Genomic DNA, 57,671 nt, shown 5'->3' on the forward strand with positions numbered 1-57,671 from the left:
AGTTGTCCTTCGAACCGGAGACCTGAGCGTTGATCGAGATGGTGTCCTCGTCGGTGGCGCCGTTGGGCAGATCTTCGCCTGCCGTGTCATCCTCATCAGCGGCAGAGCTAGCCTTCGACTCTGAAGCGTTCTTCGAAGAAGGAGTCGACTTCGAGCTTTCGGCCGACTCGTCGGAAGCCTTCGCAGGGCCGTTGTCCTCGGCTCCGGCACCACCGTTCTTCGCCGGACCGGTCGACTTCGCATCCCCGCCAGAAGCGGATCCGGACTTCGAGGTTTCGGCGTCGTTCGACGCTGCGTCATCGGTCGACTTCGCGGAGTCATCGGCCTTGGGCGCATCCGACGAGTCATCGTCGGCCAGCAGGTCTTCGAGCTCCTGACCGTCGGCGATCTGCTCGGTGGCGTGAGACGCCGATTCGGCCTTCGCCGGATCCACTGAGTCGCCGCCCATGACCCCGGGCATAGCGAACAGCGAACGGAGCTGATCGAGCTGAGCAGTGATCGTCTTGCGCTGCTTCGTGAGCAGATCGACCTGCGACTGTGCGGAGGCGACATTGCGTTTGGCCTCTGCCGCGGATTCCTCGATGGTGGCCTCGGCGGTGGCGCGAGCTTCCGCAATGAGCGTCTGTGCGCGGGACTTTCCGTCGGCGATGATCTCGTCGGCCTTCTTCACTGCGTCGGTGCGAGTCTGCTCCGCACGCTCGGCAGCTTCCTTGGCCTCGGTGTCGGCCTTCGCTGCGCGTGCCTGAGCCTCTTCGACGAGCTTCTTGTTCTCGACCTGAGCCTCTTCGTAGCGCTTCTTGCGTTCGGTCTCGGCTTCCTTGCGCTTGTTCGCGAGCTCGACGTCGAAGTCGTTTCCGGCCTTCTTCGATGCCTCGTCGCGTGCCTTCGCGGACTTGAGCAGCTCATCGGCCTGCGCCTGAGCAGCCGCCACTGTCTCCTCTGCCTCGGTCTTGGCCTCGGCACGCAGATCCGCAGCTTCCTTCTCAGCGGTCGCCCGCAGTTCGGAGAGCTCGAGATCAAGGCTCTCGCGAGCCTCCTTGGCGGAAGCGGCATTCGCTTCCTTGGCCTGGTTGGTCTCGCGTTCGGTGGTTGCGCTGAGCTCGGCTGCGCGTTTCTCAGCGGCTTTGATCGTCTCTTCGGCGCGCAGCTCGGCCGAGGAAGTGATCGCATCGGCTTCCGAGCGCGCATTGGACAGTGTGTCGTTGCTCTCGGTGTGCATCCGAGCGCGAGCGGACGCCGCCTCGGCGCGGGCCTTGTTCCGGATCTTCTCGGCATCGGAATTGGCCTGAGCCAGGGTCTCGCGAGCCTGCGACTCGGCGATCTTGAGAAGATGGTCAATGCGGCTTCCGGGAGGCCCTGCCGCCTCTGCATTGTCGTTGGCAGCCTTCTTCAGCTGTGCTTTGGCTTCGGAGAGCTCACCTGCGATCTGCAGCTTCGCCCGATCTGCATTGATGACCTGACTGCGCGCATCGGCCAGGGCCTTGCGGACCGACTCGACCTCGGTGCGCAGCTGCTGCAGTCGCGAATCGACTTCACTCTTCTCGTAGCCGCGCATCGCTGTGCGGAATTCTTCGGTGGGCGTCACTGAAGCGAACTCCTGTCATCTTGGAAAGGGGGTGTTCTTAGGCTGTCCTCGTCCTACTCTAACGGAGACTCCATGAGTGTTGGGTGCGAATGCGAGAGTGTGGACGAGGGCTTGATCCATGGCTGCGCGGACCCCGTGATGCAGGCCACATGGGCCTCGACTAGGCTGGTGGATGTCGAAATGCATACGTGCTGCGGACTCGCGTCCGCAGCGCGGATATCCGAGGAGGAAATATGGCTGATGCAGTGATCGTCGCCGGAGCGCGCACACCATTCGGGCGACTTCAGGGGGAGCTGTCGAAACTCAGTGCCGTCGAGCTCGGCGCCGAAGCCATCGCCGGGGCACTCGATCGTGCCGGCATTCAGGGCTCCGACGTCGACTATGTGATCATGGGCCAGGTTCTGCAGGCCGGAAACAGTCAGGGTCCCGGTCGGCAGGCGGCAGTCAAGGCCGGCATTCCCATGTCCGTTCCGGCAGTGTCGGTCAACAAGCTGTGCCTGTCGGGAATCAACACGATCACCCAAGCAGCTCAGCTGATCCGAGCGGGCGAGTACGACGTCGTCGTGGCGGGAGGGCAGGAATCGATGAGCCAGGCCCCGCACATGCTGATGAAATCGCGTTCGGGGTACAAGTACGGTGATGTCGTCGCCAAGGACCATATGGACTACGACGGACTCTGGGACGCCTTCACCGATCAGGCTATGGGCGGACTGACCGAAGAGGCCAATGCCGGTGACCGCGAGTTCTCCCGCGCCGAGCAGGATGAGTTCTCCGCTCGTTCGCACCAGCGGGCCGCGGCGGCACAGAAGGCCGGTGCCTTCGAGAACGAGATCGTGCCTGTGACCATCAGCTCACGCAAGGGCGATGTCACCATCTCCGCAGACGAGGGTGTGCGTCCTGACACGACGGCCGAGTCCCTGTCCAAGCTGCGGCCGTCCTTCCGGAAGGACGGAACGATCACCGCCGGCAACGCTTCGCAGATCTCCGACGGAGCCTGCGCTGTCGTCGTCATGTCGCGTGAGAAGGCCGAAGAACTCGGCGCTCCGATCCTCGCCGAGATCCGTTCGCACGCCTGGACCGCCGGACCGGACTCGACTCTCCAGCACCAGCCCTCGCAGGCGATCAAGGTCGCTGCCGAGCGTGAAGGCGTCGCAGCCGACTCCTTCGACCTCTATGAGATCAACGAAGCCTTCGCCGCCGTCGGCTTGGCCAGCGCCAAGGACCTCGGCATCGACGAGGACAAGGTCAATGTCAACGGCGGCGCCGTCGCACTGGGCCACCCGATCGGTGCCTCGGGAGCCCGGGTCGTTCTGACCCTCGCCCTCGAACTCCAGCGCCGAGGCGGCGGCACGGGTATCGCCGCACTCTGCGGAGGCGGCGGGCAGGGCGACTCGCTCATCGTGACAGTGCCTGCGCAGGCCTGACCCGAGTCGTTCGACCTCAACTCAGACAGATGAACCGGTGGGGAGTCGATCGGCTCCCCACCGGACCAGACAGAAGGGACCACCAGCATGCTCGCAGCTTTCTCAGTCGCTCCCAGTGGGGGAGAAGGGACCGACGCCTCGGTCCACGATGCCGTGGCAGCGGCTGTCGAGATCGTCCGCAATTCCGGTCTGCCGCACCGGACGGACTCGATGTTCACGACCATCGAAGGGGAATGGGACGAGGTCTTCGCGGTCATCAAAGAGGCCACCGAGGCTGTCGGCGAGTTCGGCACTCGAGTGTCCCTGGTGGTCAAGGCCGATATCCGCCCCGGCTACACCGGCGAGATCGACGGCAAACTCGAGCGTCTGGAGAAGGCGATCGACGCTCGGGGCGAAGGCTGAGACGAATTCTTCTGAAATTCTCAGTGACGTGAGTCTCATCTGGCGTTAGTCTTTCTCCATCGGATGCATCGATCGAAGGAGATGGACAATGAAAGGTGCAAAGCTCTTCTCAGTTGCCACGGCACTCACGCTTGTCGCGTTGCTGGGCTTCATGCTCGCAGGATTCTTCCCGATCATCGTCGACTTCGCATTCGGGATCGAAGCCGTGGCAGTCATTCTTGCAATGACGGGAGTTGTGGCCGTGTCATTCGTGACGGTGAGGAAGTCGATGGAGAATGCAGCCCGTCACTACTGAGATGTTCCTGCCGAGCTTTCACGGCAGCGAGTAGGCCCCGGTTCGAGGCGACTGACGAGACAGTCCGCTCCACCGGGGCCGCTTTCTGTTCTCATCCGGGCATCGGTTACGATATTTGAGCCTCCGTAGCTCAGTCGGATAGAGCAACCGCCTTCTAAGCGGTAGGTCGCGGGTTCGAGCCCCGCCGGGGGCGCTTCTCATGCCCGCACCCGTTGAGATCGGGCGAGTCCGTCTGATCCCTGCTGTCGCTGAGCAATTCCGCGCCGATACGGCGTGGCAGTTGGTGCCGAGCTGGGAAAACATAGAGAGTGGAGGCGTGATGACTGAGAGCAAGAGCGCCGTGACGCCGCCGGTCGGCCAAGCGTTGAACGATATCGTCAAACGAGTTTCGGAGACGCGCTTCACCCTGCGCAGCGAAGACTTCGCCGACGCTCGCACAGCACACTCGACACTGACTGCGGAACTCAACGACTACGTGCTGCCGCGGATCAATCGTTCGCGAACTCCGTTCCTCATCGCCGTGGGCGGGTCGACGGGTGCCGGCAAATCGACACTGGTCAACTCCCTCGTAGGGCGCAATGTCAGTCCTGCCGGAGTGCGTCGACCGACGACGGGCAACCCGGTCGTCATCTTCAACCCCGCCGATGCCAAGTTCTTCGAATCAGAGCATTACCTGCCTGACCTGCCGCGCAGCTCCGATCCTCAGTCGGCCATGCCCGGAGTCGTGCTCATCGCAGATGAGAACATCGAAGCGGGCACGGCCATCCTCGACTGTCCGGATATCGACTCCATCTCGGAGACGAACCGTGCGCTCTCGCGCAGGGTGCTGCTCAGCGCCGACCTGTGGCTCTTCGTGACGACGGCGAACCGGTACGCCGATGCCGCCCCGTGGGCCCTGTTGAAGACGGCCGCTGCGCGAAGCACGTCGGTGGCCATCGTTCTCGATCGGGTTCCGCCCGAAGCCAACCGCGAAGTCAGGCATCACCTGTCGAGTCTGCTCGCCGATGCAGGACTGGCGAACTCACCGATCTTCTCCGTCGCCGAGCTCGAGCTGGAAGACGGTCTGCTGCCTCATGCGGCGATCTATCCTATTCGCTCCTGGATCTCTCAAGTCGGCACGGAGGGCACCTCACTCGAGCGCATCCGCAATCGCACGCTGACGGGTGCGATCGCTGCGCTGCCCGCACGGGTCAGGGAGCTCGCCGACTTCGCCGAAACTCAGGAACAGGCCCACATCACCCTGGTCGGCTCAGTGGAGAAGAACTTCCGATCGGCTCAATCCGGGCTCGCCGAAGTCTTCTCCGACGGACGGGTCCTGCACGGAGAGGTCAATGCTCGCTGGCAGGACTTCGTGGGCACAGGCCAGCTCTTCCGCGGACTGGAGCCGACGATGGCTCGAATGCGCGATCGCATCTCCGCTGCGGTGACCGGCAAACATGACGCGGCCACTCCATTGCATGTCGCCATCCTGCGTAGCGCGGCTGTGTCCCTGCGCGAACAGGCCATCGACGTGGTCGACGAAGTCAATGCCGAGTGGCGAAACACCGCTGCCGGTGCGGCCCTCATCGAAGATCAGCCTGAACTGCGCACGGTTGGCGCGGGGCTCGAGGACTCAGTGAAGTCGGCGGTGGCCACGTGGTCGGACGAAGTCAACGCGCTTGTGCGCGATATCGGTCAGGGCAAGAAGTCCAAGGCTCGAATCCTCTCCTTCGGCGTTGCAGGAGTCTGCGCCGTCGTCGAATACGCGGCCTTCTGGGATCCGCGGAGCTCCCGCGATGGCGGGCAGAGCACCCGACAAGGGGCAGGAGTCGCACTCAATCTCGCGGAGACGATCTTCGGAGCCGACGAGGCGGCCGGGCTCATCGCATCGATCCGACAGCGCTTCCTCGACGCGGCTGTGGGCATCGTGGCGGGCTGCCGCACTCCTTTCGACAACGCACTGAGACTATCCGCGGTACCGGCGCGGCAAGCGGGCGCCCTGCGCGCCTCCGGTGAACGACTTGAGGTGGCATTGTGAACAGTTCCGCACAGACCGAGATCCGGCGCCTCGCCGAGGGTATACGACACGCCCTGTCGCTGAGTGACGACAAGCTCGGCGGAGACGTTCGCACCGATGCGCAGAATCTGCTCGATCGGGCGGAAGACCGTCTGGGCCTGGGAGAGGACTTCACCGTCGTGGCGTTCGCCGGGTCGACAGGCTCCGGCAAATCCTCACTGTTCAACGCTGTGGCCGGTCTCGAGATCGCCCGTGTCGGTGTGCGCAGGCCGACGACTTCACGCCCGACCGCATGCGTCTGGGGCGAAGGCGGAAACGATGTCCTCGACTGGCTGCATGTGCCCGAACGCAGCCGCACCTGGCGCGAGTCCGCGCTCGACGGCGACGATCAGAGACGCCTGCACGGTCTGATCCTGCTCGATCTGCCCGATCACGACTCCACGGCAGTCGAACACCGTGTCGAGTCGGATCGTCTGGTGGGACTCGTCGACGTCGTGTTCTGGGTCGTCGACCCACAGAAATACGCCGACTTCTCATTGCACTCCGAGTACCTGACCAAACTCGCCGAGAACAGCGGGAACATGGTCGTCGTCCTCAACCAGATCGACAAGCTCAGTCAGGAGGAGCAGAAGGCCGCAACCGACCATCTGCGCCAGCTGCTCAACGAGGATGGGCTGAGCGAGACGAATGTGCGCATCTCCTCGGCCGTGACCCGGGAGGGCATCCCAGAGATCCGCAGTATCCTCGCCGACACCGTCGATTCGAACGACGCAGCGGCCGAGAGGCTGTTGGCCGATATGCAGGCGATGGCCAATCGGATCCGGAAGGAGCTCGGAGAACCGGTCTCCTCGCCGGACGAATTGGCCGGCGCATCCCGACTGGTCGAGACGATGTCGGAAGCCGCCGGTGTCGAAGCCGTGGCACAGACCGTGCACGATGATTACATCCGCCGTTCCTACCGCAAGACCGGGTATCCCATCCTCGCGTGGGCCCAGCGCAATGCCCCCGATCCGCTGGGTGCCAAGCACGGTCAGGACAGGGACGAGCTCGTCCGCGCTTCGGTGCCGGCGACGACCAAGGCGCAGAGCTCCCACGTCCGGCTCATGGCGCACGAACTCATCGCAGAATCCGTGTCGACCATGCCGCAGGCATGGCAGAACGAGGCCGCGGAAGCAGAGAAGAAGAGCACCGACGAGCTGTCGGCGAATCTCGACTCGGCCGTCACAGCTGTGGATATCACTCGCCAGAGCCCTGGTTGGTGGTCGCTGGCACACACCCTGCAGATCATCTTCTTCGTCGCCTCGATCATCGGTCTCCTCGGAATCGTCGTCTCCGCTCTCGTCGCCGCGATCGGTTCGGGTGCCCTGCCGACGTGGTGTTGGATTGTCAGCATCGGGATGTTCTTGATCGGCTGCATCGGTTCATTTGTGACTTCTCTGGTGGCGAAGTCTGCGCGGGCCAAAGGCGCCAAGGAGGCGGCCTCCGAGGTCGATGGCAAGCTGCGAGACGCAGTCGGCAGGGTCGCCCAGAGCTCGTATCTCAACTCGGTGAAGAGCGTCATCGGAGAGCACCGACGGGCATACGAGATGCTCGGCTGAGACGCAGACGCGCATCTCCGACTCGAACACACTCTGTGGGCGACTCGGACTGTGGAGCCCTGTGGACGGAGAATCTCTGTCCACAGGGCATTTCACGTTTCTGGACACTGGTGCGAAGGACCGGCTGAATGGAGATCCATGCGGACGCAGAGGACCGTATGGTTTCATCACACCGATTTGGAGACACCGATGTCCGCAATCCCGATCACCGTCACCGGCACCATCGCCACCGAGCCGACCGCACGAACGCTGCCGTCCGGGCGAGCCTGCGCCTCGTTCAGGCTGGCCGTCAACCACTGGAGAGTCGACAAGAACACCGGCGAGTTCGTCACAGACGGCACCTCGTGGTTCGGTGTCGACTGCTACGGCGACCTGGCGAGCAATTCCGCGATGTCGCTCAGCACCGGCGCCGCGGTGATCGTATCGGGCAGTCTGAGGAATCGAGAATGGGCAACCGAGGAGCGCAGCGGAATCTCGCCGACGGTGGTCGCGGATCATATCGGTCCCGACCTGAGGTACGGAACCGCGCATTACAAGCGCGCCAAAGCAGCCGACCGCTCACAGTCGACTGCCGGAGAGGCGAACTCTGAGTCATCCGGATCGAACGATTCTGTCTGGAGCGCCTTGGGGCCCGCCGCAACGCCGCCGGAGTCCGAATCCGACGGCGACACCGATCATGACGACATCGTCGATACCGCGAGCGGCGTCGGTGCCGACATCGACGCCGGTGCCGACGAAGATGATCCGATCGCACGGGAGACCGCGAAAGCCGCGGCGCCCTTCTGATCGGCTGAATTCCTTGCAACCCTGTCGAATCGATGCGCCTCGCAGCTCGTGACATCCGCTAGAGTGAGACTGTCAATCGTCCCCTCTCGCCGAGGTTGCAGATGCGTCTTGTTCCTGTGCTGAGTGCTGCGGCACTGACTCTGGCATTGTCGGGGTGTTCGCTTCTCGGCTTCGGTGCCGATGATTCGCAGCCGCAGCCGAAGCAGACCCAGGCGAAGCCCGTTGCCGAAGTCGACAAGGTGCTCAAGGCGCTCAAACCGCTGACGGGTGACAAGGAATCGGTGCCGTCGACGAAGAAGTTCTTCTCCACGATGCTCGACGCCGGATATGAGCCCAAACAGCTGGAGGCGACGATCGACGAATCGCCGCTCGGCAATGAAGTCCCTTCGAAGATGTTCGGAGTCAAGACCGACAAAGGCTGCGTCGTCGGCGAGATCCGGAAGGGCAAAGCCACCGCAGACCTCGTCCAGCCCACCGAATCGACGGGCTCCTGCCTGTTCGGCGAAGTGGAACGGCCGAAAGGTGTCAAAGCCCCGAAGGGCGAGAAGCGCGACGAAGACGGCGACTCGAACGGTGCCGGCCACCTGCCCGGCGAGGACATCAACGGCAAGGACGGTGAAACCGAGAGCCCCGCGCCGAGTGAAGACGACTCCGCGTCGGCAGGCACCGGGGGAGCGGAAGGGACTCCGGGCTCAGAAGGCACCGACAGTACCCAAGGCACCGACGGTTCTCAGGGCACCGATGGGTCCTCCGGTGAGGGCGAATCCGAGGAGACCTCGAGCGAGGGCGACACTTCGGGTGAAGCCCCGTCTCTCGGCGGAGGCTGAGCACTCCCCGGCGCAGGTCGGACCGCCTCGGCGGAAGTTCGGTCATCCTCGACGAATGCCGAGCGTCAAGTGGCGCTGGGGTGCGCCGAACCGATAGCCTGAGTGCACTATGGCCGAATTCATCTACACCATGCACAAGGCGCGCAAAGCGCACGGTGACAAAGTCATCCTCGACGATGTATCGATGTCGTTCTACCCCGGAGCGAAGATCGGTATGGTCGGCCCCAACGGCGCCGGCAAATCAACGATTCTGAAGATCATGGCGGGAATCGAGCAGCCCTCCAACGGTGAAGCTCGACTCAGCCCCGGGTACTCGGTGGGCATCCTCATGCAGGAGCCGCCCCTGAACGAAGAGAAGACCGTCCTCGGCAATGTCGAAGAAGGCGTCGGCGAGATCAAGGCGAAGGTCGATCGTTTCAATGCCATCTCCGAGGAGATGGCCGACCCCGATGCGGATTTCGACGCCCTCATGGAAGAGATGGGCAAGCTGCAGGAGGCCATCGACGCCGCCGACGCTTGGGATCTCGACTCCCAGCTCGAACAGGCGATGGACGCTCTGCGGTGCCCGCCGCCGGACGCAGACGTCTCCGTTCTCTCCGGTGGTGAACGTCGCCGCGTGGCACTGTGCAAGCTTCTGCTCGAGAAGCCCGATCTGCTGCTCCTCGACGAGCCGACGAACCACCTCGATGCGGAATCGGTGCTGTGGCTCGAGCAGCACCTGAAGACCTACCCGGGCGCTGTCATCGCGATCACCCACGATAGGTACTTCCTCGACCACGTGGCCGAATGGATCGCTGAAGTCGACCGTGGGCACCTCTACCCCTATGAGGGCAACTACTCGACCTACCTCGAGAAGAAGCAGGAGCGTCTTCAGGTCCAGGGCAAGAAGGACGCGAAACTCTCCAAGCGGCTGAAAGACGAACTCGAATGGGTGCGTTCGAACCCGAAGGCGAAGCAGACGAAGTCGAAGGCCCGTCTGGCCCGCTACGAGGAGATGGCGGCCGAGGCGGAGAAGACACAGAAGCTCGACTTCGAAGAGATTCAGATTCCAGCCGGCCCCCGCCTCGGTGATGTCGTCATCGAAGCGGACAAGATCGAAAAGGGCTTCGACGGGCGCAAACTCATCGACGGCCTGAGCTTCTCCCTTCCGCGCAACGGCATCGTCGGCGTCATCGGACCTAACGGCGTCGGAAAGTCGACGCTGTTCAAGACGATCGTCGGCATGGAAGAGCTCGACGGCGGAAATCTCAAGGTCGGAGAGACCGTGAAGATCTCCTATGTCGACCAGTCCCGCGGCGGAATCGATCCGGACAAGAACCTGTGGGAGGTCGTCTCTGACGGGCTCGACTTCATCCAGGTCGGCAAGGTGGAGATGCCCTCCCGTGCCTATGTCTCCGCGTTCGGATTCAAAGGCCCGGACCAGCAGAAGAAGGCCGGAGTCCTCTCCGGCGGTGAGCGCAACCGCCTCAACCTCGCACTCACCCTCAAACAGGGCGGAAACCTGCTCCTGCTCGATGAGCCGACGAACGACCTCGATGTCGAAACCCTCGGCTCATTGGAGAACGCCCTGCTCGAGTTCCCCGGCTGCGCCGTGGTCGTCTCGCACGATCGCTGGTTCCTCGACCGTGTGGCCACGCACATCCTCGCGTGGGAGGGCACCGAAGAGAACCCGGCGAACTGGTACTGGTTCGAAGGCAACTTCGAAGCCTATGAGAAGAACAAGGTCGAGCGACTCGGCGAAGATGCGGCCCGCCCGCACCGAGTCACCCACCGTCGTCTCACCCGAGACTGAGCGCAGTTCGGTCTGAGCCGAACCGGTTCCGACTCTTCATTCCCATACAGTGATGCCCCGGTCGAAGCGACCGGGGCATCACTGTGTCCGTGCGGAACAGGTGGACGATGAACGCGCCTGCACAGGATCGGTGAGAGACGTGCGCTGCGTCCGCTGGCGAACCGTCCAAAACGGGCCAGCCGGTAACCGCGACCGAGTGAGGAGAAGAGTCAGTCCTCTGAGCGACGGGTGAGTCCGCCGAGGTTCGCGATCCCTCTGAACAGCAGACGGACGAGGATCGTGCCGATGACTCCGCACACGACGGCCAACAGCCCGCAGATTGCCACATGCAGATCCGTGCGTCCCATGAACGCCACGAGGCTGAGCAGCCCGATGACGAGGAAAAGCGCCACGTTGACCAGGCGGCTGAGGATGGTGCCGATGATGTCCATCATCGTCGGGTCCTTACTCGTCACTGAACCTCCTTGACCCGGACCATGCCTTCCTGGGCCACAGTGGCCAGCAGGGTTCCGTCCTGAGCGAAGATGCGGCCGTAGCCGAGACCGCGCCCACCCTGTGCGGCAGGAGACTCCTGGACATAGAGCATCCAGCCGTCGACTCGCACCCGGTGGTGCCACCACATCGCATGGTCGAGGCTGGCCACTCGCAGCCCCGGGGTTCGCCACGTCAGCTCGTGATGACGAAGAACCGGTTCGAGCAGGTTGAAGTCACTCGCATAGGCCAGAGCCGCGGCATTGAGCACCGGGTCGTCTCCGAACGTCGAACTGGCCCGGAACCAGGAATGCTGTTCGGTGATCGAGGGATCCGAGACGCCCGAGGTGTGCAGAGACGGCTCGACAGGACGGACTTCGAAGGGACGCTTCCGCAACCAGTCGCTGACGACCGGAGAATCCTCATCGCCGATATAGTCAAGCAGTTCCGGGCAGTCCTCGGGAGCCGGCAGACCGGTCGGCATCTGCTCGGCATGGCTGAGACCCGGCTGGTCGTCCTGGAACGAAGCGCTCAATGACAGGATCGGCGCGCCCTTCTGATAAGCGTGGACGCGGCGGGCAGAGAACGAACGGCCATCACGCAGCCGCTCGACGCCGAATTCGATGGGCTCGCTGACATCGCCGGCGCGCAGGAAATATCCGTGGAGCGAATGGATCAGGCGGTCACTGGGAAGTGTGGCAGCGGCTGCGACGACACACTGAGCGAGCACCTGTCCGCCGAAGACCCGACCGTCGGGTTTGTACTGGCTGTGCCCGATGAAGAAGTCCGTTTCGCTGGACGCCGCAGTGAACTCGAGCCGGCGCAGATCGAGGATCTCGTGCAGCCGAGCTACGTTAGCCTCCGCTTCGGAGGATGCTTCGTCGGTCATGGGCTTCTCCCTCGGATGACTGGGCCAATCGTGCGTACGAGTCACGATCCTATCGCGTGCGGCACCGTCGTGATGAAGGTGGCATGATGGGAGGCATGCACTCTGGCGCCACCAACCCCCTTCTCGACGAATTCACCCGCGTACTGTTGGAACTGAGATGGGGTGATATGGACGCCTACGGCCATGTGAACAACGTCACCCAGCTCAAACTGCTGGAAGAGGCGCGCGTCCGTGCACTCGGATCTCCCACCCACAGTTCAGATGCACCGACCACGCCGGGACAGCATGGGGTGTCCGAGACGGTCAGTGGGGTCGAGATACCGACGATCTTCGCCGACGCCTCTGCCACCACCGAGCTGCTCGTGGCCTCCCACGCAATCGAATACCGTGCCCCGATTCCCTATCGGACCGGCCCCATCGCGGTCGATCTCGTCATCAGCGATGTGCGACCCGCCTCGGTGACGGTGGGCTACGTGATCTGCGAACCGGACGGTTCGCGCACCTACACGGTCGCCGAGACCGTCATCGTCTTCATCGACATCGACAGCGGCCGACCACGACGCCTCAGCGAGGCCGAGACCCTCGCCATGGAATCGGTGGTCGGCACACCCGTTCCGCTGCGGAGGACCAGACGATGACGGATCTGCATATCAACGACCCTCTCGCGATGCGGGATCTCTCCGCATTCACTTCTCTGGCCCACAGGGCAGATGCGGACGGAGCGATGCGACTGCAGGTCGCCTCCGACGTCCTCGCCGCCACCGTGGCACCGCTGTTCCCGCACGGACTCGGCGACTCGACACCGCTGGTGCTGGCCATGCGAATGCTGCGCCTGGACGACCATGAACAAGACGGATTCGACGAGGCGGTGCCGCTGTCGAATCTGCTCGACCGCTTCGCCCGAGACGAGAACGGAACTACTCTGCCGGTGCCGCCGAACTCGGTGCTCGTGTCATGGACCGGGATTGCGCCTCCGCGCGGAGGCTGGTCCGAATACGACACGATCAGCGTCGGATGGCTCCACGAGACTGCAGAGGCAGGGATCGCCGAGATCAGCACCGGTGCGCCCGAGGGTTCCGGGGGACACGCGGTCAAAGCTCTGCGTTCACGCGTGTGGTCACGTCCGATGACTGGCGAACAGGGAACCGGGATGCCAGGAGGATTGGCCTTCGCCGCCGCTGCGCTGCGCTTCGTGCCACCTGCGGGACGCGATGACGATCGTCAGCTGCGCATCATGGAATCCGGAGGCTGGCTGCGTCTTGTGGCCCCAGGCGGTCACCTGCTCACGCGTGCCCGCGGACTGTGATCAGCGGTCTACGGTCACCGGACTGTGATCACCGGATGTTCGGGTTCGTATTCACCATCGCGGTCGCTGCCCGCTGGAAGTAGTCCCAGAACATCTCGTCGTACAGCGGCGGCAGGCTCACATCGTCGAGCGCCGCGCGCATGCAGCGCAGCCAGCGGTCCCGGGCATCGAAATCGATCGGATAGTCGAAATGCCGCATCCGCAGTCGCGGGTGACCTCGCTGCTCCTGGTAGGTCGACGGACCCCCGAAGTACTGCTCGAGGAACATCTGCAGACGGTGCTTCGCACCCTCCAGCTCATGGCCGTCCGGATACATCGCAATGAGCTGAGCATCCGCATCGACATGCTGGTAGAACACGTCGACGAGGCGGGTGAACGTGTCATGCCCGCCGACGGCCTCGAAGATGGAACCGTCAGTTGTCTGCGACATCGCTCGATCCTTCACTGGGGGAGTCCTCCTGCACGGTGCTGCGGATCTCCTGGTCACTGGGCAGAGGCGAGGGATTCTCGGAATCCTCGGCGACTGCCGGAGCCATCGCCTTCTCCTGAGCGGGCAGAGTGCGCAGAACCGTCTCCTGCACCATACCGATCTGTCCGCCGCGCTTGGCCAGCTGTGTCATGAGTTCGGCACGGAAGGCACGCTCGACCATCCACTGCAGGTTCGGCTTGGTCTTGACCATGGTGCGGATGACCCGGTGGGAGCCCGACAGCGACTGGACGCCGGCGATCTCGGGATCCTCGAGCATCGCATTGGCCAGCTCGGGATCCTTCCGCAGAGTGCGCGTGATGTCCGCGGTCATCTCGCGGTACTCATCCATCGAGGTCCGATAGTCGAGCGGGATGTCGAGCACGGCACGAGCCCAACCCTGGGACAGGTTGCCCACACGCAGGATCTCGCCGTTGCGCACATGCCACAGGGTGCCGGTGAGGTCACGGATCTGAGTGCGGCGCAGGCCGACATCCTCGACTTCGCCGACGGCTTCGCCGAGGTCCACGGTGTCACCGATTCCATACTGGTCTTCGATGACGATGAAGAAACCCGACAGGTAGTCGCGGACGAGCTCCTGAGCACCGAAGGCGATGGCGACACCGGCGATACCGGCAGAAGCGAGAATCGGGGCAATATTGAAGCTCAGCGCATCGAGGATCATGAGGACCGCGATGACACTGACGAGGATCGTCGTCACCGACGACAGCATGCGCCCCACGGTCTTCGCCCGCTGGGCTCGACGCTGCTTGATCGTCTGCTCATCGATCCCGGTCCGCTGGGCCTCAAGCGCAGTGGCGGAGAACTTCGCTCGGCCCGCGCTTTCGGCCTTCTCGCTGCCGACCGTGCCCTTGGCCACAGCGGTGGTGAACCGGCGGATGAAGAGCCGGATGATGAGGTTGACGACGATGGCGCCGATGATGATCACGGTGATCTTCAGCGGAGCGCCGAGGAGGAACGTTGCCCAATCGAAGTCACTTGCGTTCTGAACAGCGGAATCTATTGCTTCGGTTGTCATGGTCTTTCGAGACTAACTGTGAAGGTTCAATGATCCCTTGGAAGCGCTGGACACACGCTGAACCTGCAGCGCCCGCTTCGCATCGGCGAGGTTCTCCCGCATCAGCCGCACCAGGCCCTTCGGCGCTGAGGGGTGATCGTCGAGCCACTGTGACGTGGCGTCGACTGTGGCAGAACTCACCGGTGGGTACAGCCGCAGAGTCATCGTCTGCGCCATCTCCAGGGTGCGCGTCTCCCACCAGCCTGCCACCCGTGCGAAGTATTCGTCGGCGAAGGACCGCAGCGGCGCCTCGGCGGCGATGAAATCCCCGGAGTTCGTCTGCAGCCCGGTACCGAAGCCGAGAGCGAGCGCCCCGAGTTCCGAGTTCGGCAGATCTGCATCGTCGACCATCCGTATGAAGGTCTGCGATTTCGACGCCGAGGTGGGGCGGCTGGCCCGTGCGGCCGCGGCGTGGCGGACGCCGGTGGCGCTGGGGTCTTTGCGGCTCATATCCTCGACGGTCGAATCGTCGACGGCGTCGTTCGAGCACAGACCGATGATGATCTCCCACGTGAGATCGGTGTCCAGGGCGATCCCATAGACGCGTTCGGTCTCCGGTCGCAGCCAGGACTTGAGCCGATCGAGCTGCACGGGTGTGGTTGCGTGACGGATGAACCCGCGCACGAACTGGAAGGACTGGTCCGACCCTTCCTCGGTCGTCTCGAGGACCTCGATGAAGCGGTCAGCCACCTCGGCGTGCATCGCCTCGCGCTCCTGCGGTGGCAGGTACGAGCCGACCGCGGTGTCGAGCTGACGCATCTGTGTGAGCAGTCCGGAGGAATGGGTGATGGCGCTCAGGTGGGTGAGCACGGTGTTGATGTAGTCGTGGACGGGCCGTTCGCCGTCCCGGACCTCATCCCACAGCGTTGCCAGCACGAGGAGCTGGGTGAGCGAATCGTCGAAGTCGCCCAGTCTGTTCGCCGCCGTGTCCATGCTGCGGGCGTCGAAGCGGACCTTCGCATAGCTGAGATCGGCGTCGTTGACGACGACGACATCGGGCAGAGCCAGGCCTCGGGCCTCGGCCAGCTCTGCGGATTCTCCGTCGATGTCGAGGGGGAGCGAATGGGTGCGTTGCAGACGTCCCTGTCCGTTGTCCGTATAAAAGCCGACGGCCAACCGGTGCGGTCGCAGCGATGGGGCGGGCTGTCCTGCAATCGACCAAGGCTTCTGAGTCACGCGCAGGCTCGAAATCGTCGGCTTTTCCGCCTCCGATGCCTCGGTGGCCGTTTCATCACCGACCTCGGTGGTGACGACGGCTTCGAGGAGGTTGACCCCGGATTCCTCAAGCCACAGCTTCGACCAGCTCTCCAGATCCCTGCCCGAGGTGGCCTCGAGCTCGGTGAGGAGATCGGAGAGTTCGGTGTTCGACCACGCATGCTTGTCGAAGTAGCTCTTGAGGCCGGAGAAGAACTCCTCGCGACCGACCCAGGCCACGAGCTGTTTGAGCACGGAAGCGCCCTTGGCGTAGGTGATCCCGTCGAAGTTGACCTCGACATCGGCAAGGTCGTCGATCGGGGCGACGATCGGATGCGTGCTCGGCAGCTGATCCTGCCGGTAGGCCCACGACTTCTCGATCGTGGCGAAGGTCGTCCACGCATCGGCGAATTCGGTGGCCTCGGCCGTCGCCAGCGTCGACATGAACTCGGCGAAGGACTCGTTGAGCCACAGATCGTTCCACCAGCGCATGGTGACGAGATCACCGAACCACATATGGGCGAGCTCGTGGAGGATCGTGACGGTCCGGCGTTCGACAAGAGCCTCGGTGGGACGTGACCGGAACACATAGTTCTCGAGGATCGTCACGGCACCGGCGTTCTCCATCGCTCCGGCATTGAACTCGGGCACGAAGAGCTGATCGTACTTCTCGAACGGGTAGGAGACACCGAATTCGCGTTCGAAGAACTCGAAACCGGCCTTCGTGATCCGGAACAGCTTCGTCGCATCGAGGTGTTCGAGCAGGGACGCGCGGCAGTACAGTCCCAGAGGAACAATCGAACCGTCGGAGGAAGTCAGCTGCGAATGCACGGACTCGTACGGGCCGGCGATGATCGCGGTGATATACGACGAGATCGGCGTGGTCGGGGCGAACTGCCACACCGCCATGCCCTTCTGCGGTTCCTCTCCGAGCTCGGCGAAGGTCTCCTTCGGATCGCTCGGAGTCGGAGTGGGGGAGTTCGAGACGACGGTCCACTTCTCCGGTGCGATCACGGTGAAGGAGTACGGAGACTTGATATCGGGCTGCTCGAACACGGGGAAGACACGGCGTGCGTCAGGGACTTCGAACTGAGAGTAGAGGTAGACCTCGTCATCGATCGGGTCGACGAATCGGTGCAGGCCCTCTCCGGTGTTCATATAGGTGAAATGAGCATCGACGATGAGTTCGTTCTCAGCGGCGAGGCCGGGAAGGGTGATGCGGGCCGGTGCGACCACCTCGGCGAGGTCGAGGTCGGTGCCGTTGAGGCGGACGCGCTCGACACTGGAGGTGATGGCGTCGATGAACGTCGTCGAATCCGCTGTCGCAGTGAAACGGATACGTGAACGGACGCGGAAACTCTCACCAACTCCTGTGAGGATCAGGGTGTGCTCGTAGCTCGAGACGTCCACGATGCCTGAACGTTCGCGTGCTTCGTCGCGGGTGAGATTGTATTGCGGCACAGTGAGGTGACCTTCGCTTCGGGAACCGGATGTACTCGATCATTCTTTCATGGACACGCTCCGCTGCGGCGGTGTCGGTGCGACTGATCGCGATTCGGCCACCGTCACCGAGGATGGCGGGTCTTGATAGATTGATCACTGACACGATGGGTGCCCGGCACGGGACCCGCAAGCGTTTGACGGAGGAGAGACAGTGAGCAAGGAAACACTCGATCTGTGGTTCGACACGGCCTGCCCGTGGGCATGGATGACCTCACGCTGGGGACTCGAAGTCGCGAAAGTCCGCGACGTCGAGGTGAAGTTCCACCCGATGAGCCTGAACTTCCTCAATCGTGACAAGGACATTCCCGAGGACTACCGGGCACTGATGAACCGGGCCCTGGCCCCGATGCGCATCGTCACCGCCGCGATCGCCGAGCACGGTGAGGAGATCGCCGAACCTCTCTACACCGCGATCGGCACCCGGATCCACCCAGGGGGAGAGAAGGACTTCGAAAAGGCTGTGTCTGAGGCCCTTGCCGAACTGCAGCTGCCCGCCGATCTCATGAAGTACGGCGCGACCGATGACTACGACGCACAGCTCCAGGCCTCCCACGACGAGGCACTGAGTCTGGTCGGCGACGATGTCGGCACACCGATCTGCCGTGTCGCCGGAACCGCGTTCTTCGGCCCTGTCGTCACCCCGGCTCCGAAGGGAGAGGACGCCGGGCGCCTCTTCGACGGAGTCCTCGCGGTCGCCTCGACGCCGGGATTCTTCGAACTCAAGCGCACCCGTGACCAGGGTCCGAACTTCGACTGAGTCATTCGGGCCGAACCAACGGCCGCGACTCAACAGCCCGTTCACTCAGCGGGCTCAACCGATCAACCGATCCCACCGAAAGGCAGACATATGAAGGTCCACCTCGGCACCGACCACGCCGGATACGAATTCAAGGAGGTGCTCAAGGCGCACCTCGAGACAGCCGGGCACGACGTCGTCGACCACGGCGCCCTTGAATATGACGCCCTCGATGACTACCCGGCCTTCTGCATTGCCGCGGCACAGGCCGTCGTCGACGATCAGGCCGCCGGTCAAGAAGCGCTCGGAGTCGTGATCGGCGGATCGGGCAACGGCGAGCAGATGGCCGCCAACCTCGTCAAGGGTGCACGCACCGCTCTGGCCTGGAACCCGGAGATCTCGAAGTTGGCCCGTCAGCACAACAACGCGCAGATCGTCGCCGTCGGCGCCCGCCAGCACCCGGAAGCCGAAGCGATCTCGATCGTCGATGCATTCTTGGCCGAGCCGTTCACCGGCGATGAGCGCCACGAACGCCGCATCAGCATCATGGCGAAGTATGAGGAGCAGGGCCAGCAGGCTCTGTAAGAGGGAGAACACTGTGAAGATCCACGGCGCTGTGCTGCGCGAGATGCAGCGGCCTCGGCCATTTGCTCAGTCGCAGCCGATGACGATTGAGACCCTCGAACTCGGTGAGCCGGGTCCCGGCGAGGTGCTCATTCGGATGACGGCGGCCGGGGTCTGCCACTCGGATCTCTCTGTCATCGACGGCAACCGTCCCCGCCCGCTGCCGATGCTGCTCGGGCACGAAGGGGCGGGAATCGTCGAGAAGCTCGGCGACGGCGTCGATGATCTCGAGATCGGCCAACAGATCGTCACAGTGTTCCTTCCTCGCTGCGGGCAGTGCGCGAACTGCCGCACCGACGGCAAATTGCCGTGCACGCCTGGCAGTGCGACGAACGGAGCCGGGACCCTGCCGTTCGACGGACACAAGGTGCGTCTCCACGACGACACCGGCGCCGAGGTGCTCCACCACCTCGGTGCGTCCGTGTTCGCCACTCACGCAGTGGTCAACCGGGCATCCGTGGTGCCCGTTGATGACGATGTTCCCGCTTCCGTCGCTGCGGTGCTCGGCTGCGCCGTGCTCACCGGCGGGGGAGCGGTGCTCAACGCGGGTCGGCCGGGACCGGATGACGAGGTGATGATCGTCGGTCTCGGCGGAGTCGGAATGGCCGCGCTCATCACGGCTCTGTCGATCGAGACCGCCGGAGTCATCGGCGTCGACGCGAACCCCGACAAACTGGTGCGGGCGAAGGAACTCGGCGCCGTCGAGGTCTACACCCCCGAACAGCTGGGGGAGCGGAAGGCTCCGATCGTCATCGAATGCGTCGGGCATGCTCGGGCCTTCGAGACCGCGTTCACGGCCACAGCTGTCGGCGGAACGACCGTGACGGTGGGGTTGCCCGCCCCGGATGCGCAGTCACACATCACCCCGGTGACCCTGACGGCCGAGGCCCGGACCGTGATCGGCTCATATCTCGGGTCCGCGGTGCCGAGCCGTGACATCCCCGTCTATGCCCAGCTGTGGCGGGAGGGCAAGCTGCCCGTCGAGGAGCTCATCTCCGACACGATCGGCCTGAACGAGCTCAACGAGGCCTTCGACGCGCTCTCCGACGGGACGGTTGTCCGGCAGGTGATCGACTTCGAGGCGTGAGCTGCGGCTCTGATGTCGGCCTGTGGTATTTCGACATGAAGAAGCCGCCCGGACCGATCGGTCCGGGCGGCTGAAATCTGTCGGGATGACAGGATTTGAACCTGCGACCCTCTGTTCCCAAAACAGATGCGCTACCAAGCTGCGCCACATCCCGCGACGGCTACTATCTAACCACAGGCGGCTCGCGACGTGCACCTTGCGAATCGCGCAAACCCGTCAATGCGACACACCTCACAGTGAGATCGCAGGAGTGACGCAGGTCACCGAATGTCGATTTGGCGCTCGATGAAGTTCTCGACTATAGTCGAACTCGCACCACGGGGATGTAGCTCAATGGTAGAGCCTCAGTCTTCCAAACTGATGGTGCGGGTTCGATTCCCGTCATCCCCTCCACTAGCCGGTCTGACCTGATGGTCAGGCCGGTTTCTTCGTTCCGGGTAAGATCCTCAGATGACCACAGTGGATCAGCCGCCGCAGAGCACGCCCTTGCGCGATGAGCGGGGCCCTGCGTCGGCGATCGCCCGGCCCAGCCGGCGAGCGATGCTCACCGGAGCGGTCGCCGGGATCGGTGCGATCGGTCTCGGTTCGGCGATCACCGCAGCCCTCGCCGAGGCGGCCCAGCCGGATCCCGTCCGCTCGGTCACGGCCGCCTACACCGGATCGGGTCGGCGTGAGGCCCTCGACGCCGTCGCCGCGCGACGCCTGCCCGCACAGTCACGAGTCATGCCGGATCTGTCGGATCCGGGTCCGGCCAGGAGGCAGCGGGAATTCCTCGACAGCTGCGAACCGTGGCTGGGCTCTCTGCCTGCCCATCGCCGCGACCTCGCTGTCTCCGCCCTGCTCGACCTGTGGGTGCTCAGCGATGAGCTGCCCGCGCCGGTCGCCGGATGGGCCGGTGCTTGGCGTTATGTCTGGCCGCGGGACACCGCGTTCTCCGCAGTGGCTCTGGCGCGGGTCGGGTTGTCGGAACTGGCATGGAGCCATCTGCGCTGCCTGCAGTCCGTGCAGGCGGTCGACGGGTCGTTCGCCGCCCGCGTTGACCCGGAGTCCGGACTGGCACCGGATGACCGCGAATCGCAGTTCGATTCCCTCGGCCTCGTCCTTTGGGCGATCTCCGAAGTGCATTCGGTCTCCACGGCGACGGCCGCTCAGTTCGACCTCGGCGAGTTCGATGACCTTCTGCGACGGACCACCCGGCGTCTCTTCGATCTCACCGCCCACGGTCGCAGCCTGCCTCCGGTCGGCCCGGACTATTGGGAAGTCGGAGAATCCCAGGTCTCACTCGGCCTGGCCGGACCGACTCTGGTCGGGATGAACTCGCTCACCGCTCTGACGAATGCGGATCCGCAACTGTGGAGCCGCCTCGGCGAGGATGCGGCAGCCGTTCTGCTCGCAGCGGATGATTTTCGTGCGACCTTCGCTCGGACCTTCGGAGCCAATGGGATGCAGCGGTATCCCACCTCGGGCGGATCGGATTCGGCCATCGCCTACCTGCCTGCCGCCGGGCTCGTGCCGGAGCGGTCAGAGGGGATCTACGCTCTCGAACCCGAGGTTCTCGTCGGAGTCTGGGGCCGCCTCGAACAGCCGGCCGGAGGGATCAAGCCCGGACACGGCTGGATCATCGACCGCTCCAGCTGGACGCCGTCGACGTCGCTCATGGGGCTCGGCTTCGCGCGCCTCGGGCTCAGCGACCGGGCCGAATCGATTCTCGACTGGCTGGCAGAACACCGCACGAGCGCAGGGTCTCTGCCGGAGAAGGTCAGCGGGGACGGCGATCCGGTCTCCGTGGCGCCGCTGTCGTGGACGGCGGCCAACGTCATCATCACCCTCGACGAACTCTACGGACGCCGAGGTGGAGCGAGCTCGTGAAATCACCCCGGTTTCGCGTATCGGGCGGGGTTTCGCGTAGCATAGGGGATTGCGTCTCGCGGACGTGCGCGAACTATTCGTGGACTTTCGCTCCCTCTAAGGTCACGAGATGACCGATCAGGCTGTGAGATGGCCGTTTGCGGTCACGAACCCGGATGATCAGGTCGGAGATGACCGAAAATGCATGACTGTCGAATTTGAAAGGTCACACTGTGAAGAGCTCCGTCGAGCAACTCGACCCCACCCGGGTCAAGATCAGCGTGGAAGTCCCATACGCCGAACTCAAGCCGAGCGTCGACGAGGCATACAAGACCATCGGGGCCCAGGTCACTGTCCCCGGGTTCCGTAAGGGCAAGGTCCCCGCGCGCATCATCGATCAGCGCATCGGCCGTCCTGCTGTGATCCAGGAAGCCATCAACAACGGTCTTGACGACTTCTACCGCAACGCGGTCGAAGAGCACGACCTCAACCCGATGGGCCAGCCCGAGGTCGAGATCTCCGAGGTTCCCGGTCTCGACGGAACCGAAGACGGCGAACTCGGCTTCACCGTCGAGGTCGATGTGCGCCCCGAGGTCACGCTGCCTGCCTACGACACGATCAACATCGAGGTCGACCCCATCGAGGTCACCGACGCCGATGTGGACGAAGAGCTCGAGCAGCTGCGTACCCGTTTCGGAACACTCGTCGCCGTCGATCGCCCCGCGGCCAAGGACGACTTCGTCACCCTCGACCTCGTCGCCACCATCGGTGACGAAGAGATCGACACCGCCTCCGACATCTCCTACCAGGTCGGTGCCGGAACGATGCTCGAAGGCATGGACGAAGCGCTCGACGGCCTCTCGGCCGGAGAGACCACGACCTTCGAGACCACCTTCGCAGGCGGCGAGCACGCCGGCGAACAGGGCACTGTGAAGATCACCCTGGGCGCTGTGAAGGAACGTGAACTGCCCGAGGCCGACGACGACTTCGCTCAGCTGGCCAGCGAGTTCGACACGATCGACGAACTGCGGGAGGACCTGCGCGTCCAGGCCGGCAAGGCCAAGGAGACCGAGCAGGGCGTCCAGGCACGGGACAAGGTCCTCGAACACCTCATCGAGACCCTCGACGTCCCGGTCCCGGCCAAGATCGTCACCGACGAGGTCGAGCGTCACCTCGAGTCCGAGAACCGTTCGGACGACGACGATCACCGCAAGGAGGTCACCGAGGAGACCGAGCGCAACCTGCGCACGCAGTTCATCCTCGATGCGGTCTCCGAAGCCGAGAACGTCGAGGTCAGCCAGCCAGAACTCATCGAGTACCTGATCTCCGCTTCGCAGCAGTACGGAATGAACCCCAACGAGTTCGCCCAGATGCTCGACAGCTCCGGCCAGGTCAACGCCCTCGTCGGCGAGGTCTCGCGCCGCAAGGCCCTGGCCGCCGTCCTCGCCGGTGCCACGGTCAAGGACACCGCCGGAAACGTCGTCGACATGGAAGCCTTCACCTCCGCCGGTGACGACGCTGAGGAGGCCGGCGCCGAGGATGCCGACGCTAACGCGCAGAGCGCGGAAGCCGCGGACGAAGCACCTGCAGAGGCTGCCGAAGAGAACTGAGGACGAGCCGCCTCGGCGGTGGAATCCTGATGAGACGGTGGGTACGGATTGCGATCCGCACCCACCGTCTTCGCATCTGCGCAGGTCCCGATCACGCTGAGGGCGAACACAGGCCTCGCCGCGGACTAAAACCCGGGGGAGAGCGGTTAGAGTCCATAACAAGCCATCCACAGAACACAGGAGTGAAACGTGAGCGCATACGACATGACAGCTCCCGTCGGCCTCGACGCCGGTGGGGGAATGGGTCTGGACGACCACATCTTCAATCGTCTTCTCAAAGAGCGCATCATCTGGCTCGGTTCGGAAGTGCGTGACGACAACGCCAACGCCATCTGCGCGCAGATGATGCTGCTGGCCGCCGAAGATCCCGAAGCGGACATCTCGCTCTACATCAACTCGCCCGGCGGCTCCGTCACCGCCGGAATGGCCATCTACGACACGATGCAGTACATCAAGCCCGATGTCTCGACGGTGGCCATGGGTATGGCCGCCTCGATGGGACAGTTCCTGCTGTCGTCGGGCACGCCGGGCAAGCGCTACGCGACCCCGCACGCCCGCATCCTCATGCACCAGCCGCTGGGCGGCATCGGCGGTACGGCCACCGACATCAAGATCCAGGCCGAGCTGATCCTGCACATGAAGAAGCAGATGGCCGAACTGACCGCTCAGCAGACCGGGAAGTCGCTCGAGCAGATCCTTCAGGACAACGACCGCGACCACTGGTTCACCGCTGAAGAGGCGCTCGAATACGGCTTCATCGACAAGATGGTCACCCGCGCGTCCGACGTCGAGAACAACTGAGCAGGAGTGAGGGAAGAATGAATTCAATGAACTTTATGCCGGGTTCGACGGCGTCGAACATGCCGCAGTCGCGTTATGTCATGCCGCAGTTCGAAGAGCGCACACCCTATGGCTTCAAGCGCCAGGATCCCTACACGAAGCTCTTCGACGACCGCGTCGTATTCCTCGGTGCACAGGTCGATGACACCTCCGCCGACGATGTCATGGCTCAGCTGCTCGTCCTGGAATCGCAGGATCCTGACCGCGACATCACTCTCTACATCAACTCGCCGGGTGGGTCGTTCACGGCGATGACGGCCATCTACGACACGATGCAGTACATCAAGCCGGAGATCCAGACCGTCTGCCTCGGACAGGCCGCCTCCGCGGCCGCCGTGCTGCTGGCCGCCGGCACTCCCGGCAAGCGTCTGGCTCTGCCTAACGCACGAGTGCTCATCCACCAGCCCGCGATGCAGGGGCAGGGACAGGGTCAGGCATCTGACCTCGAGATCCAGGCCGCTGAGGTGCTGCGGATGCGCGAATGGCTCGAGGGAACTCTGGCCAAGCACTCGAACAAGGAGGCCGCTCAGGTTTCGAACGACATCGAACGCGACCTCTTCCTCACGGCCGAGCAGGCCAAGGACTACGGTCTCGTCGACCAGGTGCTCTCTTCGCGCAAGAACGCGAGCTGATCACCTGTCGGAGGACAGGAGAACACTGCGAACGGGTTCGTGCGATTGCGATCGGGCGGACCCGTTCTCGGATCCTTCCGCCGACACACCGAGTCGTGGCTGGGGGCTCGTGTCAGCCACGTATGGGAAGCTATTGAGGTACAGGAAACACGAGCGGTAGAGTTGGGGCCAAGCGTCCTGGCGAAAGGTTGTGACAGTGGCTCGCAGTGCGGACGGAGCAGACCTGCTCAAATGCAACTTCTGTGGGAAGTCTCAGAAGCAGGTTCGGAAACTCATCGCCGGACCTGGTGTTTACATCTGCGATGAATGCATCGGATTGTGCAATGAGATCATCGAAGAGGAGCTCAGCGAATCCAGTCCGGAGCAGGCTGAACTCGAGCTGCCCAAACCTCGTGAGATCTTCGACTTCCTCCAGGAGTACGTAGTCGGTCAGGAACCGGCTAAGAAGGCACTGTCGGTAGCCGTCTACAACCACTACAAGCGCATCCGGTCGCTGCAGTCCGGTGACGAGAAGACCCTCGGCTCCAGCGACTCCGAGGTTGAGATCGCGAAGTCGAACATTCTGCTCGTCGGTCCCACCGGCTCGGGAAAGACCTACCTCGCCCAGTCGCTGGCCAAGCGTCTCAATGTCCCATTCGCAGTCGCCGATGCCACCGCGCTGACCGAAGCCGGCTACGTCGGCGAAGACGTCGAGAACATCCTGCTCAAACTCATTCAGGCCGCGGACTTCGATATCCAGCGTGCCGAGCACGGAATCATCTATATCGACGAGATCGATAAGATCGCTCGCAAGTCGGAGAACCCGTCGATCACCCGTGATGTGTCCGGTGAAGGCGTGCAGCAGGCACTGCTGAAGATCCTCGAAGGCACTCAGGCGTCGGTGCCGCCGCAGGGCGGGCGCAAACACCCGCACCAGGACTTCCTGCAGATCGACACGACCAATGTGCTCTTCATCGTCGCCGGCGCTTTCGCCGGGATGGAGGAGATCGTCGCCGGCCGCAAGGGCAAGCACGGCATCGGCTTCGGCGCCCTGCTGCAGTCGAAGAACGACGAAGAGGACCTCTACGCGGACATCCTCCCGGAAGATCTGCTCAAGTTCGGCCTCATCCCGGAGTTCATCGGCCGCCTGCCGGTGCTGGCCACCGTGTCCAACCTCGACCGGGCCGCGCTGATGTCGATCCTCACAGAACCGAAGAACGCCTTGGTCAAGCAGTACCAGCGGATGTTCGAGTTCGACAATGTCTCCCTGACGTTCGAGACCGAGGCACTTGAGGCCATCGCCGATCTCGCTCTGCTGCGCGGCACGGGCGCTCGAGGCCTGCGCTCGATCATGGAAGAGGTCCTGCAGCCGGTCATGTTCGATGTGCCTTCACGCGAAGACATCGCTGAGGTGGTCGTGACCAAGGACGTCGTCGAATCCAATGTCGCCCCGACCCTCGTGCCGAAGTCACGGAACAGGACGAATAAGAAGTCTGCCTGAGTCTCTTTTCGCATGAGACTCCTGGCCGATACACGCCCACTGCGCTACGCGTCATTCCGACGGCTGTGGCTGGCCAATATCGTCACCGTCATCGGTGCGCAGATGACGGTTGTGGCAATTCCCGCACAGATCTTCCATATCACCGGGTCGTCCGGGTACGTCGGGCTCGCCGGTGCGTTCGGGCTGGTTCCGCTCATCGTCTTCGGACTGTGGGGCGGGTCGTTGGCAGATGTCATCGATCGGCGCAGGCTGCTCGTGATCTCGACGGTCGGTCTGATCGTTACGAGCGCGACACTCGCCCTCATCGCGGTGCTCAGCATCGACAATGTCTGGCTGCTGCTGTCGGTGTTTTCGATGCAGCAGGCATTCTTCGGTCTGAATCAGCCGGCGCGGGGAGCTCTGCTGCCGTCGATCATCCCGCTCGGCCTGCTGCCCGCGGCGAACTCGCTGAACATGACCGTGATGACATTGGGCGCCGTCATCGGCCCTGTCGTCGGCGGAGCGCTGATCCCGCTGTTCGGGTACCAGCTGCTCTACGTCATCGACGCCGTGTTCCTGTTCGCTACGCTCTACGCAGTGATCCGACTGCCGTCGCTGCCGCCGCAGAAACAGCCCGATACACGGTCGGGATTCAAAGGCATCATCGACGGATTCCGGTATCTGCGGACGAACACCGTCGTCATGGTCTCTCTGCTGGTGGACATCATTGCAATGGTCTTCGGAATGCCGCGGGCACTGTTCCCGCAGATCGCCGCGGAGACCTTCGACGGTCCGCCCGAGGGCGGCATCGTGTTCTCGCTGCTCTTCGCTGCGCTGGCCGGCGGAAGTGCGTTGGCCGGGATCTTCTCGGGATGGGTCTCACGTGTGGAACGCCAGGGACTGGCCGTCATCGTCGCCATCGTCGTCTGGGGTGCGGCAATGACGGTGTTCGGGCTGTCGCTAGAGCTGGCGGCAGGGTTCTGGCTGACCGCGCTCGTCGTCGCATTGGCTGCGATGGCGGTCGGCGGAGGAGCCGATATCGTGTCCGGCGCTTTTCGGCAGACGATGCTCCAGGAAGCCGCAACCGATGCGATGCGCGGTCGGATGCAGGGAGTGTTCATCATCGTCGTCGCCGGTGGGCCTCGTATCGCGGACGTCCTCCACGGCTCCGTTGCGGCAGTCACAGACACCACGGTCGCCTCGGCGGGTGGCGGCATCGCCGTCATCGTTCTCGTGCTCGCCTGTGCGGTGGCCTTTCCGACCTTCCGGAAATACCGGGTCGAACGCGGCGGGCACGAGCACACTGTCTCCACTGCCTGATCCATCGAGCAGACCGGACGTTTCGACCGTGCTCGTACTGCGAGTCGTCCCCGAATCAGCGCGGGTAGTCGTCCCGGAGGGCCTGCTCCATTCTGGCCAGTATTCCCGGCCACCCCGATCCCATGCCCTTGAATGACTGACGGCCCAGCGGAGAGTCGACGTCGAGTCCCGAATGAGCCAAGCAGACTCGGCTGCTCCGACATTTCAGGATAGCCCGACTCTTCAGTGCTTTCGGGCATCGTCGCGCAGCTTGCCTCGTCGCTCTTGCCCCGGATTGCTAGAGGCATGACGTCCCGGTCCATTCGCATTCCTCACCGTTGCTCTCACACCACCGCGCCGGTGGCATACGGCCCCGGTGCTGGCGTAACCCTCACCCGTCCTGCCGAAACACCGTTGTGCACCAAGGCGTTGAGTGACGACGGGTGAGGGATGCCCGATGCGGCGTCATGGAAAGATGCGCGGGAGAGACGACGACACCCCCGACTCGCTGCCGAAGCAGCAGGTCGGGGGTGCGTCGGTGTGGTGAGACAGCGGACGGCCGCCAGGTGCGTCAGCTGGTGGTGGCCGAATAGACGGCGTTCTCTGCGGGCTGGACGACGACGAAGCCGGGGCCGTGGAATGCCAGCTGCACGGACTCACCGGAGCCGCGACCGAAGAAAGTGCCGACGCTGACGTCGGTCTTGATCTGCGGGGCCAGCGCCGACGACCAGCAGACGGCGGCCTGCGGATCGACGAAGGTCGGCTGCTGCGAGCAGTCGAGGACCATGGGCTCGCCCTTGCAGCAGATGGCGGCAGTGCCCTGTCCGGCAAGTTCGAGGTTGAACAGTCCCGAACCGCTGACCATCGCACCGACACCGCCCTTGATGCGTTTGATCTCCCAGCTGAGCACGTCGTCGAAGGCGAGCAGATTCGCGGTGTTGACGGTCAGCGCGTCCTGCGGACCTTCGAGCGCCATCATGAAGATGTTCGAGGCCTCCCTGGCGAAGAACACTTCTCCGTGTCCCTCGACGCGCATGACGTTTCCGCCCTCGCCGGTGGCTGCCTTCTTCATGAACTGGCCGACCGACTTCGACCCCTGGTGGGTGAAGCGGACATCTCCCTGATAGGCGACCATCGCGCCCTTGGTGGCGATCATCGGCGCGTTCGGCGTGACCACCGAACGCAGCATCTTGTTCGACTGGAGCGTCCACCGCTCTTGGTTCTGGACCTCGGCGTTGCGCTTGGAAAAGAGTTCGCTTCTCACGGTTCTGGGGACCTTTCGTTCAGGGAGGACTTCGGTGTTTCTTCAGTGGTCGATAACCATAGTACGGCGAAGAGAACGCAGACTCCGGTCATTTCGTGTATCCGTTCCGGAACATGAACAGAGCCCCACGGCATCCGCTGCTCCGACGCTGCGGAGGAACGGATGTCGCGGGGCTCTGCGGGACCAGTTCGGGTCTCAAATCAGCCGGTGGGGCCGGAGGCTGCTCTGGCTGGCAGCTAGGGCCGGCTGGTGTTCGGCTCAGTCCCGGTCGACGAAGTCGATCGAGGCAATGGCGATCTCCTCGCCGGCTTCCTCGGTGCTCAGGGACTTGATACGGCCCGCGGCCCTGAGGTCGCCTTCTGCCGCCGTGATCGCGGAGACGACGACGGCCGACGCCTGAATGGTCACGGAAGCGACCTCGGTCTTCTGCGACACCTTGGCCTCGGTCTTCGTGCGGCGGATCTCGGTCAGTGCGGCTGCCACCGAGGCCAGCAGCTCGGGATCGACGGACGATTCCGGATGGCTCAGCACCTCATCTGCCGGCCATGGCGCACGGTGGACCGAACCGGTGCGCCACCAGGACCAGACCTCTTCGGTGACGAACGGAGTGAACGGAGCGAACAGACGCAGCAGGACATCCAGAGCAGTGGCCAAGGTGACGTGCGCCGACAGCTGATCGTCAGATCCCGACGAGCCGTAGGAACGGTCCTTGACGAGCTCGACATAGTCATCGGTGAACTCCCAGAAGAAGCTCTCGGTCACACGCAGTGCATGAGCATAGTCATAAGCGGCCATATGCTTCCCTGCCTGCTCGACGACCTCGGCAAGCTTCGCCAGCAGGGCCCGATCGAGATCGTGGGTGACGGCACCGAGCTGACCGATGAGACCGGCATGCACTCCCTGTGCCAAAGCGAACTTCGACGCGTTGAGCAGCTTCATCGCCAGCCGGCGGCCGATCTGCATCTGCGTGACGTCATAAGCGGTGTCCGCACCGAGTTTCGCGCTGGCCGCCCAGTAGCGGACCGCGTCAGGACCGAATCCCGGCTTCGCCTCGCCGAGGATGTCCGACGGAACCACGACATTGCCCTTGGACTTCGACATCTTCTTCCGGTCCGGATCGAGGATCCACCCCGACAGGCCGGCATGCTTCCACGGTGCCGCGTCGTTGAGCGAGTTCGCCCGGACCACGGTGGAGAACAGCCAAGTGCGGATGATGTCGTGTCCCTGTGGACGCAGGTCGAAGGGGAAGACCTTGTCGAAGAACTCCTCGTCGCGCGACCAGCCGCCGAGCAGCTGCGGCGTCAGCGACGACGTCGCCCAGGTGTCGAGGACATCCGGGTCTGCGGTGAACCCGCCGGGCACATCACGCTGGTCGTCGGTGAAGCCGGCGGGAGCCTCGGCGATGGGGTCGCACGGAAGCGACTCGGGCACGATCGGGTCATCGTAATCGGGCTGGCCATCAGCGTCGAGGCGGTACCACAGCGGAATCGGGACACCGAAGAACCGCTGCCTGGAGACCAGCCAGTCGCCGTTGAGGTTCTCCACCCAGTTCTCGTAGCGGGAGCGCATGTACGCCGGATGCCATTCGATCTCGCGACCGCGGGCGATGAGCGCATCCCGCAGCTCGGCCGACCGCCCGCCGTTGCGGATGTACCACTGACGGCTGGTGACGACCTCGAGCGGCTTGTCGCCCTTTTCGTAGAACGGGACCGGATGCGTGATCGGCTCGATCTCACCGATGAGGTCACCGGAGTCGATGAGCATCTGCGCAATGTCCTTGCGCGCCGAGAACGTCGTCTTTCCTGCCAGTGCCTCATAGTTGGCCACAGCATCGGACTTCGGCGAGTTCGCGATCCACTCGGGCACCTCGAGGTTGAGGCGGCCGCCGCGGTTGATCACCGCACGGGTCGGCAGATCGAGTTCACGCCACCACGTGACGTCGGTGAGGTCGCCGAAGGTGCAGACCATGGCGATGCCGGTGCCCTTATCGGACTTCGCAAGCTCATGGGCGCGGATCTCGACGCTGACACCGAAGAGCGGCGAAACGACGTTCGTGCCGAACAGGGAGGCGTAGCGTTCGTCATCGGGATGGGCGACGAGTGCCACGACCGAAGGAATGAGCTCCGGACGCGAGGTGAGGATGATGATCGGTTCCGCCGAGGTGTCGGCCAGGCCATCAGCGCCCTCGGGGAAGAACTTCACCTTGTGGTACGCGCCTTCGCGCTCACGATCCTCGAGTTCGGCCTGAGCCACAGCAGTGCCGAAGGTGACGTCCCACATGGTCGGGGCATCCTGCGAATAGGCATGCCCGTTCTTCAGATCGGTGAGGAAGGCCCGCTGGCTCACCGCACGCGAATCGTCATCGATCGTGCGGTAGGTGTACTTCCAATCCACGGACAGTCCGGTGGAGCGGAAGAGCTCCTCGAACACCTTCTCGTCCTCGGCGGAGAGCTTCTCGCACAGTTCGATGAAGTTCTGGCGAGAGACCTTGACGAAGTCGCGCGAATTCTTCGGTGCCTTCTCCGGCGGCTGGAAGTCCGGGTCGTAGGGCTGGCCGGGATCGCAGGTGACTCCGTAGTAGTTCTGCACGCGACGTTCGGTCGGCAGGCCGTTGTCGTCCCAGCCGAGGGGATAGAACACGTTCTTGCCGGTCATCCGCTGATAGCGGGCGATGATGTCGGTCTGGGTGTAGGAGAACACGTGTCCGACATGCAGCGACCCCGAGGCGGTCGGCGGGGGAGTGTCGATCGAGTAGACCTGCCCGCGATCGGTGTCGACGTCGAAGGCGTAGACGTTCTGCTCGCTCCACGCGGCGTCCCATTTGTCCCGCAGCCCCTCGAGGGCCGGCTTGTCAGGAAGGTTCACTGACTCGTGCGTCGAGTCCGAAAAGGCAGGTGTGTTCATAATTGCTGATTTTCTCACCCGGTTCGCGATCGGCCAAACCGGTTCGCGCCCGTGGCCGCGCGAAGCCCCACCGGAGCTCGAGTGCAGCACTCGCCCGGAGCTTGAGTCCAGCACTCGCCCCTCGGCCGCTACATTTCGACGGCGTGGGACGACTCACACACTGAAAGCGCAGTGAGTCGTCTGCGCCGCGGGCAATGACATCATGGACACATGGCGCCCTTGGACCGAATTCCGACAGAGAATCCGCCGCCCACGTCGACCGCGTGGATGAATCCGGCACGTGCGATCGCGATCATCGCCGTCGTGGCCATCCATTCCCTGGGCACCGTCGTCGAAGAGAACTTCGCGAATATGGGGCCCGACTGGTGGCTGGCCAACGCCATCGATTCCGCCTGCCGGTGGTCGGTGCCCGTGTTCATCATGATCTCCGGGGCTCTGGCCCTCGATCCCAACCGGGGTGGCAAACCGCGGAAGTTCCTGTCCAAACGTGTCTGGCGAATAGGCATCCCCCTCGTGTTCTGGACAGTCGTGTACGTTCTGTTCCGTCGCTACTACCTGCAGCCCGACGATGAAACTTGGAATCCGGGCATTGCGATCCTCACCGGATCGCCCTTCGTCCAGCTCTACTTCCTCTACGTCCTTGCCGGTCTGACCCTGCTCACCCCGTTCTTCCGCCTGCTGAGCGTGCACGGGTCCCGCCGACTGCAGTGGGGGACCGGTCTGATCTTCCTCGGCATCGGCATGGCCGACCAGTGGGTGTCGATGGTCTTCGACGTCGGCGAAGCCAATATCGCCACCCGGTTCCTGCCGATGGCCGGTTTCTACATCCTCGGCTGGGTGCTGCGCGATATCGTGCTCTCGGCCAGAGGGGCAGCCCTGGCGTGGGTCAGCTTCATCATCGCGGTCGCCGGGACCGCGGCCTGGGCAGGTCTGGGACCCGGTGAGAAGCCGTGGATGTTCCCGTACGAGTACCTCGCCCCAGGAGTCGTCCTCGCCTCCATGGCTGCCTACCTCCTCCTGCACTTCCATCTGCGCGAAGGCTTCGGACTGCTGCACCGGTTCTACCCGTATTCCTTCGGTGTGTTCCTTCTCCATCCTCTTTTGCTCTACCCGGTCCGCAATGCCATGGGCCTTCCCGACACCGTGCCAGGCGTCCTTCTCCACGCCGTGATCATGCCGATCGCCTATGCGATCGCCTGCGCCGCAGTCACCTGGGTGGCGGTGAAGATCCCCGGCTTCCGTGCCGTCTTCGGCGAAGGCGGGCCCCGCAACCCGCATACTCGACCGAGCGTGAAGAAACACCGACCTGGCGCGAGGGGATCCCCGACCGTCACGACGACCCCGGAAGAAGCGGCTCCACCCGATCCCGCCCGGAGCCGCCCGATCGAGACCGATCTCGGCTCAGAAGACACCGCACGCGGCCGAGAGCCGACTCCGTAGACTGAGATCCGAACAGGAGAACCCCGTTTCCGGAATCCGGACTCAAACCCACCGACAGATCCGACAGAGGAGAACACAGATGGAAAAGCTCAGAGCAGTAGTCACCGGAGCCAGTTCCGGAATCGGTGCTGCCACGGTCCGACAGCTGCGCGAGCAGGGCTGGGACGTCGTCGCCGTGGCCCGCCGTGAGAACAAGCTCAAGGCCCTCGCCGAGGAGACCGGAGCCGACTACATCGTCGCCGACCTCACCGATGACGCTGCCGTGGCGTCCATGGCCGAACAGGTGCTCGCCGGGGGAGTCGTCCATTCCCTCGTGGCCAATGCCGGTGCCGCCTTCGGAACCGACACCGTCGCCGAGGCGTCGGTCGACGGGTGGAGGGACATGTTCGACATCAACGTGCTCGGCGTCCTGCGCGTTGTCAAGGCACTGCTTCCCGCCCTCATCGACTCCGGTCGCGGGGACATCGTCGTCATGTCCTCGACCGCGGGCCATCAGGCCTATGAAGGCGGCGGCGGCTACGTCGCTGCGAAGCACGGCACCCATTCGGTGGCAGCGACCCTGCGCCTCGAGCTCGCCGGCGAACCCGTGCGCGTCATCGAGATCGCACCAGGAATGGTCGCCACCGACGAGTTCACCTTCAAACGCGTCGGCGGTGATGAGACGAAGGCCGCGAAGGTCTACGAAGGCGTCGAGAACCCGCTGACCGCGGACGACGTCGCCGACGCCGTCGCCTACACGCTCACCCGTCCCCACCACTTCAACGTCGATCTCATGGTCATCCGACCGATCGCCCAAGCCGCTCAACACAAGGTCGCTCGCAACCGGGGACTGTGAGCACCCACGGCTCCTGCCCGGGGCCGCCTCGGCGAGGGAGATCCCCCGCGCCGCCGAGTGGTCTCGGGCGGAGTCGACGGTATACGATTGTCTTGCGTCGATCCGGCTATCACCGGGGAGCATCCGGAAGAACGGAACCAGCGTTCGAAGCGCTGCGTTCTCAGTAGACCCGGACGGGTGGACCCGTCATCGTCTGAGTGAATGAGCGATCCGCTGACCGACCTGAACAGGTCGGCCTGCGGATAAGCGAGGTGGTACCGCGGCAGACTGTCGTCCTCGTGACAGTGACCGCAGTGACCCAGAAGGACGCTCATGACTCAGCCTCTCTATCCCAAGGTATCGACCTCGACCTTCGGACTCTCGTCGTCCCCGAACTTCCCTGCCATCGAAGACGCTGTGCTGCGCTACTGGCAGGAGGACGACACCTTCAAGGCGTCGATCGACCAGCGCGATGCGGGCGAGAACGGCGAGAACGAATTCGTCTTCTACGACGGCCCTCCCTTCGCCAACGGCCTGCCCCACTACGGTCACCTGCTCACCGGCTATGTCAAGGACGTCGTCCCGCGCTTCCAGACGATGCGCGGTAAGAAGGTCGACCGCCGCTTCGGTTGGGACACCCACGGCCTGCCGGCCGAGCTCGAAGCCGAACGTCAGCTGGGCATCACCGATAAGTCCGAGATCGGCCGCATGGGACTGGCCGCATTCAACGACGCCTGCCGCTCCTCGGTCCTCCGTTACACCCAGGAATGGGAAGAATATGTGACCCGTCAGGGCCGGTGGGTCGACTTCGACAACGACTACAAGACGCTCAACGTCGAATACATGGAAAGCGTCATCTGGGCGTTCAAGCAGCTCTGGGACAAGGGCATCGTCTACGAGGGCTACCGCGTGCTTCCGTACTGCTGGAAGGACGAAACTCCGCTGTCGAACCATGAGCTGCGCATGGACGACGACGTGTACAAGATGCGTCAGGATCCGGCCGTGACCCTCGGATACAGACTCAAGGACTCCGACGAGTGGGTCCTCATCTGGACGACGACCCCATGGACGGTTCCGTCGAACCAGGCCGTGGCCGTCAACCCGGAGATCCCGCTCGTCGCAGTGATCCCCGGTGAAGACGGTGCCGAAGAACTTCAGGGCAAGACCCTCATCCTCGCCGAGGCGCGCCTGGGTGCCTATGCTCGTGAACTCGGTGCCGAACCGCAGGTTCTGCGCACCTTCCCCGGCAGCGAACTCGTCGGCGCCTCGTACGAACCTCCGTTCCCGTACTTCGAGGGCCGTCAGGAGGAGTTCGGTGAGACCATGCACACGATCCTCGCCGCGGACTTCGTCACCGTCGAAGACGGCACCGGCATCGTCCACCAGTCACCCGCCTTCGGTGAAGAGGACAAGGAGCTCACCGACTCCTACGGCATCACCGCCGCCCGCCCCGTCGACGACGCCGGTCGCTTCGATACGACCGTTCCCGACTACGCCGGACAGCAGGTCTTCGACGCCAACAAGGCGATCATCAAGGACCTGCGAAACCACACGGGTCCGATGGAATCGCGGGGTGCGCTGCTGGTCCGCCACGAATCCTACGAGCACTCCTACCCGCACTGCTGGCGCTGCCGGAACCCGCTGATCTACCGTGCGGTGTCCTCCTGGTTCGTCCGCGTCACAGAGTTCAAGGACCGCATGGTCGAACTCAACGAGCAGATCAACTGGGTGCCCGACAACGTCAAGCACGGACAGTTCGGCAAATGGCTCGAGAACGCCCGCGACTGGTCGATCTCCCGCAACCGCTTCTGGGGCTCGCCGATCCCCGTGTGGACCTCCTCCGATCCGGCCTACCCGCGCACGGACGTCTACGGTTCCCTGGCCGAGATCGAAGCCGACTTCGGACGTCTGCCGCGCAACGACTCCGGAGAGGTCGACCTCCACCGCCCGTGGGTCGATGACCTCACCCGCCCGAACCCCGACGACCCGACGGGTCAGTCGGTGATGCAGCGCATCCCGGAGATCTTCGACGTATGGTTCGACTCCGGTTCGATGAGCTACGCTCAGGTGCACTATCCGTTCGAGAACTCCGAATGGTTCGACAACCATTTCCCGGCCGACTTCATCGTCGAATACGTGGGACAGACCCGCGGCTGGTTCTACCTGTTGCACGTTCTGGCCACAGCGATCTTCGACCGACCCGCATTCACGAACTGCATCTCCCACGGCATCGTGCTCGGTTCCGACGGGCAGAAGATGTCGAAGTCCCTGCGCAACTACCCCGACGTCAACGAAGTCTTCAACCGCGACGGCTCGGATGCCATGCGCTGGTTCCTCATGGCTTCGTCCATCCTGCGCGGCGGCAACCTCGTCGTCACCGAACAGGGCATCCGCGACGGTGTCCGCCAGGTCGTGCTCCCGCTGTGGAACACATGGCAGTTCTTCGCCACCTACTCCAACGCGGCCGATGGTCCGGCGGGGGAGAAGACCGGCTACCAGGCACAGTCCCGCTACGACTCGTCCCAGGTCCTCGACCGGTACCTCCTGGCCAAGACGCACGACCTCATCACCGAGTTCGCCGAGGCGATGGAGGGCCTCGACATCTGGGCGGCATGCGAACTCGTGCGCAGCTACCTCGACATGCTCACGAACTGGTATGTGCGTCGTTCGCGTCGCCGGTTCTGGGACGGCGGCACCGACACGCATGAGTCCTTCGACGTGTTCTATACCTGCCTGGAGGCATTCTGCCGTGTGGCCGCACCCCTGCTGCCGTTCACGGTCGAAGAGATCTATCGCGGACTGACCGGGCAGCGGTCGGTGCACCTGGCCGACTACCCGGACGCCGAGGCATTCCCTGCCGACGCCGACCTCGTCGCGGCGATGGACCTCACCCGCGATATCTGCTCAACGGCCTCCTCGGTGCGCAAGGCCAACCAGCTGCGGGTGCGCCTGCCGCTGTCGCAGCTGACCGTCGCCACCGACACGGACCTGAGCTCCGACTTCACCGAGATCATCGCCGATGAGCTCAATGTGCGTACCGTCGAGGTCCTCGACGTCGCCGAGGCGGAGGCCGCCGGATTCTCCCTGTCACAGAATCTCGTCGTCAACGCCCGTGCCGCCGGACCCCGGCTGGGCAAACAGGTCCAGCAGGTCATCAAGGCTTCGAAGTCCGGCGACTGGTCCGTCACCGACGGCACCGTGGTCAGCGGCGGAATCGAACTCGTCGACGGCGAGTACACCCTCGAATCCGTGGCCGAATCCGGCACCGAGGGCATGGAGCTCGCGGCTCTCGACTCCGGCTTCCTCGCCCTCGACACCCGGGTCACACCCGAGCTCGAGGCCGAGGGCATGGCACGTGATGCCGTGCGCGCCATCCAGGGCATCCGAAAGCAGCTCGATCTCGACATCTCCGACCGGATCGCCGTCACCGTCGAAGCCGACACCGAGGTGGTCGCCGCGCTCGAGCCTCACATCGACCTCATCGCCGGTGAGACCCTGACGACCACTCTGAAATTCGGCCCGGTCGAAGCCGATGCCGAGGTCTTCACCCCCGAAGAGCTCCCTGGCGGCACCCGTCTGGCGGTGAAGCGGGCATGACCGAGGACAACACCCCGATCGACGGGCCCCTCCCGGACGAGGATCCCACCTCGGACGTGGAAGCGCAGAGCGTGGACGAAGAAGCTTCGGAATCTCTGCCCGAACCGGTCGTCGACGAGGCCACTCGGGCCGAGCTCGCCCGCGTCTATGCCCTGCTGCTGGCCCGGGCGGGGGAGACGCAGGTCGAGCTGCGCCTCGATGCGACTCGGCGGGCGTGTGAGATCCTCGGCGATATCCACACTGCGGCCCCGACGATCACGATCACGGGCACGAATGGGAAGACCTCGACGGCACGGATGATCGATTCGCTCATCTCCGCTCATGAGCTCCGGGTCGGCCGGTTCACCAGTCCGCACCTGCATTCGGTGACCGAACGGATCTCCGTGGACGGCGCACCCGTGTCCGCTCACACCTTCGTGCGCATCTATGACGAGATCGCCCCCTACCTCGAGATCGTCGATGCCCAGCTCGAAGCCGAAGGGCGCGCGAAGCTCACCTACTTCGAAGCGCTGACCGTGCTGGCCTTCTCCGTGTTCGCCGATGCTCCGGTCGATGTGGTCGTCACCGAGGTCGGCATGGGCGGACAATGGGACTCGACGAACGTCGCCGATGCCCAGGTGTGCGTGTTCACGAAGATCGGTCTCGATCATCAGGCGTTCCTCGGCGACACCATCGAGGAGATCGCCGCCACCAAGGCAGGAATCCTCGATCGCAGCGTCGAGGACAGCCCGGCTCCCGAACCTGTTGCCGTGTCTGCTGTCCAGGACGAGGCCGCCCAGGCGGTCCTCGACGAGGAAGCCGCCCGCCGTGAGGTTCCGCTGGCCGCCGAAGAGCGGGACTTCCGTCTCCTCGAACGGCAGCGGGCCGTCGACGGTCAGCTCATCACGGTCCAAGGCCGCAGAGACGTCTATTCCGACCTGTTCCTGCCGCTGCACGGAATCCACCAGGCCCACAATGCCGCGGTCGCGATCGTCGCGGCCGAGGCCTTCCTGGGAGCCGAAGACAAGCCGCTCAATCAGGAGACGGTGGCCGAGGGACTGGCCCGTGTGACGTCACCGGGCCGCGCGGAACTCCTGCGCACGGGACCGAGCGTCGTCGTCGACGGCGCCCATAACCCGGATGCCGCGCATGTGCTGGCCGAGACCCTCGCCGAGGCGTTCGATTTCGACTATGTCGTCATCGTGCTGGCGATGCTGGCGGACAAGGACAGCGACGGTGTCATCGAAGAGCTTCATCGCAGCGCAGATGTGTTCGTCGTCAGCGAGAATCTCAACTCCCGTGCGCTGCCGGCAGACGACCTCGCCGAGGCGGCGCGGGAATGGGTCGACGAGGATTCCGTCATCGTCGCCTCCGATCTCAATGCCGCTCTGATGAAGGCCATCGACCTGGCCAACAGCATCGATGCGAAGAGCCCGGGGATCGTCGTCACCGGCTCCATCTACACCGTGGCCGAAGCGCGCCTGCTGCTCGGACGAGGGGAGGAAGGATGAAATCGAAGTACCCCGTTCTCTGCGGATCGATACTCATCTGCGAGCTCGTCGTCGTCTACTTCGCCGTGCTCACGACCTTCGGCCTGTCGGTGAAGTCAGCGCAGACCCTGACCCTGGCACAGCTGCTCATCGGTGCCTCGGTCATCGCCGTGCTGGCGATCATCGCCGTCATCCTGCTGCCGCGGCGGATCGGTGAGAAGCGTCCCGGTGTGATCATCGGGTGGGTCGTGCAGGGGCTGCTGCTGGCCTCCGGCTTCGTGCTCACCTCGATGTTCTTCGTCGCAGCGCTGTTCATCGCCCTGTGGGCCGTGGCCGTGTACTGGTCGGCTCGCATCGACCGTGAGGTCGCTGCGCGCGGCTGAACCGTGAGAACGCCGAGGCGGGAGCGCCTCGGTGCCCGGGTAGACTGTGGACCGACGTCCACACGACATTGGAAGGACCGGAATGGAACGTACGCTCATCCTCATCAAGCCCGACGGAGTCGCTCGCGGCCTCGTCGGACAGATCGTGGCCCGAATCGAAGCCAAGGGCTATGCGATCGACGCCTTGGATCTCCGCTCGGCCACCGCCGCCGAACTGGCAGCCCATTACGCCGAGCACGAAGGCAAGCCCTTCTACCAGCCGCTGGTCGACTTCATGTCCGAAGGGCCGATCGTCTCGATGATCGCCTCCGGACAGGGCGTCATCCCCGGCTTCCGGTCCCTGGCCGGTGCCACCGACCCGACGGCAGCAGCTCCCGGCACGATCCGCGGCGATCTCGGTCGCGACTGGGGTGAGAAGGTGCAGAAGAACCTCGTCCACGGATCCGATTCCACCGAATCGGCCGAACGGGAGATCGGAATCTGGTACCCGGCCGAAGGCTGATGACTGGCAGAAGACCGCACGCGGCCGACATCTGAGCCGAGACGGTCGAAGCAGTGAGGGCGTCCCACCGTTTGGTGGAGCGCCCTCACTGCATCTGCGGATAAAGCCAGACGTTCAGAACTGGCTGCGGAGCCTCAGAACAGGTTGGAGAAGAACGCCCAGAACTGTACGACGATGCAGGCGAAGATGATGAGCATCCACAGCACCGACAGGGCGATGTTCTCCTTCGCCAGGACCCTCAGCACGGCATTGTCGGCGGCGCGCCGACCGAAGGCTCCGGTGAGCAGATTGCGGGCGGTGACGGCCATGAACATCGGAATCGTCACGGTCCACACGATGATGCACCACGGGCAGCCGACTCCGATCTTGTAGATCGAGACGTAGAACAGGAACATCACCAACGCCACGCCGCAGCCCAGTCCGATATTCAGTCCCACCATCACCCAGCGGGGCAGGCGGGTGCCGGACAGGATCAGCACACCGAGCAGCAGCGGGATGATGAAGGCTGCCACGCCCATGAGCTGATTGGGGAAGCCCAGCAGCTCGGCTTCGGCATGTTCCATGACCGAACCGCACGAGAAGAACGGGTTGAGGTCGCACGAGAGCACGACGTCCGGGTTCGCCAGCTTTTCGTACTTCTCCGCCGACAGGGAGAACGAGGCGAGGAAGCCGATCGCAGAGGCGATGATGAGGAAGATCCCGAACGGCACCGATCTGAGCACCCACGACGAGGTGGTGTCGGCGGACTCGAGGTCATCGGATTGAGTCAGTGTGGTGTTCACTCCTCAAGAATGCCTGGCCATGTCCCGTGCGGCAAACCCCGTCCCCATCGAAACCTCAGCGCAGAGGCACTTCTGTGACATAATGGTCGGACGGATACCTGTTCTCACACCGAGCAGGAGACGTGCCTCCACCGAGTCGAGGGTATGACCTCGCAGGTCGACAACAAGATGAGGCAGCACGGAAGGCCTACGCGCTGAGCGCGAGCCGGATGTGCCATCCACAGGTTTCGGTCCATCGCGGACCATGCAAGAATCCGAAGATCCGTACGGTGTGGACGGTGTCTTCGGACTGGGAGATACGATGAACGATACGTCGAACGACGGTACAGAGTCGACAGATCCGACCGAAGGCATTCTCGCGGACCTCGCGAATCTGCAGCAGTCGGCGGGTGCCAAGAACGCCGAACACGAGGATGTCGACGACAGCGTGCGTGCGCGCCTCGATGACATCGCCGAGGCGGCCGAGTCGCTGCGTATCGGCGATGCCGATGACAGCGACGACGAGGAGGACGAAGAACCGACTCCTCGCCGAGGCGGGCAGAAGTCCGCACGCGATGCCGTGGCCAATCGGGGACTCGTCTTCGAGGAGTTCGTCCGCGGAGACTCGGACGACGATGACGATGATCACGACGACGCTGACAATGCCGATGGCGACGACGATGATGACGATGAGTCCGATGCTGCGTCGCAGGCATCGCCGAGCTTCGACCCGCGCAATCCCTTCGCGGCCCCGGCCGTTCCGGCTGCCGCGCCCGAACCTCGCACCACTCCAGCTGTGCCCTATGACGGCGGCCTGATCTTCCAGGTGCCGAAGGCCGAACACGCCGAGGTCATCACGGTCGACGACGATGACTCCGACGACGACTGGGAAGATTCCCACGACTCCGATGAGGACACGTCGTCCTCACGGGAAAACCGTCAGAACGACCGTGGTGAGGACGATTCCTCCGGCGGTCCGCGTCGGCGGCGAGGCGGCCGTGGGCGCCGATCGCGCAATCGCGATGACTCCCACGACCACGATGATTCCTCGGACTCCGACGACGACTCGAAGGACTCCGAGGACGACTCGTCGGACTCTGCCGGCAGCCAGGACGCGAAGCCGTCGAAGCGGGGATCTCGGTCGAGCAATCGCGGTTCGAAGCGCTCCGATTCGGACGCCGAGGACTCACATTCGAAGTCGGATCACAAAGACTCCGGTCACAAGGAGTCCGACCACAGGGACTCCGACGATTCGGATTCGGACGATGGTGACGATGACTCCGACGGCGGTTCGCGTCGTCGCCGCCGTCGTCGGTCTCGCACCCGCAGCACCGACCGCGACGAGGTCACTTCGCTCAAGGGTTCGACCCGTCTCGAGGCGAAGCGCCAGCGTCGCAAGGAGGGCCGCGAAGCCGGACGTCGCCGCCCCATCATCACCGAAGCCGAATTCCTCGCTCGACGTGAGTCTGTCGACCGGACCATGCTGGTGCGGGAAAGCGGCGACCAGACCCAGCTCGTCGTCGTCGAAGACGGGATCGCTGTCGAGCACTACCTCAAGGAGAACCGGCAGCAGTCCTCGCTCATCGGCAACGTCTACCTGGGCAAGGTCCAGAACGTGCTGCCGAGCATGGAGGCGGCATTCATCGACATCGGCAAGGGCCGCAACGCCGTGCTCTACGCCGGTGAAGTCAACTGGGACGCCCTCGGCATGGACGGCAAGGCGCGCCGCATCGAAACCGCGCTGAGCCCCGGCGATGCCGTGCTCGTGCAGGTGACGAAGGATCCGATCGGACACAAGGGCGCCCGTCTGACCAGCCAGATCTCTCTGCCCGGCCGGTTCCTCGTCTACGTTCCCGGCAATTCGATGACCGGAATCTCGAGGAAGCTGCCCGACAACGAACGCGCACGCCTGAAGAAGCTGCTCAAACAGCTCGTCGGCGATTCGAACGGCGTCATCGTGCGCACCGCTGCCGAGGGCGCCACCGACTCCGACCTGTCGCGTGACGTCGAACGTCTCGCCAAGCGGTGGGAGACGATCGAGAAGAAGTCGAAGTCGACGAAGGTGCTGGCTCCGCAGCTGCTCTACAGCGAGCCGGACATGATCGTGCGCATCATCCGTGATGTCTTCAACGAGGACTTCAACTCACTCGTCATCGATGGCGACGGCGCATGGAACACCATCCACGAGTATGTCGAATCAGTCGCCCCGGACCTGCTCGATCGCGTCCACAGCTACAACGAGGACGAGGACATCTTCGATCACTACCGGATCGAAGAGCAGATCCAGAAAGCGCTGCAGCGCACGGTGAATCTGCCCTCGGGAGGTTCACTCGTCATCGACCGCACCGAGGCGATGACGGTCGTCGATGTCAACACCGGCAAGTTCACCGGCTCCGGAGGCAACCTCGAGGAGACGGTGACCCGCAACAACCTCGAAGCCGCCGAGGAGGTCATTCGGCAGATCCGCCTGCGCGACATCGGCGGAATCATCGTCGTCGACTTCATCGACATGGTGCTCGAGTCCAACCGCGACCTCGTGGTGCGCCGCCTCGTCGAGTGCCTCGGTCGCGACCGGACGAAGCATCAGGTGGCCGAAGTGACATCGTTGGGACTCGTGCAGATGACGCGCAAGCGCATCGGCACCGGACTCGCCGAATCCCTGGTCAGCGCCGGCGAGGACCTCACTGGCCGGGGACTGCTGCTGCCGGGTTCGGAAGAAGACGGATCGAAGGTGCACCGCGGTGGCCGCTCGTCGAACCACGACAGCCGCCGTGATCGCAAGCGCCGGGGAGACTCGGGCTCGAATTCCAAGCACAATGATTCCGAATCGACAGATGAGACAGTGTCGTCTGATGCTTCGCGGTCAGCCGTCGCCGCGATTGCGAAGGCCACCCTGAAGAAGGACGATACCGATTTGCCCGAATCGACGTCCGACGCACAGAATCAGTCCGATGATTCGGCGAACAACGGCGAGAACGGCAAGTCCCGATCGCGTTCACGGAACGGCCGGCGACGTTCACGCTCGAACCGGAGCGACGACTCGCAGACCGAGACGACCGCCGAGAAGCCCAGCGGCAACGAGAAGTCGAACGGCGCTGAGCACACACCGGCGGAAGCGACGCCTGCGAACGAGCAGACACAGTCTGCTGAACAGAAGCCGACAGCCGAAACGAAGGCGGTCGCCGAAGAGCCGAAGGATCTGCCGCTGATGATCGGCGCGGACAGCGAGACGAAGGTCGCCGCCGCTGAACCGGTCAAGAGCACTCCTGCGAAGAAGCGCGAACCGGCGAAGAAGGCCCCTGCCCCCAAGCAGGAGCAGCTGCCGACCTCGTTCGTCATCATCGGCGAGGACTGATCGCCTCTCCTGAGTTGAGACAGAAGACAGCGCCCCGCCGACAGATGACGTCGACGGGGCGCTGTCGTGTGCGGTGGACTCCGCTCCTGGCGATCAGCCCGCCGACTGCTGATTGCGGGTGGTGCTGATCGTCGGCTGTGCGGCCTGGTCACCGCAGAGGACGATCATCAGATTCGATACGAGATCGCTGCGTTCGGTCTGCCCGAGCCTGACGATCTGCCGTCCTTCTATCTCCTCGATCGCCGTCTCCACCATGCCCACAGCTCCTTCGACGATGAGCTGACGGGCAGCGACGACGGCCGTGGCCTGCTGGCGCTGGAGCATGGCACGGGCGATCTCCGGGGCGTAAGCCAGTTGGGTGATGCGCGATTCGATGACGGTGACGCCCGCAGCCATGACTCGGGCGGCGACCTCATCGGAGAGTCGCGAGGTGATCTCGTCCGCGTTGTCACGCAGCGACATGCGGCCCGGGTCCGACGAATCGTAGGCATAGGAGTTCGCGATGTGACGAACCGCGGTCTCCGCCTGGATGGCGACGAACTCTTCGAAGTCATCGACCTCGAACATCGCCTGCGCAGTGTCGCGGACCTGCCAGACAACCACGGCGCCGATCTCGATCGGATTGCCGTCGAGGTCATTGACCTTCAGGGTCGAGGTCTCATGGTTGCGGATGCGCGTCGAGATCTGATCCTTCGTGTAGAAGGGATTGACGAATCGCAGACCCGACTGCCTGACCGTCCCGACGTACTTGCCGTAGAGCTGGAGGACGACGGCATGTCCGGGCGCCACCGAAGTGCAGCCCTTGAACAGGAACATCGAAGCGATGAAGCTGAGGACGGCCACGATGAAGAGGACGACACCGACGACGACCTGGGCGAAGGTCATGACGAACCCGATGATGCCCAGGAGCACGGCGACGAGCAGCAGGACGATGGCGCCGACGATGGCGAAGTAACCTGAGACCCCGCCTGCCGGCTTCTCTCGGACACGTTCGCCATCGGGGGAGACGATGCGCGTGGGCGCTGAATTCCCCTGCCCCGAGGCGGTTGGGCCCCGGTGGGAATTCGGCGTCTGCGCAGCGGATCGTCTGGACCCAGGCGGCGGTGCCTGCGACGAGACAGGTCCGGACCCGGTGGCCTGGACCGGACCTGAACCGGCAGGCTGTCCGTCTGTGCGACGACTCTGCGGTGCCGGCGGCAGCGGTGCGCCTTCACGGTGGTGCGGCGGCGCACCGGTGTTCGCCTGGGCGCCGGCGGGCGGACCATATGGTGCCGTTGTCCCCGAGCCGCCGATCGTCCCCGACTGGGCACCCTGCGAACCATAGTGGCCATTGGGATTCGTCACTGCCTCGGCCCCGGGATAGGCCGCGGGCTGACTGTGTCCGGCCTGGATATGAGTGCTCGGATCTCCGCTGGGGATGGGGCCGCGATCGGCAGTCGGGTTCGACGATCGGTTCGGTGACTGACCGGGCTGCTGAGGATTCTGAGTCATGCCCTCAGTCTAAGCCAGGTATTGAGACGCAAATCTCAAAAGTCCCGCGAACGCCCCATTTTGTAACGGTTCGATAACTGAAACCGTCCCACAACATGGAACGCTTGAATGTGACGCAGGTCTCAGTAGGTTGTCACACTATGAACAATCTTCATATCTCAGCAGCGCCGGTCTCGCCGGTCGACGATGCCATCAACTCCTGGTTCGACCCGATCGCGACATGGTTCGGCAGCATCATCTTCTTTCCGATCACCTTCGGAGACTTCTCGTTCCCCTTCGTCGTTCTGTGGCTGATCTTCGCCGCAGCGGTCTTCACCGTCTACTTCGGCTTCATCCAAGCTCGAGGGGCGAAGCTGTCTCTCGAGATCATCCGCGGAAAATTCTCTTCGAAGTCCGATCCGGGTGAGGTCACTCATTTCCAAGCCCTTGCCTCTGCGCTGTCGGGCACCGTGGGCCTCGGCAACATCGCCGGTGTCGGCGTGGCCATCGCACTCGGCGGCCCCGGAGCGACCTTCTGGATGATCGTCGCCGGCCTCCTCGGCATGTGCACGAAGTTCGTCGAATGCACGCTCGGGGTGAAGTACCGTGAGATCGACGAGAATGGTGTCGTCCACGGCGGGCCGTTCAAGTACCTCCCCGTCGCCTTCCGACGCTTCTCGAAGCCCGTGGCCACCGCTCTGACCGGACTCTTCGCCATCGCGATCCTCGTCTTCGGCGTCGTCGGCGGCGGCATGTTCCAGGCCAATCAGACCTTCGCGCAGGTCCGCACCGCCACCGGCGGCGATGACGGCTTCCTGGCAGGTCCCTTCGCGTCACTCGTGTTCGGACTCATCTTCGCCGGGCTCGTGGCTCTGGTGATCCTCGGCGGCATCCGCTCGATCGCCAAGGTCACCGACAAGCTCGTTCCCGGAATGGCGATCTTCTACGTCGTCTCATGTCTCCTCGTGCTCGGACTCAACTACGCGAACATCCCCAACGCCATCGGCGAGATCTTCGCCGGAGCGTTCAACCCCCAGGGTGTGGCCGGCGGCATCGTCGGAGTCATGATCATCGGCTTCCAGCGTTCGGCCTTCTCGAACGAAGCCGGAATCGGTTCGGCAGCCATCGCTCACTCCGCAGTCAAGACCCGTCGCCCGATCTCCGAAGGTTTCGTCGCACTGCTCGAGCCCTTCATCGACACGGTGATCATCTGCACCATGACCGCGCTGACGATCATCGTGGCCAACCAGGCTTCGTACCGCAACGACCTCGGTGAGGGCGAGATCGGCGGAGTCGCTCTCGCCTCGGACGCATTCTCCACCGTCGCCTCGTGGTACCCGATCCTGCTGGCCATCGCCGTCGCACTGTTCGCCTTCTCGACCCTCATCACATGGGCGTACTACGGGGAGCGGGCGTGGAGCTATCTGTTCGGGCGCTCGAAAGCCACGATCATGGTCTTCCGCACACTCGTCTGCCTCTTCGTCGTCGTCGGCTGCATCGCCAGCTTCTCCAAAGTCGTCGAATTCGCCGATGCGGCCCTGTTCATGTGTGCGTTCATCAACATCCTCGGCCTCTACATGCTCATGCCGGTGGTCAAGAAGGAGATGAAGAAGTACCTCGCCGACCGGAAGGCCGGAACGCTCAACGACCCGGACACCGCCGACGCCGTCCCTGTCGACCAGCCCGCCTGATCCCGACCTCCGCCGCCGGAGGAGGACCAGCTCGCTCAAGGATGCCTGTGCGCCGCGCCCATTCGGACACGGCGCACAGGCGTGTCCGGGCATCGATAGACTGGGAGCGTGGATGAGAACAGAGACGACAGAACACGCGCAGTCGAACGGCTGCAGGAGCTGCGAGACAGCATCGACAACATCGATGCCTCCCTCGTTCACCTGCTCGCCGAGCGCTTCAAACTCACCGAGCGCGTCGGCGAACTCAAAGCCGACCATGGACTGCCCCCGGCCGACGAGTCTCGGGAAGCCAGGCAGGTGGCCCGGCTGCGAGAACTCGCCGAAGAGTCCCATCTCGATCCGGAGTTCGCAGAGAAGTTCCTGGCGTTCATCGTCGCCGAGGTCATCCGCCGGCACGAGCGCATCGCGGAGACGCGCGAAAGCTGAGTCGAAGTGCCCGGGGAGCCGCCTCCCTCCCGGGGTGAACGAGAGATGGCTCACAATGGGCAGGTCTTCCCCTCGAGCATGGCCGCCGGGTTTGCCGTCGCTGTGCAGCCTCGACTAGAATTGATCGTCGGTGCGCGTGACGCACCACGGCTGGTGATTCCTCTCAATGGGATGCCTGCGGGACTCGTTCTGCGGCAGCCAAGGGACAACCGCCGTTCGTTTGTTTTCAACAGAAAGAGGGTTCGACCATGGTCTATGCCATCGTCCGCGCCGGAGGCCACCAGGAAAAGGTGAGCGTCGGCGATATCATCACAGTCAACCGAATGAAGGCGAAGGCTGGAGACAGCGTCGAACTCGATGCCGTACTTCTTGTCGACGGTGAGACGGTCACGACCGATCCCGACGCACTGGCGAAGGTCTCGGTCAGCGCTGAGGTCGCCGGTGAACTCCGCGGTCCCAAGATTGTGATCCAGAAGTACAAGAACAAGACCGGGTACAAGAAGCGTCAGGGCCACCGCCAGGACCTCACCCGTCTGAAGATCACGAACATCAAGTAAGAGGAGACTTCTCACATGGCAAGCAAAAAGGGAGTCAGCTCGACCCGCAACGGTCGCGACTCGAACCCACAGTACCTCGGCGTGAAGCGCTTCGGCGGCCAGGCCGTCAAGGCCGGCGAGATCATCGTCCGCCAGCGCGGAACCAAGTTCCACCCCGGAGCCAATGTCGGCCGTGGAGGAGACGATACCCTCTTCGCTCTGACCGCCGGTGCCGTGGAATTCGGAACCCGCAACGGTCGCAAGATCGTCAACATCGTCGGAGCCTGATCCTTCCCGGACCCGTTCCGTCGTCAATATGATCTCTCCCTGAAAAGGGAGCATGAAGGGTGAGTCGAACGACTCACCCTTCATCTGATATAAGGACATTATGGCCACCGAGTTCGTAGACCGTGTCACCGTTCACCTCGCCGCAGGCGCAGGTGGGAACGGGTGTGCCTCGATCAGGCGCGAGAAATTCAAACCGCTCGGCGGGCCCGACGGCGCCGACGGCGGCAACGGCGGCAACATCATCTTCCGCGTCGACCGTCAGACCACCACCCTGCTTCCCCTGCACCACCGTCCGCACGTGCGTGCCGACGACGGCGGGATCGGCAAGGGCGATCTGCGCCACGGCGCCGACGGCAGAGACCTCATCGTCGACGTCCCCGAGGGCACGGTGGTGAAGAACACCAACGGCGACGTCATCGCCGACCTCGTCGAAGACGGAACCGAATTCACCGCAGCCGCCGGTGGCCGCGGCGGGCTCGGCAATGCCGCGCTGGCCTCGACGAAGCGCAAGGCCCCCGGCTTCGCGCTCCTCGGCGAGCCCGGGCAGACGCTCAGCCTCGTGCTCGAACTCAAGACGATCGCCGATATCGCCCTCGTGGGATACCCATCAGCGGGCAAGTCGAGCCTCATCGCTGCCCTGTCGGCCGCGAAGCCGAAGATCGCCGATTACCCATTCACGACACTCGTGCCCAACCTCGGGGTCGTCCAGGCCGGCGACACGCGCTATACGGTCGCCGACGTTCCCGGGCTCATCCCCGGCGCATCGGAGGGCAAGGGACTCGGCCTCGAGTTCCTCCGCCACGTCGAACGCTGTGCCGGCCTCGTCCATGTCATCGACATGGCCACCTGGGAGCCCGGACGCGATCCCGTCTCCGACCTCACGATCATCGAATCCGAACTCGCCGCCTACGCCGTCGACCTCGACGACGGGAGCGGACTCCTCCCGCTCTCGCAGCGCCCGAAGCTCGTGGCGCTCAACAAGGTCGACATCCCCGACGGTCGCGACCTCGCCGACATCGTCCGCCCCGATCTCGAAGCCGCCGGATACAGGGTCTTCGAGATCTCGGCTGTCAGCCATGCCGGTCTGCGCGAAATCTCCTTCGCCATGGCCGAGCTCGTGCTCGCCGAACGGGAACGTCGCGCCGAGATCGAAGCGACACCGCAGCGCGTGGTCATCCGTCCGAAGGCCGTCGACGACCGCGGATTCGAAGTCCGTTCCGAACGCACCTCCGACGGACCGCTGTTCCGCGTCCTCGGCGACAAGCCCCGTCGCTGGGTGCAGCAGACGGACTTCGGAAACGACGAAGCCGTCGGCTACCTCGCCGACCGCCTCGAGCACCTCGGCGTCGAAGAGGCTCTCTTCAAGGCCGGAGCGAAACCCGGCGACACCATCGTCGTCGGCGGAGACGACGGCGTCGTCTTCGACTGGGATCCCACAACCGTCGGCGGAGCCGAACTGCTCGGCTCCCGCGGATCGGACGCCCGACTGGACGAGGAAACGCGCTCCACACGCAAGGAGCGCAAGGCCGCTTATCACGAGAAGATGGACGCGAAGGCCGCCACACGGGCCGAGTTCGAACAGGAGCGGTTGGCCGAACGCGCCCACCACGAGAGCCGCCTCGGTGCACCTGCGACAGAGTCTGGTGAGGGAGCCGGCGAGGAGTGAGCGCCGCAGCTCAGGCGGACTCTTCCGCAGGATCGTTCCGTGCCGACATCGCCCGAGCCCGTCGCATCGTCGTCAAGGTCGGATCGTCCTCGCTGACGACGATCGACGGCGGACTCGACGAAGCCAAACTCATCGCGCTCACCGATGTCATCGGCGCTCACCGGTCGGCCGGTCATGAGGTCATCCTCGTCTCCTCCGGCGCGATCGCGGCCGGACTGGAGCCGATGGGGCTGAAGAAACGCCCTCGAGACCTCGCCAGCCAACAGGCGGCGGCCGGGGTCGGTCAGGGACTGCTCATGGCCGCATACACGCGGGCGCTGGGACGCTACGACCTCGTTCCCGGCCAGGTGCTGCTCACCGCCGATGACCTGATCCGACGCACCCAGTACAAGAACGCCCAACGCGCGATCGACAAACTCCTGGCCCTGGGCACGCTGCCCATCGTCAACGAGAACGACGCCGTGGCCACCGAGGAGATCCGCTTCGGAGACAACGACCGGCTCGCAGCCCTCGTCGCTCACCTGGCTCACGCCGATGCGCTCGTGCTGCTCTCCGATGTCGATGCGCTCTACTCGGGACCCCCGGAACAGCCCGGCTCCCGCCTGATCAGCCGCGTGCACGGACCCAGCGACCTCGACGACCTCGCCATCGGCGGAGTCGGGACAGCCGGAACCGGCACCGGGGGAATGGCCACGAAGGTCGACGCCGCCATCATGGTCGCCGATTCGGGGATCCCAGCGGTGCTGACCTCGGCACCGCAGGCCGCCTCGGCGCTGGCGGGGAAACCCGTGGGCACATACTTCGCCGTCACCCACAGACGACGGGGCACCCGCCTGCTGTGGCTGCGCCACCTCGCCCGGACCTTCGGCTCGGTCACGATCGACAGAGGAGCCGAAACGGCCGTGCTCTCCCGGGGGACGTCCCTGCTCGCCGCGGGAGTAACCTCCTGCAGCGGGGACTTCGAAGCCGGGGACCCGGTCGAGATCCGCAATCTCGACGACGAGGTCATCGCCCGCGGGATGTCGAACTTCTCCTCGGACGAGCTGCCGCTGATGTTCCGTTCCACGACCGAGGAACTTGGCACCCGTCTGGGAAATGATTACCGTAAAGAGGTCATCCATCGAAACGATCTCGTTCTCACACAGGTGAGCGGGGGGAGATAGCCCATGACAGCAGCAGCCGAGATCCACCCGAAGACCGTGCGCGGAGTGACCCGCATCGTCCGCAACGCGAAATCCGCCTCGAGCCTGTTGGCAACGACCTCGACCGCCGAGAAGAATGCCGCTCTCGGCGCCATCGCCGAGGCGCTGCGCAGCAACACCGACCGCATCGTCAAAGCCAATGACGCCGACATCGCCGCCGGCACCGAGAACGGGATGAGCGAGTCTCTGCTCGACCGACTGCGCCTCGACGCCGAACGCATCGCCGCGATCGCCGATTCCGTTGAGGACGTCATCGACCTCGCGGATCCCGTCGGCGACGTCGTCGTCGGACGCACCCTGCCCAACGGCATCCGCCTCACCCAGAACCGTGTGCCGATGGGCGTCATCGGCGCGATCTACGAAGCTCGTCCGAACGTCACCGTCGACATCGCCGTCCTCGCACTCAAATCCGGCAACGCCTCCGTCCTGCGCGGAGGATCGGCTGCACAGAACTCGAACACTGAGATCATCTCCATCCTGCGCCGCGCCGTCGAATCGGCGGGACTGCCGGCCGACTCGATCAACGGCATCGACCAGTACGGACGCGAAGGAGCGAACGTGCTCATGCACGCCCGCGACTACGTCGATCTGCTCATTCCCCGAGGCGGCGCCGACCTCATCAACATGGTCGTGCAGGAATCGATCGTGCCTGTCATCGAAACAGGTGTGGGCAATGTGCACATGTTCATCGACTCCACAGCCACGGTGAAGACCTCCGTCGACCTCGTCCTCAATTCGAAGACACATCGACCCAGTGTGTGCAACTCGCTGGAGACCCTCCTCGTCCATGAGAAGGCCGCGAAACGAGTGCTGCCGAAGATCCTCGAACGCCTCGACGGCGCCGGGGTCATCGTCCACGCCGACTCGGACGTCTCGGCGCTGGCACCGGCAGGGATGAAGGTCCGACGGGTGTCGAGACGGGACTGGGCCAAGGAGTATCTGGGACTGGAGATCGCCATCAAACTCGTCTCCGGGATCGAAGAGGCCATCGATCATATTCGTGCCTACAGCTCCGGCCACACCGAGGTGATCGTGACGAAGGACCTCGACAACGCGGACACCTTCGTCACCGCCATCGATGCAGCGGCGGTGGGAGTCAACGTCTCCACGCGATTCACCGACGGGGGAGAGCTCGGCTTCGGTGCGGAGGTGGGCATCTCCACCCAGAAGTTGCATGCTCGCGGCCCCATGGGACTCGAACAGCTGACGACCACGAAATGGGTGATGATGGGCAACGGCCAGGTCCGTTCCTGAGCCCGAATCGACTCCGACACTCCGCGATCAGGGTACTCACCGCCCGACCAGGGGAGACATCGAAGGGGGAAGAAGTCATGTCGATGCCGGATTCCCGGATGGTTCATGAGAAACTGAGAAGGTAACGACCCCGAAGCGCTCTGCGCGCGACGGATCACTGAGTAAGGAGAAATGACGTGAACGCAGCCATTATGGCCGCCGCGGCCGAAGGTGGGGAGCACGCAGCCCACGTGGAGCTGCCGATGGATCCGATCTGGTACGGACTCATCACCCTGGCGATCTTCATCACGATGGGCATTGTGTCTCGGTCGTGGAAGGGCATCTCGCACCGCCACTGATATGGCAGAGCACAGACGCAGAGTCGGTGTCATGGGCGGCACCTTCGACCCCGTCCACAACGGCCACCTCGTCGCGGCAAGTGAGGTCCAGGCGACCTTCGACCTCGACGAGGTGGTTTTCGTCCCCACGGGACGGCCGTATCAGAAGGACGTCGAAGAAGTCAGCAGCGCCGAGCACCGGTACCTGATGACCGTCATCGCCACGGCATCGAACCCGCGGTTCACCGTCTCCCGAGCCGACGTCGACAGACCGGGTCCGACCTACACGATCGACACACTGCGCGACCTCGCCAGCAGCTACGGCCCCGATACCGAGTTGTTCTTCATCACCGGCGCGGACGCTTTGGCTCAGATCTTGACGTGGAAGAATGTGGATGAGCTGTTTTCCCTGGCCCATTTCGTCGGGGTCAGCCGGCCCGGGCACGAACTCCGCGGTGAGGGACTGCCGGTCGACCGACTGAGCCTCGTGCAGATCCCTGCGCTGGCGATATCGTCCACGGATTGCAGACAACGGGTGATGGATGGTGCACCCGTCTGGTACCTCGTACCGGACGGCGTAGTGCAGTACATCGCGAAGTACGAGTTGTACAGGAGTGAGAATGGCTGAGGAGCAGTTCACGTCACGTCGAGCACGGCGAGAAGCCGAAAGGCTGGCGGCGGAACAGGCGTTCGAAGCACGAGAGGTTCCTGAGCAGCCGAAGGAGGCTCCGAACTCTCGCGCCGGACTCCTCAGTCCGCTGCCCCCGAAGAAGCCCGGCGCGAAACCCGCCGCTGAGACCAGCGACGACACCGCCTCGCGCATCGACCCCGAGCCCTCGCCGCGGACCAGTCACGAACGCGGCGCACTGGCATCGGACCATCCGCAGGAATCCCGGCCGCCGGTACATGCCGAAGACCGTCTCGACCCGACACGAACCCCGTTGCCGCACTTCCAGTCGCGTGCAGAGAAGAAGCGATACCTGCGCGAACACGGACTCTCGCAGTACGGCGATCTGTCCACCGGCGCGATGCCCGTTGTGGCCGACGAGAAGGAACTGGCCGAACGCCAGGCCGCTGCCGAAGGTCGACTGACCGGACCGATCCCGGAAGTCTCGGATGCTGATTCCGCTGACTCGAGTTCGGAATCTGCGACGGCTGCAGCGGACTCCGATGAGTCGCAGGCTTCGGCACCCGCTGCGAAGGAATCGGCAACCGATTCGCAGCCCGACGCGAAGTCCGCTGCGACGGAGCACGAATCCTATGACACCGCCGGTTTCGGGGGAGCCTCCGACGAGGTCGCCGCCCGCGACTTCGAGGCCCCTGTCACTCCTGCCTCGGCTCCGCGGCCGACGACCGTGGAGAGCGAGCCCTATGACGCACTGTCGATGCCGTACTCGGCTCTCGACGGCGACGCTCCTGCACTCGGCACCGAGGACGAGGGCGAGAAGTCTGCCGAGACCTCGGACGAGCCGGACCCAGAGGATCAGACCGCCTCAACCGGCAAGCCAGCCACAAGTGCTGCCGCTGCAGCAGCTTCCGCGGATGAAACCGCCCCGGAGGACGAGCCGGCTGCGAAGCCTGAAGCAGATGCCGAGGACGAGCCCGAGCCTTCGTCCCGGTCGCGGCGGATGCCTATCGTGCAGCCGCCCTCGGCCTCCGGAGTCCGCGTCGTCACCGCCGCCTCGGCGCAGATCCCCGAGGTCGATGAACCCCGCAAGACCGATGCTCGCGGTCCGCAGACGCCGGTGTCCGGTCATGCCGACGAGTCGCAGTCCGGCTCAGCCGCCGGCAGGGCCGATGAATCGGCCGGCGACGCAGGCTCCGATGACGCGGCGCGCGCCCTGGCAGCAAACCCGGAGACCCGGCCGATGGACGCAGTGCCCGAAGCCTGGTCGCTGCCGAATGCCGACTACGAAGACGAAGAGACCGTCAACCCTCCCGGCTCACGCATCCGGGCCAGCTCGGTGACCGGGCAGGACGGCCAGATCCTCATGGGCGAAGAGCCTTCGAAGATGCCCTATATCGTCCTCGGCGTGGCCGCGTTCTTCGCCCTCGCCCTCATCGTCATCGCCCTTGTCATGTTCCTCTGAGCAGCACCCGGGACACACCACCTCGACAACCGCATCCATTCGAAAGGATCTTGTGAGCGAGATCGCCGAATCCACCCAACTGCTTCGCACCGCGGCCAAAGCCGCGGACGAGAAGCTCGGAACCGACATCATCGGCCTCGATGTGAGCTCCACGCTCTACATCACCGACGCGTTCCTCATCGTCTCCGCCGACAACGAACGCCAGATCGGTGCAGTCATCGACGCGATCGAACAGGAAGTGCAGCTCGTCCACGACCGCACCCCGCTGCGCCGCGAAGGCCGAGGAGGGGACTGGGTGCTGCTCGACTTCGGCGAGATCGTCGTCCATGTCTTCTCCGCCGAACAGCGCGAATACTACGCGCTCGAGCGGTTGTGGAAGGACGTCCCGGTCATCGATCTGCAGCTGCCGGAACCCGGCTCGGACACATGACGAAGACCGTTCTGTTCTGGCGTCACGGACAGACGGACTTCAACGTCGCCGGTCGGTTCCAAGGACAGTCCGACGTCCCCCTCAACGACACGGGCCGAGCGCAGGCCGATCAGGTCGCCAGGCGGCTCGCAGAACTCGGACCGGAACTCATCGTCTCCTCCGACCTCTCGCGAGCCGCTGCGACCGCCGACAGCTTGGCGACACTCGTCGCTCTCGAACCTGTTCGCGATGCGCGGTTGCGGGAGACCGCCTTCGGCGAATGGGAAGGCTCCACCCGCGCCGAGGTGGCGGAGACCTGGCCGCACGAACTCGCCGAATGGGCCTCCGGAGCCGATATCGCACCTCCCGGAGGAGAATCGCGTGCCCAGTCGGGCCGCCGCGTCGCCGACGCCATCACCGATATCGTGCGGTCCGCCGAAGCCTCGACGATCGCTATCGTCGCCCACGGTGCGGTGCTGCGCGCCGCCGCCGAAATCCTCTTAGAGATGAACGGGACCGGCCGACTCGGGGTCCTCGGAAACTGCGGTCACGGAGAGTTCGGGTACACCGGCGACCGATGGGTCCTGCGCAGCTGGGTCACGCTCTCCCACTGAGCCGTTCGGTCGCACCGCTGCGACTCGGCGCCATCGGCTGCCGCGCCACTGCCGAGCCGGAGGCGGACATCCGTGCATCAGTGCCCGCTCGGACTCAGCTGTTCGTCTTCCGACTTGCAGCGACGGATCTGATGAGGTCGACCAGCGAGTCTGCCGACTTCGCCCAATCGAAGACCTGTGACTGACGCCTGCCGGCCGCGGACTGCTCCGCCCACCTGCCGGAATCGGTGAGCCGTTCGATCGCATGCGCGATCGACCGCGGATCCTCAGGGTCGAAGTATTCGGCCGCCTCGGCGGCGATCTCCCGGAAGATCGGAATATCCGACACGGCCACGGGCACTCCCTTGGCCATCGCTTCGATCACGGGCAGACCGAAGCCCTCCTCCCGTGAGGCCGTGACCAGGGCAGTCGACTCGTCGAGCAGACGTGCATACTCCTCATCGCTGATTCCCCGGTGGAAGACGACCTTCGCCCGGTCGGGAATGAGGGCTCGCAGCTGAGCTTCCCTCCGGCCATCGATGCGGCTGGCGATGTGCAGGGTCCACCCCGGCAGGTGCTCGAGCGAACGGATGAGGGATTCGACGTTCTTGTACGGCAGGAACGCACCCATGTAGATGAGCGTCTTCGCATCGTGTCGGTTCGCGGTCCGCGCCGGCGCGGCAACCGCCTCGGCGGCATTGGACACCACCTGCACCGGACGATCCGTCAGCCGGTGGGCGGCGATGAGATCTTTCGTCGTCCCGGAGACGGCCGCCACGGCATCGGCACGGTTGAGCAGCAGCCGCTGCGGGACGAAACTCAAATGATACGCCCGCCACAGCAGCCTCACCGGCAGCGGCAGGTCGCCCGGCGGTTCGGGGTGGGAGTAGTAGATGAGGTCGTGGATGGTCAGGATGAGGCCGTAGCGGCGACCGAACGAACCCATCGTCTGCATCGTCGAGAACACCACATCGGCGCCCAGTGCATTGAGCTTCCCGGCGATGGCCACCTCGGCGGGGGAGGTGGGATCGCTCAGCTGCACCCACGAGCAGTCGGGAAGCAGAGCCAACTGAGCCTCATCGCTGATGATCACGGTCACGTCGATCTCCGTGCCCTCGACGGCCGACAGCAGGGCCGTGAGCAGACACGAACCGTACCGGGAGATCCCGTCGTGATGGGTCGTGCGGGTGAAGCGTGCGTCGAAGAAGACCGACAGCCTCGGGGATGGTTGGGGGCTCTTTGTGCTTTTGCTCATGGAACTCCGAGTCGATAGTGTGAACCTTCGAAAGACTGTGTCTGTCAGAATGCGCACGAAGGATCAGTGAGTGAAGGAACGATCACCTGTGCCCGCGGCCGTTGAGGCCCGGTCATGATCCTAACGCTAATCGCTCTGGCCGCACTCGTCGTGATCACTCCCGTTCTCACCCGCTTCGCGGGTCGGGAGAGCGGCTGGCCGCTGGCGATCGCCTATCTCGGCGTGGCAGCCCTGTTCA

The 57,671-nt window shown here is 64.1% G+C and carries 50 protein-coding genes and 3 tRNA genes (2 of these 53 running past the window's edge); 41 read left to right on the forward strand and 12 right to left on the reverse strand.

The features are described from left to right. Nucleotides 1-1,585: the 5' portion of a cell division protein gene (locus tag AC3CD9_RS04750; protein WP_488366556.1), read on the reverse strand. Its footprint begins 35 nt before the window's first position; only the first 1,585 of its 1,620 coding nucleotides appear in the window; it begins with the start codon at nucleotides 1,583-1,585; its stop codon lies off the left edge, out of view. A 233-nt stretch (nucleotides 1,586-1,818) separates the two neighbouring features. Here AC3CD9_RS04750 and AC3CD9_RS04755 point away from each other — a divergent pair, with 233 nt between their 5' ends. The 9 genes from AC3CD9_RS04755 to ettA all read left to right on the forward strand — a co-directional run bounded on the left by AC3CD9_RS04755 (nucleotide 1,819) and on the right by ettA (nucleotide 10,705). Next, nucleotides 1,819-3,009 (forward strand): acetyl-CoA C-acetyltransferase, encoded by a 1,191-nt coding sequence (locus AC3CD9_RS04755; RefSeq protein ID WP_264801520.1) that lies wholly within the window; start codon nucleotides 1,819-1,821, stop codon nucleotides 3,007-3,009. An 87-nt stretch (nucleotides 3,010-3,096) separates the two neighbouring features. Then, entirely contained in the window at nucleotides 3,097-3,411 is a 315-nt protein-coding gene (locus AC3CD9_RS04760; RefSeq protein WP_262776798.1) for a thiamine-binding protein, read from the forward strand. An 88-nt stretch (nucleotides 3,412-3,499) separates the two neighbouring features. Then, entirely contained in the window at nucleotides 3,500-3,706 is a 207-nt protein-coding gene (locus AC3CD9_RS04765; RefSeq protein ID WP_488366558.1) for a hypothetical protein, read from the forward strand. A gap of 119 nt (nucleotides 3,707-3,825) precedes the next feature. After that, nucleotides 3,826-3,899 (forward strand) — tRNA-Arg (locus tag AC3CD9_RS04770). 126 nt (nucleotides 3,900-4,025) lie between these two features. Beyond that, nucleotides 4,026-5,723: a dynamin family protein gene (locus tag AC3CD9_RS04775; protein ID WP_488366559.1), complete on the forward strand. Its 1,698-nt coding sequence runs from the start codon at nucleotides 4,026-4,028 to the stop codon at nucleotides 5,721-5,723. Further along, entirely contained in the window at nucleotides 5,720-7,300 is a 1,581-nt protein-coding gene (locus tag AC3CD9_RS04780; protein ID WP_488366560.1) for a GTPase, read from the forward strand. The genes AC3CD9_RS04775 and AC3CD9_RS04780 overlap by 4 nt, the downstream gene beginning before the upstream one ends. Nucleotides 7,301-7,489: 189 nt before the next feature. Further along, complete coding sequence (locus AC3CD9_RS04785; RefSeq protein ID WP_488366561.1) at nucleotides 7,490-8,086, forward strand: single-stranded DNA-binding protein; 597 nt, start codon at nucleotides 7,490-7,492, stop codon at nucleotides 8,084-8,086. Nucleotides 8,087-8,187: 101 nt separating this feature from the next. After that, nucleotides 8,188-8,913 (forward strand): DUF6993 domain-containing protein, encoded by a 726-nt coding sequence (locus AC3CD9_RS04790; RefSeq protein WP_488366562.1) that lies wholly within the window; start codon nucleotides 8,188-8,190, stop codon nucleotides 8,911-8,913. 109 nt (nucleotides 8,914-9,022) lie between these two features. Further along, complete coding sequence (ettA, locus tag AC3CD9_RS04795; RefSeq protein WP_488366564.1) at nucleotides 9,023-10,705, forward strand: energy-dependent translational throttle protein EttA; 1,683 nt, start codon at nucleotides 9,023-9,025, stop codon at nucleotides 10,703-10,705. Nucleotides 10,706-10,914: 209 nt separating this feature from the next. Here the strand turns inward: ettA and AC3CD9_RS04800 are convergent, their stop codons facing one another. Together AC3CD9_RS04800 and AC3CD9_RS04805 are read right to left on the reverse strand one after the other, a co-directional pair. Next, the gene (locus tag AC3CD9_RS04800) at nucleotides 10,915-11,160 is read right to left on the reverse strand and encodes a hypothetical protein (RefSeq protein ID WP_488366566.1); all 246 of its coding nucleotides are present in this window, start codon (nucleotides 11,158-11,160) and stop codon (nucleotides 10,915-10,917) included. After that, nucleotides 11,157-12,065: an acyl-CoA thioesterase gene (locus tag AC3CD9_RS04805; protein ID WP_488366567.1), complete on the reverse strand. Its 909-nt coding sequence runs from the start codon at nucleotides 12,063-12,065 to the stop codon at nucleotides 11,157-11,159. Before AC3CD9_RS04805 ends, AC3CD9_RS04800 begins: the two co-directional genes overlap by 4 nt. Nucleotides 12,066-12,160: 95 nt before the next feature. Here AC3CD9_RS04805 and AC3CD9_RS04810 point away from each other — a divergent pair, with 95 nt between their 5' ends. Together AC3CD9_RS04810 and AC3CD9_RS04815 are read left to right on the forward strand one after the other, a co-directional pair. Continuing rightward, nucleotides 12,161-12,703, forward strand: coding sequence for an acyl-CoA thioesterase (locus AC3CD9_RS04810; protein ID WP_488366568.1), 543 nt, complete (start codon nucleotides 12,161-12,163; stop codon nucleotides 12,701-12,703). Continuing rightward, the gene (locus tag AC3CD9_RS04815) at nucleotides 12,700-13,371 is read left to right on the forward strand and encodes a DUF8185 domain-containing protein (RefSeq protein ID WP_488366569.1); all 672 of its coding nucleotides are present in this window, start codon (nucleotides 12,700-12,702) and stop codon (nucleotides 13,369-13,371) included. The genes AC3CD9_RS04810 and AC3CD9_RS04815 overlap by 4 nt, the downstream gene beginning before the upstream one ends. A gap of 28 nt (nucleotides 13,372-13,399) precedes the next feature. Here the strand turns inward: AC3CD9_RS04815 and AC3CD9_RS04820 are convergent, their stop codons facing one another. From AC3CD9_RS04820 to pepN, 3 genes are read right to left on the reverse strand one after another with little or no spacing between them, the layout of a single operon-like run. Further along, nucleotides 13,400-13,801, reverse strand: a complete 402-nt coding sequence (locus AC3CD9_RS04820; RefSeq protein ID WP_264801534.1) for a globin — start codon at nucleotides 13,799-13,801, stop codon at nucleotides 13,400-13,402. Further along, nucleotides 13,785-14,876, reverse strand: a complete 1,092-nt coding sequence (locus AC3CD9_RS04825; RefSeq protein ID WP_488366570.1) for a mechanosensitive ion channel family protein — start codon at nucleotides 14,874-14,876, stop codon at nucleotides 13,785-13,787. Before AC3CD9_RS04825 ends, AC3CD9_RS04820 begins: the two co-directional genes overlap by 17 nt. 12 nt (nucleotides 14,877-14,888) lie before the next feature. Continuing rightward, nucleotides 14,889-17,570 carry an aminopeptidase N gene (gene pepN, locus AC3CD9_RS04830; RefSeq protein ID WP_488366572.1) on the reverse strand — a complete coding sequence of 894 codons (2,682 nt, stop codon included), beginning with the start codon at nucleotides 17,568-17,570 and terminating at the stop codon, nucleotides 14,889-14,891. 193 nt (nucleotides 17,571-17,763) lie between these two features. On the opposite strand from pepN, the gene AC3CD9_RS04835 reads away from it, so the two are divergent. The 3 genes from AC3CD9_RS04835 to AC3CD9_RS04845 all read left to right on the forward strand — a co-directional run bounded on the left by AC3CD9_RS04835 (nucleotide 17,764) and on the right by AC3CD9_RS04845 (nucleotide 20,059). Next, nucleotides 17,764-18,369: a mycothiol-dependent nitroreductase Rv2466c family protein gene (locus AC3CD9_RS04835; RefSeq protein ID WP_488366573.1), complete on the forward strand. Its 606-nt coding sequence runs from the start codon at nucleotides 17,764-17,766 to the stop codon at nucleotides 18,367-18,369. Nucleotides 18,370-18,459: 90 nt separating this feature from the next. Next, on the forward strand, nucleotides 18,460-18,933 hold the full coding sequence (locus AC3CD9_RS04840; RefSeq protein ID WP_488366575.1) for a ribose-5-phosphate isomerase: 474 nt from the start codon (nucleotides 18,460-18,462) through the stop codon (nucleotides 18,931-18,933). Between the two features lie 13 nt (nucleotides 18,934-18,946). Continuing rightward, nucleotides 18,947-20,059: an alcohol dehydrogenase catalytic domain-containing protein gene (locus AC3CD9_RS04845; RefSeq protein WP_488366577.1), complete on the forward strand. Its 1,113-nt coding sequence runs from the start codon at nucleotides 18,947-18,949 to the stop codon at nucleotides 20,057-20,059. Nucleotides 20,060-20,139: 80 nt separating this feature from the next. Here AC3CD9_RS04845 and AC3CD9_RS04850 read toward each other — a convergent pair. Beyond that, nucleotides 20,140-20,213: transfer RNA gene (locus tag AC3CD9_RS04850), tRNA-Pro, on the reverse strand. 165 nt (nucleotides 20,214-20,378) lie between these two features. Between AC3CD9_RS04850 and AC3CD9_RS04855 the strand changes: the two genes are divergently transcribed. The 7 genes from AC3CD9_RS04855 (at nucleotide 20,379) to AC3CD9_RS04885 (ending at nucleotide 27,768) form a co-directional block, all read left to right on the forward strand. Beyond that, a tRNA-Gly gene (locus AC3CD9_RS04855) sits at nucleotides 20,379-20,452 on the forward strand. 57 nt (nucleotides 20,453-20,509) lie between these two features. Beyond that, nucleotides 20,510-21,928: a glycoside hydrolase family 15 protein gene (locus AC3CD9_RS04860; protein ID WP_488366578.1), complete on the forward strand. Its 1,419-nt coding sequence runs from the start codon at nucleotides 20,510-20,512 to the stop codon at nucleotides 21,926-21,928. A 212-nt stretch (nucleotides 21,929-22,140) separates the two neighbouring features. Next, nucleotides 22,141-23,517, forward strand: a complete 1,377-nt coding sequence (gene tig, locus AC3CD9_RS04865) for a trigger factor (protein ID WP_488366579.1) — start codon at nucleotides 22,141-22,143, stop codon at nucleotides 23,515-23,517. A gap of 204 nt (nucleotides 23,518-23,721) precedes the next feature. Beyond that, on the forward strand, nucleotides 23,722-24,318 hold the full coding sequence (locus AC3CD9_RS04870; protein WP_101545567.1) for an ATP-dependent Clp protease proteolytic subunit: 597 nt from the start codon (nucleotides 23,722-23,724) through the stop codon (nucleotides 24,316-24,318). Between the two features lie 26 nt (nucleotides 24,319-24,344). After that, nucleotides 24,345-24,989, forward strand: coding sequence for an ATP-dependent Clp protease proteolytic subunit (locus tag AC3CD9_RS04875; protein ID WP_139467010.1), 645 nt, complete (start codon nucleotides 24,345-24,347; stop codon nucleotides 24,987-24,989). A 196-nt stretch (nucleotides 24,990-25,185) separates the two neighbouring features. Further along, nucleotides 25,186-26,469 carry an ATP-dependent Clp protease ATP-binding subunit ClpX gene (gene clpX / locus AC3CD9_RS04880; RefSeq protein ID WP_169252138.1) on the forward strand — a complete coding sequence of 428 codons (1,284 nt, stop codon included), beginning with the start codon at nucleotides 25,186-25,188 and terminating at the stop codon, nucleotides 26,467-26,469. 12 nt (nucleotides 26,470-26,481) lie between these two features. Beyond that, nucleotides 26,482-27,768 carry an MFS transporter gene (locus AC3CD9_RS04885; RefSeq protein ID WP_488366581.1) on the forward strand — a complete coding sequence of 429 codons (1,287 nt, stop codon included), beginning with the start codon at nucleotides 26,482-26,484 and terminating at the stop codon, nucleotides 27,766-27,768. A gap of 550 nt (nucleotides 27,769-28,318) precedes the next feature. On the opposite strand, the gene AC3CD9_RS04890 is transcribed toward AC3CD9_RS04885, so the two are convergent. Both AC3CD9_RS04890 and valS read right to left on the reverse strand, forming a co-directional pair. Further along, nucleotides 28,319-29,011: an AIM24 family protein gene (locus tag AC3CD9_RS04890; protein ID WP_262776820.1), complete on the reverse strand. Its 693-nt coding sequence runs from the start codon at nucleotides 29,009-29,011 to the stop codon at nucleotides 28,319-28,321. Nucleotides 29,012-29,269: 258 nt separating this feature from the next. Next, nucleotides 29,270-31,915: a valine--tRNA ligase gene (gene valS / locus AC3CD9_RS04895; RefSeq protein ID WP_488366582.1), complete on the reverse strand. Its 2,646-nt coding sequence runs from the start codon at nucleotides 31,913-31,915 to the stop codon at nucleotides 29,270-29,272. A gap of 210 nt (nucleotides 31,916-32,125) precedes the next feature. On the opposite strand from valS, the gene AC3CD9_RS04900 reads away from it, so the two are divergent. The 6 genes from AC3CD9_RS04900 (at nucleotide 32,126) to ndk (ending at nucleotide 40,120) form a co-directional block, all read left to right on the forward strand. Then, nucleotides 32,126-33,355, forward strand: coding sequence for an acyltransferase (locus tag AC3CD9_RS04900; RefSeq protein ID WP_488366583.1), 1,230 nt, complete (start codon nucleotides 32,126-32,128; stop codon nucleotides 33,353-33,355). A gap of 79 nt (nucleotides 33,356-33,434) precedes the next feature. Further along, entirely contained in the window at nucleotides 33,435-34,190 is a 756-nt protein-coding gene (locus AC3CD9_RS04905) for an SDR family oxidoreductase (protein WP_488366584.1), read from the forward strand. 312 nt (nucleotides 34,191-34,502) lie between these two features. Next, nucleotides 34,503-37,766, forward strand: a complete 3,264-nt coding sequence (gene ileS / locus AC3CD9_RS04910; RefSeq protein ID WP_488366586.1) for an isoleucine--tRNA ligase — start codon at nucleotides 34,503-34,505, stop codon at nucleotides 37,764-37,766. Continuing rightward, complete coding sequence (locus AC3CD9_RS04915; protein ID WP_488366587.1) at nucleotides 37,763-39,256, forward strand: bifunctional folylpolyglutamate synthase/dihydrofolate synthase; 1,494 nt, start codon at nucleotides 37,763-37,765, stop codon at nucleotides 39,254-39,256. The genes ileS and AC3CD9_RS04915 overlap by 4 nt, the downstream gene beginning before the upstream one ends. Next, complete coding sequence (locus AC3CD9_RS04920) at nucleotides 39,253-39,618, forward strand: DUF4233 domain-containing protein (RefSeq protein ID WP_139467025.1); 366 nt, start codon at nucleotides 39,253-39,255, stop codon at nucleotides 39,616-39,618. The genes AC3CD9_RS04915 and AC3CD9_RS04920 overlap by 4 nt, the downstream gene beginning before the upstream one ends. Before the next feature lie 82 nt (nucleotides 39,619-39,700). After that, complete coding sequence (ndk, locus tag AC3CD9_RS04925; RefSeq protein ID WP_488366588.1) at nucleotides 39,701-40,120, forward strand: nucleoside-diphosphate kinase; 420 nt, start codon at nucleotides 39,701-39,703, stop codon at nucleotides 40,118-40,120. 134 nt (nucleotides 40,121-40,254) lie between these two features. On the opposite strand, the gene AC3CD9_RS04930 is transcribed toward ndk, so the two are convergent. Further along, nucleotides 40,255-40,902, reverse strand: a complete 648-nt coding sequence (locus AC3CD9_RS04930; protein WP_139467027.1) for a vitamin K epoxide reductase family protein — start codon at nucleotides 40,900-40,902, stop codon at nucleotides 40,255-40,257. 301 nt (nucleotides 40,903-41,203) lie between these two features. On the opposite strand from AC3CD9_RS04930, the gene AC3CD9_RS04935 reads away from it, so the two are divergent. After that, a complete protein-coding gene (locus AC3CD9_RS04935; RefSeq protein ID WP_488366589.1) occupies nucleotides 41,204-44,236 on the forward strand; it encodes an Rne/Rng family ribonuclease in 3,033 nt (1,010 codons plus the stop codon). Nucleotides 44,237-44,329: 93 nt separating this feature from the next. On the opposite strand, the gene AC3CD9_RS04940 is transcribed toward AC3CD9_RS04935, so the two are convergent. After that, nucleotides 44,330-45,727: an SPFH domain-containing protein gene (locus AC3CD9_RS04940; protein ID WP_488366590.1), complete on the reverse strand. Its 1,398-nt coding sequence runs from the start codon at nucleotides 45,725-45,727 to the stop codon at nucleotides 44,330-44,332. A 140-nt stretch (nucleotides 45,728-45,867) separates the two neighbouring features. Between AC3CD9_RS04940 and AC3CD9_RS04945 the strand changes: the two genes are divergently transcribed. The 12 genes from AC3CD9_RS04945 (at nucleotide 45,868) to AC3CD9_RS05000 (ending at nucleotide 56,199) form a co-directional block, all read left to right on the forward strand. Continuing rightward, nucleotides 45,868-47,397 carry an alanine/glycine:cation symporter family protein gene (locus AC3CD9_RS04945; RefSeq protein ID WP_488366592.1) on the forward strand — a complete coding sequence of 510 codons (1,530 nt, stop codon included), beginning with the start codon at nucleotides 45,868-45,870 and terminating at the stop codon, nucleotides 47,395-47,397. Nucleotides 47,398-47,505: 108 nt separating this feature from the next. After that, complete coding sequence (locus AC3CD9_RS04950; RefSeq protein WP_488366593.1) at nucleotides 47,506-47,823, forward strand: chorismate mutase; 318 nt, start codon at nucleotides 47,506-47,508, stop codon at nucleotides 47,821-47,823. A 248-nt stretch (nucleotides 47,824-48,071) separates the two neighbouring features. Next, complete coding sequence (rplU, locus tag AC3CD9_RS04955) at nucleotides 48,072-48,380, forward strand: 50S ribosomal protein L21 (protein ID WP_025776790.1); 309 nt, start codon at nucleotides 48,072-48,074, stop codon at nucleotides 48,378-48,380. A gap of 15 nt (nucleotides 48,381-48,395) precedes the next feature. Further along, nucleotides 48,396-48,647 carry a 50S ribosomal protein L27 gene (rpmA, locus tag AC3CD9_RS04960; RefSeq protein ID WP_025776788.1) on the forward strand — a complete coding sequence of 84 codons (252 nt, stop codon included), beginning with the start codon at nucleotides 48,396-48,398 and terminating at the stop codon, nucleotides 48,645-48,647. A gap of 100 nt (nucleotides 48,648-48,747) precedes the next feature. After that, a complete protein-coding gene (gene obgE, locus AC3CD9_RS04965; RefSeq protein ID WP_488366595.1) occupies nucleotides 48,748-50,313 on the forward strand; it encodes a GTPase ObgE in 1,566 nt (521 codons plus the stop codon). Beyond that, complete coding sequence (gene proB / locus AC3CD9_RS04970; protein WP_488366597.1) at nucleotides 50,310-51,476, forward strand: glutamate 5-kinase; 1,167 nt, start codon at nucleotides 50,310-50,312, stop codon at nucleotides 51,474-51,476. The genes obgE and proB overlap by 4 nt, the downstream gene beginning before the upstream one ends. A 3-nt stretch (nucleotides 51,477-51,479) precedes the next feature. Further along, nucleotides 51,480-52,769, forward strand: coding sequence for a glutamate-5-semialdehyde dehydrogenase (locus AC3CD9_RS04975; RefSeq protein ID WP_488366598.1), 1,290 nt, complete (start codon nucleotides 51,480-51,482; stop codon nucleotides 52,767-52,769). A 176-nt stretch (nucleotides 52,770-52,945) separates the two neighbouring features. Next, nucleotides 52,946-53,107 carry a hypothetical protein gene (locus AC3CD9_RS04980; RefSeq protein ID WP_167443897.1) on the forward strand — a complete coding sequence of 54 codons (162 nt, stop codon included), beginning with the start codon at nucleotides 52,946-52,948 and terminating at the stop codon, nucleotides 53,105-53,107. Nucleotide 53,108: 1 nt separating this feature from the next. Continuing rightward, complete coding sequence (nadD, locus tag AC3CD9_RS04985; RefSeq protein WP_139467041.1) at nucleotides 53,109-53,714, forward strand: nicotinate-nucleotide adenylyltransferase; 606 nt, start codon at nucleotides 53,109-53,111, stop codon at nucleotides 53,712-53,714. Further along, nucleotides 53,707-55,176: a hypothetical protein gene (locus AC3CD9_RS04990; protein WP_488366600.1), complete on the forward strand. Its 1,470-nt coding sequence runs from the start codon at nucleotides 53,707-53,709 to the stop codon at nucleotides 55,174-55,176. Before nadD ends, AC3CD9_RS04990 begins: the two co-directional genes overlap by 8 nt. A gap of 52 nt (nucleotides 55,177-55,228) precedes the next feature. Beyond that, entirely contained in the window at nucleotides 55,229-55,606 is a 378-nt protein-coding gene (rsfS, locus tag AC3CD9_RS04995; RefSeq protein WP_229663911.1) for a ribosome silencing factor, read from the forward strand. Then, the gene (locus tag AC3CD9_RS05000; RefSeq protein WP_488366601.1) at nucleotides 55,603-56,199 is read left to right on the forward strand and encodes a histidine phosphatase family protein; all 597 of its coding nucleotides are present in this window, start codon (nucleotides 55,603-55,605) and stop codon (nucleotides 56,197-56,199) included. The genes rsfS and AC3CD9_RS05000 overlap by 4 nt, the downstream gene beginning before the upstream one ends. Nucleotides 56,200-56,293: 94 nt before the next feature. On the opposite strand, the gene AC3CD9_RS05005 is transcribed toward AC3CD9_RS05000, so the two are convergent. Then, entirely contained in the window at nucleotides 56,294-57,433 is a 1,140-nt protein-coding gene (locus tag AC3CD9_RS05005) for a glycosyltransferase family 4 protein (RefSeq protein ID WP_488366602.1), read from the reverse strand. Between the two features lie 114 nt (nucleotides 57,434-57,547). Between AC3CD9_RS05005 and AC3CD9_RS05010 the strand changes: the two genes are divergently transcribed. Further along, nucleotides 57,548-57,671, forward strand: partial view of a DUF4040 family protein gene (locus AC3CD9_RS05010; protein ID WP_488366604.1) — the start only. It continues 2,915 nt past the right edge of the window; 124 of the gene's 3,039 nt are visible here — the first part of the coding sequence; the start codon lies at nucleotides 57,548-57,550; its stop codon lies off the right edge, out of view.

The organism is Brevibacterium sp. MGP-B1, assembly GCF_057766545.1.

Coding starts and splice junctions, on each gene's coding strand:
- AC3CD9_RS04755 (WP_264801520.1), top strand. CDS start 1,819: ATGGCTGATGCAGTGATCGTCGCCGGAGCGCGCACACCATTCGGGCGA.
- AC3CD9_RS04760 (WP_262776798.1), top strand. CDS start 3,097: ATGCTCGCAGCTTTCTCAGTCGCTCCCAGTGGGGGAGAAGGGACCGAC.
- AC3CD9_RS04765 (WP_488366558.1), top strand. CDS start 3,500: ATGAAAGGTGCAAAGCTCTTCTCAGTTGCCACGGCACTCACGCTTGTC.
- AC3CD9_RS04775 (WP_488366559.1), top strand. CDS start 4,026: ATGACTGAGAGCAAGAGCGCCGTGACGCCGCCGGTCGGCCAAGCGTTG.
- AC3CD9_RS04785 (WP_488366561.1), top strand. CDS start 7,490: ATGTCCGCAATCCCGATCACCGTCACCGGCACCATCGCCACCGAGCCG.
- AC3CD9_RS04790 (WP_488366562.1), top strand. CDS start 8,188: ATGCGTCTTGTTCCTGTGCTGAGTGCTGCGGCACTGACTCTGGCATTG.
- ettA (WP_488366564.1), top strand. CDS start 9,023: ATGGCCGAATTCATCTACACCATGCACAAGGCGCGCAAAGCGCACGGT.
- AC3CD9_RS04805 (WP_488366567.1), bottom strand. CDS start 12,065: ATGACCGACGAAGCATCCTCCGAAGCGGAGGCTAACGTAGCTCGGCTG.
- AC3CD9_RS04810 (WP_488366568.1), top strand. CDS start 12,161: ATGCACTCTGGCGCCACCAACCCCCTTCTCGACGAATTCACCCGCGTA.
- AC3CD9_RS04815 (WP_488366569.1), top strand. CDS start 12,700: ATGACGGATCTGCATATCAACGACCCTCTCGCGATGCGGGATCTCTCC.
- AC3CD9_RS04820 (WP_264801534.1), bottom strand. CDS start 13,801: ATGTCGCAGACAACTGACGGTTCCATCTTCGAGGCCGTCGGCGGGCAT.
- AC3CD9_RS04825 (WP_488366570.1), bottom strand. CDS start 14,876: ATGACAACCGAAGCAATAGATTCCGCTGTTCAGAACGCAAGTGACTTC.
- AC3CD9_RS04840 (WP_488366575.1), top strand. CDS start 18,460: ATGAAGGTCCACCTCGGCACCGACCACGCCGGATACGAATTCAAGGAG.
- AC3CD9_RS04860 (WP_488366578.1), top strand. CDS start 20,510: ATGACCACAGTGGATCAGCCGCCGCAGAGCACGCCCTTGCGCGATGAG.
- AC3CD9_RS04870 (WP_101545567.1), top strand. CDS start 23,722: ATGACAGCTCCCGTCGGCCTCGACGCCGGTGGGGGAATGGGTCTGGAC.
- AC3CD9_RS04875 (WP_139467010.1), top strand. CDS start 24,345: ATGAACTTTATGCCGGGTTCGACGGCGTCGAACATGCCGCAGTCGCGT.
- AC3CD9_RS04885 (WP_488366581.1), top strand. CDS start 26,482: ATGAGACTCCTGGCCGATACACGCCCACTGCGCTACGCGTCATTCCGA.
- valS (WP_488366582.1), bottom strand. CDS start 31,915: ATGAACACACCTGCCTTTTCGGACTCGACGCACGAGTCAGTGAACCTT.
- AC3CD9_RS04900 (WP_488366583.1), top strand. CDS start 32,126: ATGGCGCCCTTGGACCGAATTCCGACAGAGAATCCGCCGCCCACGTCG.
- AC3CD9_RS04905 (WP_488366584.1), top strand. CDS start 33,435: ATGGAAAAGCTCAGAGCAGTAGTCACCGGAGCCAGTTCCGGAATCGGT.
- ileS (WP_488366586.1), top strand. CDS start 34,503: ATGACTCAGCCTCTCTATCCCAAGGTATCGACCTCGACCTTCGGACTC.
- AC3CD9_RS04915 (WP_488366587.1), top strand. CDS start 37,763: ATGACCGAGGACAACACCCCGATCGACGGGCCCCTCCCGGACGAGGAT.
- AC3CD9_RS04920 (WP_139467025.1), top strand. CDS start 39,253: ATGAAATCGAAGTACCCCGTTCTCTGCGGATCGATACTCATCTGCGAG.
- ndk (WP_488366588.1), top strand. CDS start 39,701: ATGGAACGTACGCTCATCCTCATCAAGCCCGACGGAGTCGCTCGCGGC.
- AC3CD9_RS04935 (WP_488366589.1), top strand. CDS start 41,204: ATGAACGATACGTCGAACGACGGTACAGAGTCGACAGATCCGACCGAA.
- AC3CD9_RS04940 (WP_488366590.1), bottom strand. CDS start 45,727: ATGACTCAGAATCCTCAGCAGCCCGGTCAGTCACCGAACCGATCGTCG.
- AC3CD9_RS04945 (WP_488366592.1), top strand. CDS start 45,868: ATGAACAATCTTCATATCTCAGCAGCGCCGGTCTCGCCGGTCGACGAT.
- rplU (WP_025776790.1), top strand. CDS start 48,072: ATGGTCTATGCCATCGTCCGCGCCGGAGGCCACCAGGAAAAGGTGAGC.
- rpmA (WP_025776788.1), top strand. CDS start 48,396: ATGGCAAGCAAAAAGGGAGTCAGCTCGACCCGCAACGGTCGCGACTCG.
- obgE (WP_488366595.1), top strand. CDS start 48,748: ATGGCCACCGAGTTCGTAGACCGTGTCACCGTTCACCTCGCCGCAGGC.
- AC3CD9_RS04975 (WP_488366598.1), top strand. CDS start 51,480: ATGACAGCAGCAGCCGAGATCCACCCGAAGACCGTGCGCGGAGTGACC.
- nadD (WP_139467041.1), top strand. CDS start 53,109: ATGGCAGAGCACAGACGCAGAGTCGGTGTCATGGGCGGCACCTTCGAC.
- AC3CD9_RS04990 (WP_488366600.1), top strand. CDS start 53,707: ATGGCTGAGGAGCAGTTCACGTCACGTCGAGCACGGCGAGAAGCCGAA.
- AC3CD9_RS05000 (WP_488366601.1), top strand. CDS start 55,603: ATGACGAAGACCGTTCTGTTCTGGCGTCACGGACAGACGGACTTCAAC.
- AC3CD9_RS05005 (WP_488366602.1), bottom strand. CDS start 57,433: ATGAGCAAAAGCACAAAGAGCCCCCAACCATCCCCGAGGCTGTCGGTC.